We start from the raw sequence: 57,671 nt of genomic DNA, 5'->3' as shown, positions 1-57,671 counted from the left end.
AATAGCGACACATAAGAGACCCCATAGAATGCCCTAGAAGGATGATTGGAAATCCTGGATAGCTTTCTTGAATGAAGGAGGTCACTCTTTCAATATCATTGATGAGTTCCTCGGGAGATTCAGGAAATACTCCGAGTTGACTTGGATTTTGAGCAGTATAACCATGGCCGAGATGATCATGGCCGATAACAGTAAAGCCTTCTTTATTCATGGCTAGAGCAAATTCCTCATATCGTTCCACGTACTCTACCATTCCATGTACAAGCTGAAGAACGGCTTTTGGCTGTTCAGCTTCCCAAATGATTAAGTTATTGTTGTTTGGTTCGAGTTTAAGTCTTTTTTTCATATCAGATTCCTTGCCTATGATAATCTATAGTCTATCAAAAATATACCATAAAATAGCACGATAAGCTAGGCAGGATAATGAAGATTAGTAGTAACAATTCAGGACTGAAAATGAACATTTGAGGACATAGCCAACGGATTTATCAAGAAATGAGTATAATAAATTTATCACTTAAAATCTGGAGGACAAAAATGCTTGGTGATGAGCCAATAAAGTTCCTATCCAGTAAATATCCTTCTTGAAATTAAAATTTAAAAATGTACATAAATCATTGTAAATGCTATCAAAAAGGAGTATAATGAGTGCAATAAATTTCGGAGGTGGATGATGCTCGAAGTAAGAAATCTAGAGAAAAGTTTTGGGCCTAAGCAAGTTTTGTTTGGTGTTGCCTTTCAAGCACGACCAGGGCGTATTTTGGGACTAGTCGGGAAAAATGGAGCTGGGAAAACAACTATTTTTCACAGTATTTTGAAATTTTTAGACTATCAAGGGGAGATTGAGCTTGATGGTCAAGACATTCGTCAGGAGACCTATGCTCGCATTGGTTATCTCCCTGAAGAACGCAGTCTTATGCCTAAATTGACAGTCCTTGAACAAGTTCGTTATTTGGCGACTTTAAAAGGAATGGACGCTAAGGAAATCAAAGAAAAACTCCCTCAATGGATGGAAAAACTGGAAGTCAAGGGGAAACTGACGGACAAGATTAAGAGTCTCTCAAAAGGAAATCAACAGAAGATTCAGTTGATTATCACTTTGATTCATGAACCAGATTTGATTATCCTAGATGAGCCTTTTAGTGGCTTGGATCCAGTTAATACCGAACTTCTTAAGCGGGTTATCTTGAAAGAAAAAGAACGTGGCGCGACCATTATCTTTTCTGACCATGTCATGACCAATGTCGAAGAACTTTGTGATGATATCCTCATGATTCGTGATGGGCGTGTGGTCTTGCATGGACCGGTTCAAGAGGTCCGCAATCAATATGGCAAAACACGACTTTTTGTTTCAAGTGAACGAAGCAAGGAAGAACTGGAGAGCCTTCCTCATGTCAAACAGGTTAGCTTGACCAAGCAAGGTAGTTGGAAGTTGATTTTAGATGATGAAAGTGCAGGTAGAGAACTCTTCCCAATCTTGACTCAAGGTCAATATATCGCGACGTTTGATCAACAAGCTCCAACAATCGATGAAATCTTTAAATTAGAATCAGGGGTGGAAGTATGAGAAATATGTGGGTTGTAATCAAAGAAACCTATCTAAGACATGTCAAGTCGTGGAGTTTCTTCTTTATGGTGATTTCGCCTTTCCTCTTTTTAGGTCTATCTGGAGGAATTGGTGTTCTCCAAGGTTCTTCCTTGGCTCAAAATAGTAAGGTAGCAGTAGTTAGTTCTGTTCCTCTTGTTACAGAAGAACTTAAATCGACCAATGGTCTTAACTTTGACTATAAGGATGAAGCGAGTGCCCAAGAAGCCATCAAGGATGAAAAAATAAAAGGTTATCTAACCATTGACCAGGAGAACAGTGTCCTCAAGGCAGTCTATCATGGTGAAACTTCACTAGAGAGTGGCATTAAGTTAGCAGTGACCGCTAAGTTGAATGAACTCCAATCCCAACTCAACCGTTCAGAAGCAAATTTGTCTCAGGAACAGGAAAAACGCTTGGCTCAAACGGTTCAATTTACAGAACAGATTGATGAAGCCAAGGAAAATAAAAAGATGGTCCAAACCTTTGCGGCTGCAGGACTAGGTTTCTTCCTCTATATGATTTTGATTACTTATGCTAGTGTTACTGCTCAAGAAGTAGCCAGCGAGAAAGGAACCAAAATCATGGAAGTGGTCTTCTCAAGCATTCGTGCTAGCCATTATTTCTACGCCCGCATGATTGCCTTACTTCTTGTTATTTTGACTCATATTGGTATTTATGTTGTAGGTGGACTTGGAGCTATTTTCTTCTTTAAGGATATGCCTATCTTGGCAAATTCAGGTATTCTAAATCACTTGGGAGAAGCCTTTTCGATCAATACCTTGTTATTTGTCTTGGTTAGTCTCTTTATGTATGTGGTCTTGGCTGCCTTCTTAGGTTCTATGGTTTCGCGACCTGAAGACTCTGGTAAGGCCTTATCGCCTTTGATGCTTTTGATTATGGTAGGTTTCATTGGAGTAACTGTCTTAGGAACTTCTGGGGATAATTTGATCTTGAAAATCGGTTCTTACATCCCATTCGTTTCAACCTTCTTTATGCCTTTCAGAGCTATCAATGGTTACGCAAATGGACTAGAAGCATGGATTTCGCTTGCTATAACGGTTATTTTTGCAGTTACTGCAACAGCTTTTATTGGACGTATGTATGCTAGTTTGGTTCTTCAAACGGATGATTTGGGGATCTGGAAAACCTTTAAACGAGCTTTAAGTTATAAATAAAGTATCGGACCTGTGGGTGTATCTCCCAGGTCTTTTATACTCTTCGAAAATCTCTTCAAACCATGTCAGCTTCCATCTGCAACCTCAAAACAGTGTTTTGAGCAGCCTGTGGCTAGCTTCCTAGTTTGCTTTTTGATTTTCATTGAGTATTAATTAGCTGAAATATTTCACATTTATTTCTCCTAAACCTTTGACTATTAGGCAAAATTATCGTACAATAAAGAGTACATGATAAAATGAGATCAGAGTTTATCCACTCTGGCGTTAGTAGTAAAAAATGAGGAGAAACGCTTTGGAATTAGAAGTATTTGCTGGGCAAGAAAAAAGTGAACTATCTATGATTGAGGTGGCTCGTGCCATCTTGGAACTCCGTGGTCGTGATCACGAAATGCATTTTAGTGATTTGGTTAATGAAATCCAAAACTATCTCGGTACCTCTAATAGCGATATTCGTGAAGCTTTGCCTTTGTTCTACACAGAGTTGAACTTTGACGGTAGCTTTATCTCCCTTGGGGATAACAAATGGGGCCTTCGTTCATGGTATGGAGTCGATGAAATCGATGAGGAAATCATTGCTCTTGAAGAAAGTGATGATGAAGAAGTAACACCTAAGGCTAAGAAAAAACGTGTCAACGCCTTTATGGATGGTGATGCAGATGCTATTGATTACAGTGCAGATGATCCAGAAGATGAGGATGCATACGAAGAAGATCCAGCTCTTTCTTATGATGATGAAAATCCAGATGATGAGAAGAATGAAGTGGAAGCCTACGATGCTGAAATCAATGAAATCGCCCCAGATGATCTAGATGAAGAAGTCGATCTTAATGAAGAGGACGACGAAGACTCTGAAGAAGAGGAAGAATAAAAATAAAAAGGAGTTGGAGCTGGAATCGGTCTATCAAGTCTCGATTTCCTAGTCCAGCTTTTTTGTATTAGTCTGAACTAGTTTTGTAAGCTGGAATGGCAAGTCAACGATTTGTTCTATTTGACAAATGCTTCATTTTGAGGTAATATATTGTTCGGGCACCTCTTTTAGAGGTCGGAGCTCCCTAGTTATTAGGGAGCTATTTTTGTTTTTTCCAGGAAGCTTTTCTTCTTGGGGTGTAGTTATTGATGAAGGTCTTGTTTTCTCAATCCCCTATTAGTGAACAAGACCTTGAGCATTTTAGAAAGAGGAATCTATGTCTACGAAATATATTTTTGTCACTGGTGGTGTGGTATCGTCAATTGGGAAAGGGATCGTTGCAGCGAGCCTTGGGCGTCTTTTGAAAAACCGTGGTTTGAAGGTGACCATTCAAAAATTTGACCCTTATATCAATATTGACCCAGGAACCATGAGCCCTTACCAGCACGGAGAAGTATTTGTAACAGATGATGGGGCTGAGACAGATTTGGACTTGGGTCACTATGAGCGTTTTATTGATATTAACCTTAATAAATACTCAAACGTGACAACTGGTAAAATCTACAGCGAAGTTCTTCGTAAGGAACGCCGTGGAGAGTACCTTGGAGCAACTGTCCAAGTTATTCCTCATATTACAGATGCCTTGAAAGAAAAAATCAAGCGTGCTGCTCTAACGACTGACTCTGATGTCATTATTACAGAGGTTGGTGGAACAGTCGGGGATATCGAGTCACTTCCATTCTTAGAAGCTCTTCGTCAGATGAAGGCAGATGTGGGTGCAGATAATGTCATGTATATCCATACGACCTTGCTTCCTTACCTCAAGGCAGCTGGTGAAATGAAAACCAAACCAACTCAACACTCTGTCAAAGAATTGCGTGGTCTGGGAATCCAGCCTAATATGTTGGTCATCCGTACTGAAAAGCCAGCTGGACAAGGAATTAAAAATAAACTAGCCCAGTTCTGTGATGTGGCACCAGAAGCTGTCATCGAGTCATTAGATGTCGATCATCTTTACCAAATCCCACTTAATCTGCAAGCACAAGGTATGGATCAAATCGTTTGTGACCATTTGAAAATAGATGCACCTGCAGCAGATATGACAGAGTGGTCAGCTATGGTTGATAAGGTCATGAACCTCAAAAAACAAGTCAAGATTGCCCTTGTTGGTAAGTATGTTGAGTTGCAAGATGCCTACATTTCTGTCGTAGAGGCCTTGAAACACTCTGGTTATGCCAATGATGCAGAAGTGAAGATTGATTGGGTCAATGCTAACGATGTGACAGCTGACAATGTGGCAGAACTCCTATCTGATGCTGACGGAATCATCGTGCCAGGTGGTTTTGGTCAACGCGGAACAGAAGGTAAGATTGAAGCGATTCGCTATGCGCGTGAAAATGATGTACCAATGCTGGGAGTCTGCTTGGGTATGCAGTTGACCTGTATCGAATTTGCCCGTAATGTCTTAGGTCTTGAAGGAGCTAATTCAGCAGAGCTAAATCCTGATACCAAATACCCTATCATCGATATCATGCGTGATCAGATTGATGTTGAGGACATGGGTGGTACCCTTCGTTTGGGACTTTATCCTTCTAAGTTAAAACGTGGTTCTAAGGCAGCGGCAGCTTATCATAACAAAGAGGTGGTGCAACGCCGTCACCGTCACCGTTATGAATTTAACAATGCCTTCCGTGAACAGTTTGAAGGAGCAGGTTTTGTCTTTTCAGGCGTTTCACCAGACAACCGCTTGGTAGAAATTGTGGAAATTCCAGAAAACAAATTCTTTGTGGCTTGTCAGTACCACCCAGAGCTTTCAAGTCGTCCAAACCGCCCAGAAGAACTCTACACTGCCTTTGTCACTGCAGCAGTTGAAAATAGTAAATAGTCATGATTAAACCTTTGAGAGTCATCTTAGAGGTTTTAATTTGTTTTCACTATCATGAAAATCTGGAAAAAGGACATTATTTTTGGTAAGATAAGGGTATGGATTTTGAAAAAATTGAACAAGCATATACTTATTTACTAGAAAACGTCCAAATCATTCAAAACGATTTGGCGACAAATTTTTACGATGCCTTAATTGAACAAAATGGGATTTACCTAGATGGACAAACCAATTTGGAGCAAGTCAAAAAAAATAACCAGGCCCTAAAACGCTTGGCACTTCGAAAAGAGGAGTGGCTACGGACCTACCAATTTCTATTGATGAAAGCTTCGCAAACAGAACCTCTTCAGGCTAATCACCAGTTTACACCTGACGCGATTGGTCACTTGATGATTTTTATCATCGAGCAGCTTTGGCCAACTGAAGCTTTGAGTCTGTTAGAATTGGGTTCTGGGATGGGAATTCTGGGTGCTAGCTTTTTAACGTCCATGAACAAAAAGGTAGATTACCTAGGGATTGAGATAGACGACCTCTTGATTGATCTGGCAGCAAGCATGGCGGAAGTTATGGATCTTCAAATGGGCTTTGTCCAAGGAGATGCAGTACGTCCACAAGTATTAAAAGAAAGTGATTTTATTGTGAGCGACCTCCCGATTGGCTACTACCCGGACGATCAGATTGCCTCTCGTTACCAAGTAGCAGCAAAGGATGAACATACTTATGCTCATCATCTATTAATGGAGCAATCTCTCAAGTATCTTAAGACGGGAGGTTATGCTATTTTCCTTGCTCCAACAGATCTTTTGACGAGTCCCCAGAGTGACCTCTTGAAATCCTGGCTGACTGACCAGGCTCAACTAGTAGTTATCGTAGCTTTACCAGAGGATCTCTTCGCTCAAGGGGCCCAGTCTAAGACCATTTTTGTTCTACAAAAGAAAGTGGTAGAAGGCTTTGAGCCATTCGTTTATCCACTTGCTAGTCTTCGTGATCCTGAAATTTTGTTGGAATTTAAGGAAAATTTTCAAAATTGGTGTCAAGAACATGAAATCTAGTATAAATTTTGATATAATAGTTGAAAACGCTTAAAAAGGGGAAACATTATGACAAAAACCATTGCAATTAACGCTGGAAGCTCTAGCTTGAAATGGCAACTTTACCAAATGCCAGAAGAAAAGGTGCTTGCAAAAGGGTTGATTGAACGCATTGGGTTGAAAGATTCTATTTCTACAGTTAAGTTCGATGGTCGTTCAGAACAGCAAGTTCTTGACATTGAAAACCACACTTTAGCTGTAAAAATCTTGCTTGATGACTTGATTCGTTTTGATATTATCAAATCTTATGATGAAATTACTGGTGTTGGACACCGTGTTGTTGCAGGTGGAGAATACTTCAAAGAGTCTACAGTTGTTGAAGGGGATGTTCTAGAAAAAATCGAAGAACTAGGACTTCTTGCTCCATTGCACAACCCTGCAAATGCTGCTGGAATTCGTGCCTTCAAAGAATTGTTGCCAGAGATCACAAGTGTAGCAGTTTTTGACACATCATTCCATACAACAATGCCAGAAAAAGCCTACCGTTATCCATTACCAACTAAGTATTATACAGAAAACAAGGTTCGTAAATACGGAGCGCACGGTACAAGCCACCAGTACGTTGCTCAAGAAGCAGCGAAACTCTTGGGACGTCCACTTGAAGAATTGAAATTGATTACCTGTCACATCGGTAATGGTGCTTCTATTACAGCTGTTAAGGGTGGTCAATCTGTTGATACTTCAATGGGATTCACTCCACTTGGTGGTGTTATGATGGGAACTCGTACAGGAGATATTGACCCGGCTATCATTCCGTATTTAATGCAATATACAGAGGACTTTAACAAGCCTGAAGATATCAGTCGCATCCTCAATCGCGAGTCAGGATTGTTGGGTGTTTCAGGTAAGTCTAGTGATATGCGTGATGTTCAAGCGGCAATGGAAGCAGGTGATCCTGATGCAACCTTGGCTCTTGAAATGTACGTTGACCGTATCCAGAAACACATCGGACAATACTTGGCTGTCCTAAACGGAGCAGATGCCATTATCTTTACTGCAGGAGTTGGTGAAAATGCAGCTGGTGTGCGTGAAAAAGTTATCACTGGTATTTCTTGGTTCGGTTGTGATGTAGATCCAGAGAAAAATGTCTTTGGTGTGACTGGAGATATCTCAACAGAAGCAGCAAAAATTCGTGTACTTGTTATTCCAACAGATGAAGAACTCGTTATCGCGCGTGACGTTGAACGTTTGAAAAAATAACAGATGAAAAAATCGACCTTCAATAAGAAAGGTCGTTTTTTTTCATCGAGTAGAGCTACCATTTAGTGAGCGAAACTTCACCACTATTGAGCCAAATCTTTTCACCGTTGGCTAATTCTATCTGTAGTTGTCCTTGATCAGAGATGTCACAGGCTTTTCCTGTGATAGTTTGGTGCTCTTGCTTAAAGGAGACTTCTTTTCCTAAAACGATTGAGCGTTTTTTATAGAGATAGAGGAGTTCATCGGCTTCTGTTTCGTAGAAACATTTCCAGATTTCAGCAATCAATTCATTGCGAGTAATGGGAGTCTTTTGAGAAAATAAGCTTCCAGCTTTAGTTTGTAGATTCTTGGGAAATTCAGCGATAGAAAAGTTGATCCCGACCCCAATGATAACATCTGTAACGAGACCAGTTTCTACGGAGGTAATGGCTTCGGTTAGAATACCAGCAATTTTTTTCTGGTTCAGATAAATGTCATTGACCCACTTGATATCCACGTCGATTAAACTAAGGTTTTTGATAGCCTTGTAGATAGCTCCAGCTGTTAGAAGTGTATAGGCTGGAAGATTCTGGTAAGGGAGATTGGGTTGTAAGTGAAGGGACATGTAAATCCCCCCTTTATCTGGAGAAAAATAGGGACGTTGAAAACGGCCACGCCCCATGGTTTGACTAGTGGAAAGGTAGAGCCTATCTCCTTTTTCACCAGCTTCCATAGCCTCTTTAGCATCGGTTTGGGTAGATTTTGTTGAGGGTTTAAACTGGACAGTAATGGGACTATTTGCTTCGATTTCCTGAGGTAAGATAAGATCACCGTCAAGAAGTTTATACCCACGGTTTTTGATACTGTCAATCTCCAGTCCCTCTTGTTGGAGACGTTGGATCGCCTTCCATACGGAAGTTCGAGATAGTTTTAATCTCTCAGCTATTTTTTCTCCGCTTAGATAATCGGTCTCAGTAGCTAGTATTTTATAGACTTCTTGGTAGGATTTCATGCTAGACCCTTTCTGGAATAATTAGATTTATTGTACCATATTTTTAAAAAAGGGATAGCGATTTTCAAGTAATCTTAGTTAACTATAAAATTTTACTTTGTTTTAGTCACGATGATAGAGGCAAAGAGGTTTTCAAATCTCTTGAAAAATGGTAAAATGTTTTAATAACTTATTTATCTGAATGTGATATTCAGAAGGAAAGGATCTGTTGTGAAATCAATAGGTGTCATTGAAAAGTTAAAAAGTTTATCGAAACAAGAAGGACTTCTTTTGGGAGTTATTCTGAGTATTTTTCTTCCTTTTTATCTTTTTGTTATTATTTTTATCTCTTACTTACTTTGGTTAGTATATACTGGGGAGATGAAGGGGATCTTGAAACGTTTGTCTCAACACCCTGTCTTGCTCTTTTTTATTGCTTATAGCACTGCAATTTCTCTTCTGGCACAAAATGTGATGGGAGTAGTTTCTTCGGTGGCCATGTTTCTGTTTGCCATCTTCTTTTACTACTATCAATCCCAGTTGACTCCTAAATTTTTCAGGTTGACGATTGAAGGAATATTAGCCTTAAGTGTCTTTGCAGCAGTCTTTGCAGCCTTGGAACATTTCCAAATTGTAAAGAAATTTGATTATACCTTCCTCTCACCACGAATGCAGGTTTGGCATCAAAACCGAGCGGAGGTTGCCTTCTTTAACCCTAATTACTATGGAATTATCTGTTGTTTCTGTATCATGATTGGTTTTTATCTGATTAGCACAACTAAGTTAAGGTGGTTACGAATCTTTTCTATGATTGCCATCTTTGCTAATTTATTCGGTTTAAACTTTACGCAGAATCGTACAGCTTTTCCAGCCATCATCTTTGGAGCCATCATTTACCTCTTCACGACCATTAAAAACTGGCGTGCCTTCTGGCTTAGTATAGGAGTTTTTGGGGTTGGTTTAGCCTTTCTATTTTCGAGTGATTTGGGTGTTCGAATGGGAACCTTAGATTCATCTATGGAAGAACGTGTTTCTATCTGGAATGCTGGAATGGCCTTGTTTAAGCAAAATCCATTCTGGGGTGAAGGACCGCTAACCTACATGCACTCTTTCCCTCGTATTGGAGCACCTTATCATGAACATGCTCATAGTATTTATATAGATACGATTTTGAGTTATGGAGTTGTCGGTACCGTTCTCTTGGGGATTGCTTCTACCACTCCGGTACGAATGTTGATTGATATGAGTCAAGTACCTAGTAAGCGTCCTATCCTTGGACTTTACCTCTCTTTCTTGACAGTAGTAGCTGTGCACGGAATTTTTGATTTGGCTCTCTTTTGGATTCAATCATCCTTTATTTTCCTATTAGTGATGTGTAGTTTACCACTAAAACATAGTATGATTGATGAATTAGTTGATTAAGAAAAAGGCGGTGGGACAGAAATCGATAGACAAAGTCTCGATTTCGTTGTCCCAGCCCCGCGAGGATGATTAGGAGCTTTTTGGAGTCAAAAAGACGAACAAAAAGTTCAATCAGCTACCGCGTCAAAGTTTGATTGCTAATAAAAAGTGAGGTTGGGATCTTTTGTCCCAACCTCTTCTTTTTTTCAATTCAATTATTGAATAGCTTGAACCAAGTCTTCAGCTTGTTGTTTTAGTGAAGTAGCAACACTGTCTTCAAGGACTAGTTTACCATCTACCCAAGCAGAATCATTGATACGAGCTGCAGTGAATTCACCTACAACTTGTGTACGGATGAATGGCAAGAGGTCTTTGTAGATTGCAAAGAGTTGTTCATGACCTGCATTTGCTACTGAAGACACAGTAACAATTTTATCTTGAAGGGCAGATGGACCACGAGTTTCAGATAAGTCAAGAGCGCGTGAAAGCCAGTCAAGCAAGTTTTTCACTGTTCCAGGAATTGAGAAGTTGTAGACTGGAGAGAAAATCCAGATAGCATCAGCAGCCAGAACAGCTTCACGAGCCGCTGCTACAGCTGGAAGAGTTGGAACTTCAAGTTCTTGGTTAAAAAGTGGGATTGCTGAGTAGTCAAGGTAGCTAATCTCAGCTTTTCCTGCAAGAGCTTTTTCGGCTTCTAGCGCCATTTGGTGGTTGAAAGAACCTTCACGAAGTGAACCAACGATAAATAATACTTTTTTAGACATAGGGAGTCTCCTTTATATTTTAATCAGAGCTTTTTCTGTTGTTATAAATGATGTTACAACAAAATGAAATCATTTGCAAGAAATTTGCCCAGAAAATAAAAATCGATGATAGTCAAGATTATTTTTAGGAGTAGAGATTAGGAACAGTCTGTGAAATCAATAATTCAAGCGTCATATACTCCTGTCATAAGAGAAGTTCCGTGCTAAATCCTCCTCCTTTATTTACTTGTAATTCACTTGGATAGATGGTAAAATAGACGAGTGAAAATGAGACAGAAAAAAGAAAAAAATTCCTTATTATTTCAGTACAGTATTGGCTTGACCCTGCTGGCTCTAGTTGTGACTTCTTCCTTTCTCTATTTGGTGTGGCTTAGCATGAAGCCTTATCAGACAGCAAAGGTAGAAGGGGAAAAACTTGCCAAGCAGTATGCGAATCTAGAAACGGTCAGCCAGGTTGATTTCTTCAATGGTTTAGAGAGCTATTATAGTGTCCTTGGTCAAGATAAACATCAAAAGCCAATAGCTGTTTTAATTGAGAAAAATAGTCAAAAAATCTATGTGTATCAACTAGAAAGTGGTACTTCACAAGAAAAAGCAGAAGCAGTTGTCAGAGAAAAAGGAGCAACTGAGATTGACACGATTACCTTTGGACGGTATGCTGATAAACCCGTCTGGGAAATCAAGTCTGGTGGAGACTACTATCTAGTGGATTTTGAATCTGGTGCCCTAATCGAAAAGGAGAAGCTATGAAATTATCTAAACGTGTCTTAGAAATGGAAGAAAGCGTCACTCTGGCTAGTGATGCAAGAGCAAAGAAGTTAAAGGCTGAAGGAAAGGATGTTCTTTTCTTAACTTTAGGTCAGCCCGATTTTCATACTCCTGAAAATATTCAAGATGCTGCTGTTGCAGCCATTCGAGATGGACGTGCTTCTTTCTATACGGTAGCTTCAGGTTTACCTGAATTAAAAGCAGCGGTCAATACCTATTTTGAGCGTTATTATGGTTATTCTGTGGCAGCAAATGAAGTCACTTTTGCTACAGGTGCCAAATTCTCACTCTACACTTTCTTTATGGCTGTGATCAACCCTGGTGATGAGGTCATTATTCCAACACCTTACTGGGTTAGCTATGGAGACCAGGTTAAGATGGCCGAAGGTGTTCCAGTCTTTGTCCAAGCCAAAGAAGACAATCACTTTAAAGTGACTGTTGAGCAATTAGAAGCAGCTCGTACAGATAAGACTAAAGTCTTGGTACTAAACTCACCATCTAATCCGACTGGGATGATCTATTCTCGTGAGGAATTATTAGCCATTGGAAATTGGGCTGTTGAACATGATATTCTTATCCTAGCAGATGATATTTATGGTCGTTTGGTCTATAACGGGAATGAGTTTGTTCCAATCTCTAGTCTATCAGAAGCTATTCGCAAACAAACTATTGTCATCAATGGAGTGTCTAAGGCCTACGCTATGACAGGATGGCGTGTTGGTTATGCAGTAGGTGATCCAGAAATTATTGCTGCTATGAGCAAATTGACTGGTCAAACAACTTCTAACCTAACCGCTGTTTCACAATACGCAACAATCGAGGCCTTAACTGGTCCACAAGACTCCGTAGAAACCATGCGTCAGGCTTTCGAGGAACGTCTCAATACCATTTATCCTCTCTTGTGCCAAGTCCCTGGCTTTGAAGTAGTCAAACCTCAAGGAGCTTTCTATCTCTTCCCAAATGTCAAAAAGGCCATGGAAATGAAAGGCTATAGCGATGTAACAGCATTTACAACGGCTATTCTTGAGGAAGTAGGTCTGGCTTTGATTACAGGAGCAGGATTTGGAGCACCAGAGAATGTCCGTCTCAGCTATGCGACAGACCTAGATACACTCAAAGAAGCTATTCGTCGCTTGCACCAATTTATGGAAAAATAAGAAGTTAAACCTCCGTCCTCTTGCGGAGGTTTTTGTAGCTAAAAACTTATGAATTTCTATCAAACTAGCTAGCTATCAGTCATTATTTGTGGTAAAATAGTGAGTAATAATGTCTTTGGACAAGTTAAACGAAAAAAGGAAGATAAATGATGACAAAACGTGTAACAATTATCGAAGTAAAAGATTACGTTGGTCAAGAAGTCACTATCGGTGCTTGGGTTGCCAACAAATCTGGAAAAGGGAAAATTGCCTTCTTACAATTGCGTGACGGAACAGCCTTTTTCCAAGGTGTGGCTTTTAAACCAAACTTTATCGAAAAATTTGGAGAAGAAGTAGGTCTTGAAAAATTTGACACCATCAAACGCCTAAGCCAAGAAACATCTGTTTTTGTGACAGGGATTGTCAAAGAAGACGAACGTTCTAAATTTGGTTACGAGTTGGATATTACAGACATCGAAGTCATCGGTGAATCTCAAGATTACCCAATCACTCCAAAAGAACATGGAACAGACTTCTTGATGGATAACCGCCACTTGTGGCTTCGTTCTCGTAAGCAAGTAGCAGTGATGCAAATCCGTAACGCTATTATCTATGCAACTTATGAGTTCTTTGATAAGAATGGCTTCATGAAATTTGATAGCCCAATCCTTTCAGGAAATGCGGCAGAAGATTCTACAGAACTTTTTGAAACAGACTACTTTGGAACACCAGCTTACTTGAGTCAATCTGGTCAGCTTTATCTTGAAGCAGGTGCTATGGCTTTAGGTCGCGTCTTTGACTTTGGTCCAGTATTCCGTGCAGAGAAATCTAAGACTCGCCGTCACTTGACTGAGTTCTGGATGATGGATGCTGAGTATTCATACTTGACACACGACGAGTCACTTGACTTACAAGAAGCTTATGTTAAAGCGTTGCTTCAAGGTGTTCTTGACCGTGCTCCTCAAGCCTTGGAAACATTGGAGCGTGATACAGAACTCTTGAAACGCTACATTGCAGAGCCATTCAAACGTATTACTTACGATGAAGCCATTGATCTCTTGCAAGAGCATGAAAATGATGCAGATGCTGACTACGAACATCTTGAGCATGGAGATGACTTTGGTTCACCACACGAAACTTGGATTTCAAACCACTTTGGTGTACCAACTTTCGTGATCAACTATCCAGCTGACATCAAGGCTTTCTACATGAAACCAGTTCCGGGGAACCCAGACCGCGTACTTTGTGCAGACTTGCTTGCGCCAGAAGGTTACGGAGAAATCATCGGTGGTTCAATACGTGAGGAAGACTATGATGCCCTTGTCGCTAAGATGGAATCACTTGGTATGGATCGTACAGAGTATGAATTCTATCTTGACCTTCGTAAATACGGTACAGTACCACACGGTGGATTCGGTATCGGTATCGAGCGTATGGTAACCTTCGCAGCTGGAACTAAACACATCCGTGAAGCCATTCCATTCCCACGTATGTTGCACCGTATTAAACCTTAATAGCCATAAAAACGCCGTTTGGCGTTTTTATACTCTTCGAAAATCTCTTCAAACTACGTCAGCTTCACCTTGCCGTACTCAAGTACAGCCTGCGGCTAGCTTCCTAGTTTGCTCTTTGATTTTCATTGAGTATTACTTTAAATGAAAGAGGTGGAGAAAATGTAGGCAAATCTAAGTAAGTCTTTTAGAAACAATCATATTACATATTGAAAGAGAGAAAACAATGTTTAAAAGAACTTACAAACGCAATATTCCACTCTTAGCAGGTCTGGAATTCACTTCTTATTTTGGAATTACCAGTTTTTGGATTTTATTTTTCATCCAAAATGGTCTATCCTTGCTTCAAATCGGCCTATTAGAGAGTATCTTTCATGGGACAAGTCTCTTGTGTGAAATCCCATCTGGTATGTTGGCCGATCGATTTAGTTACAAGACCAATCTCTATTTGGCTCGTTTGGCTAGTATTGTATCCTCTATCTTGATTTTGTTTGGTCAGGGGAATTTTTGGATTTATGCGATTGCCATGATGGTTAATGCTTGGTCCTACAATTTTGATTCGGGGACCAGTACCGCTTTCTTATATGATTCGGCGGTTGAAGCGGGTCAAAAGGACCGATATCTTCAGATTTCTAGCTTTTTGTCTGGTGTGGCAGAAGTCACCCGAACCCTAGGTACAGTTGTGGCAGGCTTCTTTATTCATGGAGCATTGGCTTGGACCTATCTGATTGCTATAGGATTTTCATTTCTTTCTATCATTTTGATTTATTTTATGAAAGAACCAATGGCTAAGAGAGAGAAAAATGAAGTCTTAACCTTTAAAATGATTGTCCAACAAGTTCGTAAAGAATGGCAGGAAAAACCAGTACTCTTTTACTGGATGCTGACTTATCAGCTAATAGGGACACTCATGTGTATGTTTTACTTTTATTATCAGCAGAAAATAAGTGACTTAGCAGGATGGCAGGTTTCACTGGTTATGCTTATTGGTAGTGGGTTAAATCTTATAGCTGTTTATGTAGCTAGTCAAATTGGTAAAAAATGGAATAGCAATCGAGTTTTTCCGACTCTTGTTGCACTAACGGGCTTGGCCTTGTTGTTGGTGTTTTCAGGAACCCCCTTTGCTTTTCTTCTTGTATATCTTTTAACTGATACACTTTATGCAGTTTATCAGCCTATCTATTTCAATGACTTACAAGGTTATTTACCTTCCAGTGTAAGAGCAACTATGCTTAGTATTAATTCCATGCTCTTTAGTCTTTCTATGATTGTCATTTTCCCATTGACAGGTTGGTTGATTGATCGTTGGGGTCTTGTAGCTGTCTTTTTAGTTCTAGGCCTTATCTTGCTTTTAATTTATCCTATATTAATAATCAGTCTAAAAAGGATGGGCAAGCTATTAAATCAGGACTTAAAAACTGAATAAAGCACGAAACCCTATTTGCCCAAAGTATCATCCTGTGGTACAATAGCAAGAGGAAAAGGAGAAGAGTATGATCGATGTAGAAGAAATTCTAAGTAAGATGAATCCCAATCAAAAGATCAACTATGACCGAGTCATGCAAAAGATGGTTCAAGTTTGGGAAAAAAATGAAGAAAGACCAACCATTCTCATGCACGTCTGTTGTGCTCCTTGTAGCACCTATACTTTAGAGTATTTGACCAAGTATGCAGATGTAACTATTTATTTTGCTAATTCAAATATCCATCCTAAAGCTGAGTATCACAAGCGTGCCTATGTGACAAAAAAGTTTGTTAGTGATTTCAATGAACGAACTGGCAACAAGGTTCAATATCTAGAAGCACCCTATGAACCCAACGAATACCGTCAGCTGGTCAGAGGTTTGGAAGAAGAACCTGAAGGTGGCGATCGTTGCAAGGTTTGTTTTGACTATCGTTTGGATAAGACAGCGCAGGTAGCTATGGACTTAGGATTTGACTACTTCGGTTCAGCTCTAACCATCAGTCCTCACAAAAATTCGCAAACCATCAATAGTATCGGGATTGATGTGCAGAAAATCTATACAACTCATTATCTTCCGAGCGACTTTAAGAAAAATCAAGGCTATAAACGTTCAGTGGAGATGTGTGAAGAGTATGACATCTATCGACAATGTTACTGTGGCTGTGTCTATGCCGCTCAAGCACAGAATATTGACTTGGTACAGGTCAAGAAGGATGCAACCGCCTTTATGGTAGATAAGGATATCGAAAAAGACTATTCGCATATCAAATTCACTGTTACGAAGTTAGATATTTAAAGGGAAACCTGCCTAATGTGGCAGGTTTTTTGCTAGGAAAATGTGATGGAGAGAAATCGATGGACCAATCTATGAATTCCTAGTCCATGACTCGAGAGACTTCAATAAATTAGTTGAGACTTAAGATTTGTGGATAAAAATGAAGTTTTGCTCAAAGGAGCTTTTTGAATTTAGAAGGCTGATAAACAGTCCAATTAGTCGCTACTCAAAGGCTTGTTGAAAATCAAAAAACGAGGTCAGGATTTTAATCCTGACCTCTGACAACTTTACCGATTCTTTAGTTCTACGTAGCGTTTGTACCAAATGTTGACATAGGCTTCTGAGAAAGGACCTCGCTCATTGTTAATCCAATCAACAAGAATCTTAACATGCTCTTTCAGAATATAGTCTAGATCAGAAGAATACTTCATTTTTCGCTTATGTCGTTCATACTCCTCAACGTCCAAGAGGCGTTTTTCACCATCTGTAAAAACTTTAACATCCAAATCATAGTCAATGTATTTTAAAGCTTCTTCATCCAGATAGTAAGGACTTGCCATATTGCAGTAGTAGGAGATACCATTTTCACGAATCATAGCGATAATATTAAACCAATATTTCTTGTGAAAGTAAACAATAGCCGGTTCTCGAGTCACCCAACGACGACCGTCACTTTCGGTAACAAGTGTGTGGTCGTTGACGCCGATAATAGCGTTCTCTGTTGTTTTTAGTACCATGGTGTCTCGCCAAGTACGGTGAAGACTCCCATCATGCTTATAACTTTGAATTGTAATAAAGTCGCCTTCTTTTGGAAGTTTCATAACTAACCAACTTTCTACAATTTATAAGTTTATCGTTTACTATTGTATCACATTTTTGTTTAAAGTTCTTAGTTTTTTCATGAAAAAATTAAAGATATTCTCTGAGAGCGCTAGCTATATCCGAAAAATCATAACCTTTTCTAGCTAAAACTTGGGTCAAACGTTGTTTCAGTTCGTATCCTTCATACTTTCGTGAGTATTTTGGGTATTGCTTATCTAACTCTTTAAAAATAAGTTCCTGAACGGTACCTTCTTCGACCTGGCTGTCCAATTGGTCAAAGGCTGTTTTGGCTTCTGTGTAGGAAAATCCTTTATTGGTTAGGCCTTGGATAATCTTATCCTGTAGAGCACGGGCAGGTAATTTCCCCTGGTATTTTTTCAATAGTTTTTCAGCTGTGCGCTCTGCGACTTCCGTCATATCAAATTCTTGTAAGACTTCTTGGATAATGGATTTGGCAACCCCTTTTTGAGAAATCTTCTGCATCAGCATATAGCTTCCCTTATCTCCTGAAAGCTGATTGGAATTGATGATAGCTTGAGCATATTGGCGATCATTGATCCAATTATCATCTTTTAAAGACTGGATAACTTTGGAGATGATGTTCTCATCAATTTCATGTTTGGCAAGATAATCTCTAACTTCTTTTTCAGTACGGGCCTTGAATGATAAGTAGTAGAGAGCTAGATTTTTACTGTAGGAAAATTGTGCAAAGGATTTAATCTCAGTTAGTTCTTCAGCTGAGATCTCTTTCCCTTTTGTCAACATAAAGCGAACAATGGTATCCTCTGTAATGTAGCAGGAATTGTCGCTATCAAGCTCGAGCAGATAGAGTCGTTTTTTCTTTTCAAGTTTTGTGATTTTCATGGTTTACCTCTTATCCAAATGCTTCGAAGGCAGCAACGAGTCGAAGTTTGTTGCTATCAACCAGTTCCCTCCCGTAATAGTCGAGAAATAGTTCAGCATATTTGGGATCTTTTAAGTTGTAATTGAGGGACCAAATAGCCCAAAAGAGATCGATATGCCGATCACTGAAATCAGCCAAACCAAGATCAATAAAGCAAGAGAAATGGCTAGCATCTTTGAGAATAAAGTTTGGTAGACAGGCGTCCCCGTGAATAAAGGCATCTGTACTTAAAAGGTGTCCTTGTTCTTGGATGAGTTGGAAGGCCTCTTCGCGACTGCTAATCTGGAATTGGGGTAGGAGCGCCTTGGCATAGAACTCCCCTTTTTCATAGTTTTTAAAGGCTCTGTCTTTATAGGTCTGTAAATGATTTTCTGATGGAAAATTGTGTGGGTTTAAGCTGTGAAGCTTTTTAAGAGCCTCTGCCATTGTTCGGCAGATTTTTTCTGGCTGATCTAAAAAAGCGAGAGCATCATGACCAATAGCCTCTTTAGTCAGGAGGTAGTCTTTATCTTTAGATAGATATTCGATAACTGGAGTTCCCAGTCCTTTGGTTTCAAACCACCTTGCAATGCTAGCTTCTCGCTCTAATCTTCCCTTTTGATCTTTTTTTAAATAGTAACCTGAGTCAAGATAAAGGACCCTTGCGCCTGAATGAGAAGAGCTGTCAGAAAGGCTTGTCCCCTCTATATAAGTTCGTAATTGCTCAGGAAAATCCAATGAGGAAAAAGATATCTTTGTATTCATGTTTTTATTGTAACATATTCTTAACCATTGAGAAACTACGTGGTATAATAGACTTATGAATCTAAAAGTCAAACAAAAAATTCCATTAAAAATCAAGCGCATGGGGATTAACGGGGAAGGAATTGGTTTTTTCCAGAAAACCCTCGTTTTTGTTCCAGGTGCCCTCAAGGGAGAAGATATCTATTGTCAGGTAACTTCTGTTAAGCGTAACTATGTTGAGGCCAAACTGCTTGAGGTCAATAAAAAATCTAAGTTTCGAGTGGTTCCAGACTGTACCATTTATAATGAGTGTGGAGGCTGTCAAATCATGCACCTGCACTATGACAAGCAGCTGGAGTTCAAGACAGATCTCCTTCATCAAGCTCTGAAAAAGTTTGCTCCTGCTGGCTACGAAAACTATGAAATTAGACCAACCATTGGTATGCAGGAGCCTAAGTATTATCGGGCTAAACTGCAATTCCAAACTCGAAAATTTAAGGGCCAAGTCAAGGCGGGATTATATGCTCAAAATTCCCATTATTTGGTTGAGTTAAAAGACTGTCTGGTTCAAGACAAGGAGACGCAGATTATTGCCAATCGCATTGCTGAACTCTTGACCTATCATCAAATTCCGATTACAGATGAACGGAAAATTCTTGGGGTTCGGACCATCATGGTTCGTCGAGCACGGAAAACTGGGCAGGTTCAAATCATTATCGTCACTAATCGCCAATTGAATCTGACTCTCTTAGTTCAAGACCTAGTCAAGGATTTTCCAGAAGTGGTGACAGTTGCAGTCAATACCAATACTGCAAAAACCAGTGAGATTTATGGAGACAAGACCGAGATTATTTGGGGGCAGGATAGTATACGCGAAGGTGTTCTAGACTATGAATTTTCTCTTTCACCACGAGCTTTTTACCAGCTCAATCCTGAACAGACAGAAGTCCTCTACAGTGAAGCCGTTAAGGCCTTGGACGTAAATGAGAATGACCATCTGATTGATGCCTATTGTGGTGTTGGGACCATTGGTTTTGCCTTTGCCAAAAAAGTCAAAAGCTTGAGAGGGATGGATATTATTCCAGAAGCTATTGAGGATGCCAAAGAAAATGCTAAGCGCATGGGTTATACCAATACTCACTATGAAGTAGGAACTGCAGAAGAAATCATCCCTCGTTGGTACAAGGAAGGCTACCGTGCAGATGCCTTGATTGTGGACCCGCCACGTACAGGTTTAGATGATAAGCTCTTGGATACCATTGTCAAGTATGCTCCTGAAAAGATGGTCTATGTTTCCTGCAATGTGTCTACCTTGGCGCGTGATTTAGTCCGTCTAGTAGAGGTCTATGATCTACACTATATCCAGTCTGTTGATATGTTTCCACACACGGCTAGAACAGAAGCAGTGGTCAAATTAACCAGGAGAAAGCCAACTTCTAGATAAAAACGGCAACTGGAAAGTTTTTGAAAAGAAGACTTCTAGTTACAGAGTAAGATTTGCAAGCTATCTTTAAATATGATAAAATAAGTAGAAAATAAAATGAAAAAAGAGGTATGTGAAATGTCACGTAAACCATTTATTGCCGGTAACTGGAAAATGAACAAAAACCCAGAAGAAGCAAAAGCATTTGTTGAAGCTGTAGCATCAAAACTTCCTTCAGCAGACCTTGTTGAAGCAGGTATCGCAGCTCCAGCTCTTGATTTAACAACTGTTCTTGCTGCTGCTAAAGGTTCAAACCTTAAAGTTGCTGCTCAAAACTGCTACTTTGAAAATGCTGGTGCTTTCACTGGTGAAACTAGTCCACAAGTTTTGAAAGAAATCGGTACTGACTACGTTGTTATCGGTCACTCAGAACGTCGTGACTACTTCCACGAAACAGACGAAGACATCAACAAAAAAGCAAAAGCAATCTTTGCGAACGGTATGCTTCCAATCATCTGTTGTGGTGAGTCTCTTGAAACTTACGAAGCAGGAAAAGCTGCTGAATTCGTAGGTGCTCAAGTTTCAGCTGCTCTTGCAGGATTGACTGCAGAACAAGTAGCTTCAACAGTTATCGCATACGAGCCAATCTGGGCTATCGGTACTGGTAAATCAGCTTCACAAGACGATGCACAAAAAATGTGTAAAGTTGTTCGTGACGTTGTAGCTGCTGACTTCGGTCAAGAAGTAGCTGACAAAGTACGTGTTCAATACGGTGGTTCAGTTAAACCTGAAAACGTTGCTGAATACATGGCTTGTCCAGACGTTGACGGAGCTCTTGTTGGTGGTGCATCACTTGACCCAGAAAGCTTCTTGGCATTGCTTGACTTTGTAAAATAAGCCTTAAATATCTGAGACAGACAGTTCCCCCTCTCGAGGTTTTGGCTGCCTGTCTTCTTTTTAGTAAAATGGCGTGCGAAAGCACGCTCTTTTCTGCATTTTATACTCAATGAAAATCAAAGAGCAAACTAGGAAGCGAGCCGCAGGCTGTACTTGAGTACGGCAAGATGAAGCTGACGTGGTTTGAATTTGATTTTTGAAGAGTATTAGAAGAAAAAGAAAGGAGAATCATGCTGTATATTTGGTCTTATCTCAAACGTTATCCCAAGTGGTTAGTGTTAGACTTTCTCGGAGCTATTTTCTTTGTCATTGTCAATCTAGGTCTACCGACTGTTCTTGCTCGTATGATTGACCAGGGGATTAATCAAGGTAATGAAGAAAAGCTCTATTTTTGGGCTATCGTCATGTTGGTTATTATCGTCTTAGGAACATTTGGGCGGGTTGTTCTATCCTATGCTGCTAGTAAATTGACCACGAATATGGTTAAGGACATGCGGGATGATGTCTATTCTAAGCTGCAAGAGTATTCTCATCACGAATATGAACAAATTGGTGTATCTTCACTAGTCACTCGTATTACCAGTGATGCCTTTGTCCTCATGCAGTTTGCGGAACAAACGCTTAAGTTGGGTGTTATCACACCCATGATGATGCTATCAAGTATTCTCATGATTTTCTTGACCAGTCCTTCACTAGCTTGGATTGTGGCTTTTTCTGTTCCTTTCCTAGCTGTAGTAGTCCTTTATGTGGCGGTGAAAACGCGTCCCTTATCTGAAAAACAACAGAAAACACTGGACAAGATAAACCAATATGTCCGTGAAAATTTGATGGGCTTGCGAGTGATTCGTGCCTTTGCTCGTGAAGACTTCCAAGAAAACCGTTTCGAGGAGAAAAATTCAATCTATGCAGATAATTCAAATCGTTTGTTCAAATTGACTGGTTTGACAGAGCCGCTTTTTGTGCAAATCATTATTGCCATGATTGTAGCTATCGTTTGGTTTGCTCTAGATCCTCTCAAGCAAGGAAGTTTGCAGATTGGGGATTTGGTAGCCTTCATCGAGTATAGTTTCCACGCCCTCTTGTCTTTCCTTTTCTTGTCAAACCTTTTTACCATGTACCCTAGAACGGCCGTATCCAGTGAACGCTTGAAGGAAATCATGGATATGCCTATTTCCATTGATCCAAATGAGGGCGGAATTCAAGAAACAGAAACACATGGTTACTTAGAATTTGATAATGTGACCTTTGCTTATCCTGGGGAAACGGAAAGCCCTGTTTTGCATAACATTACCTTTACTGCTAAACCGGGAGAAACTATTGCTTTTATCGGTTCAACTGGGTCAGGTAAGTCTACTCTGGTTCAGTTAATTCCTCGTTTTTATGATGTTACACTTGGGAAAATCAAGGTCGATGGTGTTGATGTCCGGGATTACCGTCTCAAATCACTCCGCCAGAAAATTGGATTTATTCCACAAAAAGCCTTGCTCTTTACAGGGACTATCGCAGATAATCTCCGTTACGGGAAAGAAGATGCCAGTCATGAGGACTTGCACCAAGCAGCTGATGTAGCCCAAGCCAAAGACTTTATCGAAAGTCGAGAAGAAGGTTTTGCAACTCATCTGGCTGAAGGGGGAAGCAATCTATCAGGTGGTCAAAAGCAACGCTTGTCGATTGCCCGCGCAGTCATCAAGGGTCCAGATATCTATATCTTTGATGATTCCTTCTCAGCCTTGGACTACCGTACAGATGCTATCTTGCGCCGTCGTCTCAAGGAAGTGACTCAAGATGCTACAGTATTGATTGTTGCGCAACGTGTTGGAACTATCATGGATGCTGACCAGATTATCGTCCTTGATAAAGGCGAAATCGTTGGTCGTGGCCGTCATGAAGAATTGATGGTAACCAATGACATCTATCGAGAAATTGCTGAATCGCAGTTGAAAAATGCATCTCTGACAGAAGAATAGGAGGTAAAGGATGAAACAACAATCTAGTCTAGCTCGTCTATGGAGCTATTTAAAAGCCTACCGTTTCTCTGTTTTCTTTGCAGTCTTTTTGAAAATAGTCAGCGTCATTATGAGTGTTATCGAGCCTTTTGTATTGGGGCTTGCTATCACTGAGTTAACCAGCAACCTCCTTGCCATGGCAAATGGTGTTGCAGGATCAGGTATTAATACCAGCTATATCGCAGTAATTCTAGTGATTTATCTCTTGCGTGGTCTTTTCTATGAGTTGGGTTCTTATTACTCGAATTACTTTATGACCAATGCAGTGCAGTCCATGATACAGGATTTGCGAAATGAAATGAGCGAAAAAATCAACCGCATCCCTGTGTCCTACTTTGATAAGCACCAGTTTGGGGATTTGCTGGGACGTTTTACTAGTGATGTAGAGACCGTATCTAATGCACTCCAACAATCTTTCTTGCAGATTGTCAACGCAGTCTTTACCATTCTTTTTGTTATGGGAATGGTCCTCTATCTAAATCTTCAGTTGGCTATCATTGTTATCTTGTCGATTCCAGTGACTTATTTTGGCGCTAAAACGATTCTGAATCGTTCGCAGCCGTACTTTAAACAGCAGGCAGCTATATTGGGACGAATGAATGGATTTGTACAGGAAAACTTGACAGGTTTTAATGTTTTAAAACTTTTCGGACGCGAAGAAAACTCTCAAGAGAGATTTGAAAAGATTACGGATGAATTGCAACAAGTCGGATTTAAGGCGAGCTTTATTTCAGGATTGATAATGCCTGCCCTTCATATCGTGTCTGATTTAACCTATCTGATTGTTGCAGTATTAGGTGGATTGCAGGTTATTGCAGGGCGCTTGACGATTGGTAATATGCAAGCTTTCGTTCAGTATGTGTGGCAGGTCAGTCAACCTATCCAAAACATTACTCAGTTAGCTGGGCAAATGCAAAGTGCTAAGTCTTCGCTTGATCGTGTCTTTGAAGTTTTAGATGAACAGGAAGAAGTTCAAACTGCTGAAGTAAAAGAACTAGCACCATTGACAGGTCAAGTTAGTTTCAAAAACGTTGATTTCCAATATGTGGAAAACAAACCATTGATTCGTAATTTCAACTTAGATGTTGAACCTGGAGAGATGGTAGCCATCGTTGGACCTACTGGGGCAGGTAAAACAACATTAATTAACCTGCTCATGCGTTTTTATGATGTGACCGCAGGTGCTATTTTAGTGGATGGTCAAGATATTCGAGACTTGTCTCGTCAGGACTACCGTCGTCAGTTCGGGATGGTCCTACAAGACGCCTGGCTCTATGAAGGTAGTATCAAGGAAAATCTTCGTTTTGGGAATCTTGAGGCAACAGATGAAGAAATCGTTGAAGCTGCTAAGGCTGCCAATGTTGACCACTTTATCCGTACTCTTCCTGGTGGTTACAACATGGAGATGAACCAAGAGTCAAGTAATATTTCTCTTGGTCAGAAGCAGTTGTTAACTATCGCGCGTGCTCTCTTGGCTGATCCAAAAATTCTAATCCTTGACGAAGCGACCTCATCAGTCGATACGCGTCTAGAACTCTTGATTCAAAAGGCCATGAAGCGTTTGATGAAAGGGAGAACAAGCTTTGTTATCGCCCATAGACTTTCGACTATTCAGGAAGCGGACAAGATTTTGGTGCTGAAAGATGGACAGATTATCGAACAAGGAAATCATGAAAGTCTCTTAGCTGCAAAAGGTTTCTATTATGACCTTTACCAAAGTCAATTTTCTAGTAAAAACAGTGAAAATAGCTAGGATAAATAGCCACTCATTTTCTTAAATTATCAGTCAATTAGAACTTTTTTAATATGGGTTAATTTTCTTGCGTTTGTCTACTAGATGTAGTATACTGAGATAGTAATCAATAAATATGGTTGCAAAAATAATATTATGAGGTGAGAAAGATGGTAGAATTGAAAAAAGAAGCAGTAAAAGACGTAGCAACATTATCTAAACCAGCGGCAGAAGCGCTAGTAAATACAAAGGAAGTTTTGAATCAAGCAGTAGCTGACTTGTATGTAGCACATATCGCTCTTCATCAAGTACACTGGTACATGCGTGGACGTGGATTCATGGTATGGCATCCTAAGATGGATGAATACATGGATAGCCTTGATGGTTACCTAGATGAAATCAGCGAACGCTTGATTACACTTGGTGGAAAACCATACTCTACTTTGACAGAATTCCTTCAACACAGTGAAATCGAGGAAGAAGTTGGAGAATTCCGTAATGTAGAAGAAAGTTTGGAACGTGTTCTTGAAATTTATCGTTACCTCATCACTCTTTTCCAAAAAGCTTTGGATGTAACAGATGAAGAAGGTGATGATGTAACCAATGATATCTTCGTTGGTGCTAAGGCAGACCTTGAAAAAACAGTCTGGATGCTTGCAGCAGAATTAGGACAAGCACCTGGTTTGTAAGATACTCTATTTTGTCAAAAATCCGTAGAAAGTTTCTACGGATTTTTTCTATTCAGGAGGGCATTCCAAAACAGTCTTTTTTGAAGATTTTTGATAAAATAGAACTATCAATGAAAAGGATGAAAGCATGACAAAGAAAATCGTAGCCATTTGGGCTCAAGATGAAAAGGGTGTGATCGGAAAAGAGGATCGCTTGCCATGGCATTTGCCAGCAGAGTTAAAACATTTCAAAGAAACAACCTTGAATCATGCCATTTTAATGGGACGTGTAACCTTTGATGGAATGGGGCGACGATTGCTTCCAGGACGTGAGACCCTAATTTTGACGCGCAATCCCGAAGAGTCAATTGAGGGGGCTCTGGTTTTCCAAAATGTTGAGCAGGTTTTAGACTGGTATCATCATCAGGATAAGAATCTCTATATCATTGGTGGCAAGCAGATTTTTCAGCTTTTTGAACCTTATCTCGATGAGATTATTGTGACACAAATTCATGCTCAAGTTGAAGGGGATACCTATTTCCCAGAAGATTTTGACTTGACTACTTTTGAGACTCTTGCAAGCAAATCTTATACTAGAGATGAGAAAAATGCCTATGATTTCACTATCGAATATAGAAAGAGAAAGGAAGTCTAATGGAGCGCAGTATTTTTGGATTTTTCACAGCTCTTTTGTGTGCTGTCTGTTTTGTAGCTGGAACACACGCTTTTCGTAAAAAGCGCTTTGGACTTGCTACTCTACTTTGGCTTAATGCCTTTACAAACTTGGTGAATAGCATTCATGCTTTTTATATGACCTTATTTTAGATAGAAAAATCATTTAGAACGGAAGGGAATCATGCCTACAAATAGGAAAAATGATATGATGGTTTATTGCTCATTTTGTGGCAAAAGCCAAGAAGAAGTTAAAAAAATAATCGCTGGGAACAACGCCTTTATCTGTAATGAGTGTGTGGAGTTAGCCCAGGAAATCATTCGTGAGGAGTTGGCAGAGGAAGTCCTAGCAGACTTGTCTGAAGTACCAAAACCAATCGAACTCCTAAACATCTTGAACCACTATGTGATCGGTCAAGATCGTGCCAAACGTGCCTTGGCAGTGGCTGTATATAACCACTACAAACGCATCAATTTCCATGACACTCGTGAAGAGTCAGAAGATGTGGATTTGCAAAAATCAAACATTTTGATGATTGGCCCAACTGGTTCAGGGAAGACTTTCCTTGCTCAAACACTTGCTAGAAGTTTGAATGTACCATTTGCCATTGCAGATGCAACAGCTCTTACTGAGGCTGGTTATGTAGGTGAGGACGTGGAAAATATCCTCCTCAAACTCTTGCAGGCAGCTGACTTCAACATCGAACGTGCAGAGCGTGGAATTATCTACGTCGATGAGATTGATAAGATTGCTAAGAAGAGCGAAAATGTTTCCATCACACGTGATGTTTCTGGTGAAGGTGTGCAACAAGCCCTCCTTAAGATTATCGAAGGTACAGTAGCAAGTGTTCCTCCACAAGGTGGACGCAAACATCCACAACAAGAAATGATCCAAGTAGATACCAAGAATATCCTCTTCATCGTGGGTGGTGCCTTTGATGGAATCGAAGAAATTGTCAAACAGCGTCTTGGTGAAAAAGTCATCGGTTTCGGACAAAATAACAAGGCTATTGATGAAAACAGCTCATACATGCAAGAAATCATTGCAGAAGATATTCAAAAATTCGGTATTATTCCTGAATTAATTGGACGCTTGCCTGTCTTTGCAGCCTTGGAGCAGTTGACAGTAGATGACTTGGTTCGCATTTTGAAAGAGCCAAGAAATGCCTTGGTTAAACAATACCAGACCTTGCTTTCATATGACGATGTTGAGCTTGAATTTGACGATGAGGCTCTCCAAGAGATTGCTAACAAAGCTATTGAACGTAAGACTGGTGCGCGTGGGCTTCGCTCAATCATCGAAGAAACCATGCTAGATGTTATGTTTGAAGTTCCAAGTCAAGAAAATGTGAAAACAGTTCGTATCACAAAAGAAGCAGTTGATGGAACAGCTAAGCCAATCCTAGAGACAGCCTAGAGGTGACTATGGAAATCAATACACACAATGCTGAGATTTTGCTGAGTGCAGCTAACAAATCTCACTATCCACAGGATGAACTTCCAGAAATTGCGCTCGCAGGTCGCTCAAATGTTGGGAAATCAAGCTTTATCAACACTATGCTTAACCGTAAGAACCTAGCTCGGACATCAGGGAAACCTGGTAAAACTCAGTTGCTGAACTTTTTTAACATTGATGATAAGATGCGTTTTGTAGATGTACCTGGTTACGGTTATGCCCGTGTGTCCAAAAAGGAACGCGAAAAATGGGGACGCATGATTGAGGAGTACTTAACCACTCGTGAAAATCTTCGAGCAGTTGTCAGTCTCGTTGACCTTCGCCATGATCCGTCAGCAGATGATGTACAGATGTACGAATTTCTTAAATATTATGAGATTCCTGTCATCATTGTGGCGACCAAGGCAGACAAGATTCCGCGTGGGAAATGGAACAAGCACGAATCAGCCATTAAAAAGAAATTAAACTTTGATCCAAGTGATGATTTTATCCTCTTTTCATCCGTAACAAAAGCAGGAATGGATCAAGCTTGGGATGCTATTTTAGAAAAATTGTGAGGAATATATATGGCAAAAACAATTCATACAGACAAGGCTCCAAAGGCAATCGGACCTTATGTTCAAGGAAAAATCGTTGGGAACCTTTTGTTTGCTAGCGGTCAAGTTCCTTTATCTCCTGAAACTGGAGAAATCATAGGAGAAACGATTCAAGAACAGACCGAACAAGTCTTGAAAAACATTGGAGCTATTTTGGCAGAAGCAGGCACAGATTTTGACCACGTTGTTAAAACAACTTGTTTCTTGAGTGATATGAACGACTTTGTACCTTTCAATGAGGTATACCAAACAGCCTTTAATAAGGAATTTCCAGCTCGTTCAGCTGTAGAAGTAGCTCGTCTTCCTCGCGATGTAAAAGTCGAAATTGAAGTCATCGCTGAGATTGGATAAGCGAGTTGAAGTTTGGTTCTTCCAAACTTCTTTTGATATAAGGAGACTATGATGACAATGAAACAACTTCACCTGGTGATTGTAACAGGGATGAGTGGTGCAGGGAAAACTGTAGCCATTCAATCCTTTGAGGATTTAGGATATTTTACCATTGATAATATGCCACCAGCTCTATTGCCAAAGTTTTTGCAGTTGGTAGAGACCAAGGATGACGACCACAAGTTAGCCCTAGTGGTGGATATGCGAAGTCGCTCTTTCTTCTCAGAGATTCAGGCTGTCTTGGACGAATTGGAAAACCAAGATGATTTGGACTTCAAGATTCTCTTTTTGGATGCTGCTGATAAGGAATTGGTGGCACGCTATAAGGAAACTAGAAGAAGTCACCCTCTGGCAGCAGATGGTCGTATCTTGGACGGGATCAAGTTGGAACGCGAACTCTTGGCTCCCTTAAAAAACATGAGTCAAAATGTAGTAGACACAACAGAGTTAACTCCCCGTGAACTTCGTAAGACGATTGCAGAGCAATTTTCAGATCAAGAACAGGCTCAGTCCTTCCGTATTGAGGTTATGTCTTTCGGGTTTAAATACGGCATTCCAATTGATGCTGACTTAGTGTTTGATGTCCGCTTTTTGCCAAATCCCTACTACCAACCAGAACTTCGTAATCAAACAGGTGAAGACCAGGCCGTTTACGACTATGTCATGAAACATGAGGAATCTGAAGATTTCTACCGTCATTTGTTAGCCTTGGTTGAACCAATTCTACCAGGCTATAAAAAAGAAGGAAAATCAGTCTTAACTATTGCGATTGGTTGTACTGGTGGACAACACCGAAGTGTTGCATTTGCCAAACGCTTAGCCAATGATTTGTCTAAGAATTGGTCTGTAAATGAAAGTCATCGTGATAAAGACCGAAGAAAGGAAACGGTAAACCGTTCATGAGAAAACCAAAAATTACGGTGATTGGTGGGGGAACTGGAATCCCCGTTATCTTAAAAAGTTTAAGGGAAAAGGATGTCGAGATCGCAGCGATTGTAACTGTTGCTGATGATGGAGGTTCTTCAGGTGAACTTCGTAAAAACATTCAACAGTTAACACCACCAGGTGATTTGCGTAATGTCCTTGTAGCCATGTCAGATATGCCAAAATTCTATGAAAAGGTCTTTCAATACCGTTTTTCAGAGGATGCAGGTGCTTTTGCTGGTCATCCATTAGGAAACATTATCATAGCTGGATTATCTGAAATGCAGGGTTCGACCTATAATGCCATGCAATTGCTGAGTAAATTCTTCCATACTACAGGGAAGATTTTCCCATCAAGTGACCATCCTTTGACACTCCATGCTGTCTTTAAAGATGGGACAGAGGTAGCTGGCGAGAGTCACATTGCTGATCATCCAGGCATGATTGATCATGTTTACGTCACTAATACGCTTGATGATGAGAAACCTGAAGCTAGCCGCCGGGTGGTTAACACTATTCTCGAAAGTGATATGATTGTCTTGGGACCAGGTTCACTCTTTACTTCGATTTTGCCTAATATTGTTATTGAAGAAATTGGTCAGGCGCTTCTGGAAACCAAGGCTGAAATTGCCTATGTCTGCAACATCATGACCCAGCGTGGAGAGACCGAGCATTTCACAGATAGTGATCACGTAGAAGTCCTGCATCGTCATTTGGGCCGTCCATTTATCGATACTGTCCTTGTTAATATCGAAAAGGTTCCGAGGGACTATATGGATACCAACCGTTTTGATGAATATTTGGTGCAGGTTGAGCATGATTTTGAAGGTTTGCGTAAGCAAGTCCCACGTGTCATTTCATCCAACTTTCTACGCTTGGAAAATGGAGGAGCCTTTCACGATGGTGATTTAATCGTAGATGAGCTCATGCGGATCATACAGGTGAGAAAATGAGTTTTACAGTAGCAGTAAAAGAAGAAATTTTGGGTCAGCACCATCTGAGTCGCCACGAACTATCTGCCATTATTAAGATGTCTGGTAGTATTGGTTTATCGAATTCTGGGTTGACCTTGTCCGTCATTACAGAAAATGCTAAGTTGGCTCGTCATCTCTATGAATCTTTTTTGCACTTCTATGAGATTAAATCAGAAATTCGTCACCATCAGAGGAGTAATCTTCGTAAAAATCGCGTCTATACTGTTTTTACGGATGAGCGAGTTCAAGAACTACTGAGTGATTTGCACTTGGCAGACTCCTTCTTTGGAATAGAGACAGGTATTGCACCTGAAATTCTAGCAGATGAGGAAGCAGGTCGTGCCTATCTCTGTGGAGCCTTTTTGGCAAACGGAAGTATTCGGGATCCAGACTCTGGTAAATATCAGCTTGAGATCAGCTCAGTCTATCTGGACCATGCCCAAGGGATTGCGGCGCTTCTTCAGCATTTCTTGTTGGATGCCAAGGTGATTGAACGAAAAAAAGGTGCAGTGACCTATCTTCAGCGTGCTGAGGATATCATGGACTTTCTCATAGTTATTGGAGCTATGCAGGCACGTGATACTTTTGAAGGTGTCAAGATTCTCCGAGAAACTCGAAATGACCTCAATCGTGCCAATAATGCAGAGACGGCAAATATTGCTCGTACGGTTTCAGCGAGTATGAAAACCATTAATAATATCAGTAAAATCAAAGATAGAATTGGCTTGGATAATCTGCCAGCAGATTTGCAGGAAGTTGCCCGTCTGCGTATTCAGCATCCAGACTATTCTATTCAAAAGTTGGCAGATAGTCTGACAAATCCCTTAACTAAAAGTGGTGTCAATCATCGCCTGAGAAAGATCAACAAAATCGCAGAGGAACTGTAAAATATAATATATTGATGTTCAAAAAAGATATATCGAGATAGATGTTTGAAAAATTTTTAAAATAACCTCAAATCCTAAAAATTCTACTGAAGTTTCATTCAGTGGAATTTTCATTTTCAGAGGATTCGTTGTTTTAATAGATTAAGGTTCTAGATAGAATACTAAAAATTTCAAATTTTTATTTTTAATCTTCATTAAATTGCGTATTTATAGTTTATTTTTTAGATCAATAAAAGTTATGTATTTTCTTTATAAAATCTTTAAATTTATATTTTATTATTGAAGTGTAAATTTAAGGAGGATCAAAATGGAAAAAAATATTTTAGAGACACGGAATTTGTCAAAGAAATTTGGGAATCAACTTGTAGTGAATAATATTTCATTACAAGTGAAAGAGAATTGTATCTACGGATTACTTGGTCCAAATGGTGCTGGGAAATCAACTACACTAAAGATGATAACAGGAATGCTCCATAAATCGTCCGGAGATATTATATTTAATGATCATACATGGAGTAGAAAGGATCTTGAACAAATTGGTGCCTTGATAGAGCTACCTCCGTTATATGAGAACTTAAGTGCAAGAGAAAATTTAAAAGTAAGAACAATGTTACTTGGATTACCCGAATCAAGAATTGATGAAGTTCTAAAAATCGTTGGTCTATCAAATACAGGTAAAAAAAGAAGTGGAAAATTTTCTTTGGGAATGAAACAACGATTAGGAATTGCAATAGCACTGTTAAATAATCCTAAATTATTAATTTTAGATGAACCAACCAATGGCTTAGATCCATTGGGAATTCAAGAATTAAGGGAGATGATTCTTGGCTTTCCAAAACAAGGCATTACAGTAATTCTATCCAGCCATAATATTTCCGAAGTTGAGCAAGTTGCAGATTATATCGGGATAATATGTGAAGGTGAATTAAAATACCAAGATATAAAAAACTCTCAAGAAAGTTTAGAAAATTTATTCTTGGAAGTAGTAAAGAAGGAGAATTAAAAATGATAAATTATATCCTTAGTGATTATTTAAAATATAAAAGAACTTTTTTAAAAAAAATAATCTATATAATACCTATATCTTTGATAATTCTTTCTTATATACTGGCACCACCATATTTTACAGTAGATTCATATAATTGGTGGTATACTATAATTATGCCAATTACTTATGCACTGATTCCTGCTTTAATGAATCGATACGAAGATAAAAAAATAAAATATAGGGCAGTTTATCCTCTAAGTATTGATTTAAGAAAGATTTGGATATCAAAAATTATTGTAGCAAGCTGTTTGATTCTGATGACAAGTTTGGTTCATTTGATAGCAGTTTTAATTGTGCAATTTATTTTTGGAGAACAAATATTTTTAAGCTATAGCTTTAGTACTTTATTAGTTTCGAGTATAGCATTAGTGGTATCAAGCATATGGCAAATTCCATTTTGCCTACTATTAGCTAAAAAGTTTGGTTTTTCTATTAGTCTTATGATAAATGGTTTACTAGGTGTTGTACTTGGAATAATGTTTTCTGCTGGAGATTATTGGTTGTTTTCCCCATATAGTTGGAGTATAAGAGCTATGGTTCCAATGCTGAAAATTATGCCAAATGGACTACCAGCAGATTCAGGAAATATGATGTTAAGTACATCCATTTTGCCTCCATGTATCTTCTCAATTCTGTTATTTCTTCTATTATCTTACTTATCATCTATTTGGTTTGCAAAACAGGAGGTGGGATAGTGATAAATATTTTAAAGTCTGAACTATATAAGATAAAACATACTTGGTTACCCTGGTTATATCTGTTTCTCCCAATACTATTTGTGATTATGATATATGCTGGTTTTAAATTTACGAGCCTAAGTAGGTATTCAATTGAGGATGTCACATTAAATTATTTGATTACGTTAGGTGCATTGTTCCCGATTATTATTGGTTTTATTACTGCAAAGGTAATAGAAATGGAAGCAGAAGCAGGTTGTTTTCAGATAATGTTAACTGGTTCGCAATCAAGAACTAGTATGTATATTGGTAAGTTATTATCCTTATTGTTGTGTGCATCTCTATCACTTTTTTTACTCCAAAGTAGTTTTTTGATATTTTTTAATTATCAAGAATTTTATGATTTGATATTGGAATCAGTCTTAATGATTATCGGAGTTGTTCCGTTATATTTAATACATCTGGTTATTAGCCTCAGATTTGGGAGTGGTGCCTCTATTGGTCTTGGTTTCTTTGAAACATTGATAGCTCTGCTTGCTGTTACAAGTATGGGGGATAAGATTTGGTATTACATACCAAGTTCTTGGTCTTCAAGACTTTGTGGTCTTTACTTTGTAGATAAAATATCTGGTGAAAACTTATTTTATTATGAATTTTTTAAATGGTCTTTAGTTGCAACACCAATGATAGTTGTAATTTTATTTGTAAGTTTGATTTGGTTTAATAAATGGAACGGCAGAACTAATATGGAATAGAAATGAAGGTGGTAATAAGATGGTGAAAATATTGGCTATAGATGATGAAATGGATCTTTTAGTTTTAATCAAAAATATTTTAACGCAAAAATTATATCATGTAGATATTTTTCAAAATCCAACAGAGGTGCCTATTTCTAAATTATCAGAGTATGATTTAATTTTATTAGACATAATGATGCCAAAAATCGATGGTATATCTTATTGTAAATCTATTAGAGATAGAGTAGACTGTCCCATCTTATTTTTAACTGCAAAATCTTTGGAAAGTGACATTGTTTCAGGTTTTTCAACAGGAGCTGATGATTACATTTTAAAACCTTTTGGAGTAAATGAATTAATTGCGAGAGTTGATGCTCATTTACGTCGAGAAAACCGAGAGAGACATTTAAGTTTAAATCTTGGAGAAATTAGATTTGATTTATCAGCGAATATAATTTATGTAAATGATAAGAAAATTCCTTTTACAAAATCTGAGTATCGAATTTGTGAACTTCTGGCACGTAGGCGCGGGCAAGTATTTTCAAGAGAACAGATTTATGAGATGATATTTGGATATGATGGGATAGGTAATTCTTCAGCTATTTCAGAACATATTAAGAATATTCGCGCAAAACTACAGAAGGAAGGTTTATCTCCAGTAGTAACTGTATGGGGAATTGGATATAAATGGGAATAAAATTAAAAGGGCAATCGCTAAGAATAATATTTTTAGAATATCTAATAAGTTTAGGAATTGTATTGTTTCTTTCACTTGGTTTAGTAATTCTGATGTTCAACACCATGTATTCATTAGGATTTATTTTACCTGCCGATTACACAGAAAATCAGATTCATGAGCGGAAGAATGCGATAGCCAATACAGAGACCTTTGATAAAAATCTTATACCAGATAATGCTTCATATCTATTAATTTCAAAGGACGGGAATATCATTTCTAGTTCAATGAGTAAAGATGAAGAAGATCGAGCAATTCGATACTATAATAATGAGATAGTATATAATACCCCATCTTATAGCTATATAGAAATTTTACGAAATGACGGTTATTGTATTATTCAATATTCAGTAAAACCCTATTTTACAAATAAATTCATGGCAAAATATTTTCCTAATGTCAATGCAGTGTATCTCAGTATTCTTATTTTAGTTAGTTTACTAAATACATTGATTGTTACAATAGTATGGGCTAAATATCTTGTAAAACAGCTTTCACCTATATTAGCCGCTTCCGAAAAAATATCAGAACAAACTTTAGATTTTGAACTGCATTATTCAAGAGTCAAAGAATTTAATGAAGTTCTATTTAGCTTGGAGAAAATGAGAAATGCTTTGCAAGAGTCATTAATCAAAGAGTGGCTACAGGAAGAAAATAAGCAAAAACAGATTTCTGCCTTGATACATGACTTGAAAACCCCAGTATCTATTGTTCAAGGAAATGCTGAGTTGCTTAAAAATACATCTGTAACAGCGGACCAGAGTATTTATATAGATTATATACTGAGGAATAGCAATAGAATATCTGAATATATAAAAACACTTCTAATCATGAATAAGAATTCTAATGCCACTGAATACCAGCCACAATCGTTGGCAGTAAAAACTGTATCAGAACAATTGGTAACAGTTTCTAAAGAACTAATATCAATTAATTCTAACAATCTAAAAACTAATGTAGTAGTTGAAGATGGTATAATGAGTGTAGACTTGAAACTCTTAGAGAGAGCATTGCAAAATGTCTTAGCGAATTCAATTGAAAATAATAATGGAATAGTTACATTGGAATTGAATTTAAAAACTGTAGATGAATTTTTAGAAATATCAATATTAGATAACGGGAAAGGTTTTTCTGATATCGATTTAATTCACGCAAAAGAACAGTTCTATCGTGGAGATTATAGCAGGCATTCTGCAACCAATTATGGTATTGGACTATTTATTACTGAACAAATAATTAAATTACATGGTGGATCAGTAATCTTGAAAAATAGAGAAGCTTGTCGTGGTGCTGAAGTTAAATTTATATTACCGATACAGAATAATAAATGAGCCAGTTTAACACTTAACTTATGTAATAATTAATCTAACAGCTACTAACATCATACTTTATAACATGTTCATAACTGTATTTAACGTTAATTTGTAAATTTTAACTTCGAACTTTCACTACAAATTACACTAAGAATAGAATATTATCTAGTATTACTTATACGGTGCACAGAGTTTGTTAGTCTGAATATGTCGGAATGAGAGGAAATATTAAAAAACTAATCAATAAGTATTAAACTTTATATAAAAAGCAAATAAAGGTGGTTAGTGGAAAAGTTTTTAAAATCATAAAAACGCATAATAGCAAGTTCTTTGGATACTTGTTATTATGCGTTTTATCATGAAATTTCACTTGATTTTTTAATAAAGTTGTAATTTTGACATTATAGGCTTGTTGAGTGTTTTGGTTGTACTTTTTGTTCTGGGTCAATGTAGTTAATGGCATTGTTGACAGCAGTTGGTGCTTCCCCAAGACCTGTTGCAATCAAGTCAATCTTACCTTCGTAGTAGCAGCAGTCACCGATAGCATAAATTCCAGCTTGGCTTGACTCTTGCTTGCTATTGACGATAATCTTGTGGCGGTTCAGTTCTAATCCCCACTTTTTAAGATTACCGACAGAAGATTTAAAGCCATAGTTGACAAAGAGATGATCTAGTTCAAGGTTTTCGGTCTCATCGGATTTAACTTTTGATATTTCAAGCTTGTCAAGAGTTTTTCCATCTCCAAGAAGTTGACTTGGTACAAATGGTGTTTTGATAGTCACAGAAGACTCTTGCAAGGCTTGTACACTATGTTCAAGAGCACGGAAGTTATCGCGACGGTGCACAAGTGTTGTTGGAGCAATCTTTTCAAAAGCTAGTGCCCAGTCCACAGCTGAGTCACCACCACCGAGGATGGTTACCTTCTTGCCAGCATATTGTTGAATATTAGAAACGTGGTAGTGGATATTGTCATAGCCTTCCACGCCTTCTAATTCTAGTGGACGAGGTTTAAAGGCACCACCACCCATAGCAATAATAACGGTTTTAGAAGTATGATTTCCCTTATTAGTTGTAATCTTAAAAACATCATCCTCTTTTTCAATCTCAAGAACAGTTTCATTGAGGTGAACAGGCGTCTCAAACCCTTCAAGTTGTTCCAAAAGGCGGTTAGTCAATTCTTCCCCTGTGAGGTTTGGAAAACCTGGAACATCGAGAATTTGTTTTTCAGGATATAGGATGGCAGGTTGACCACCTAGTTGAGGAAGAGAATCGATGATTTGTACTTTGGCTTGACGAAGGTGAGCATAAAAGGCAGCGAAAAGACCGACAGGTCCACCTCCTACAATGGTGATATCATATAGTTCAGACATGGTTTCTCCTTAATTCATTTCTATCATTTTATTCTATCATATTTTCTACCAATTTAAAATGAAGTAGGGGGAAGAAAATTTTCATATAAAATGATATAATGAAGAGTAGCTTTTTTATGGAGAGGAGGCCCAGAATGAATTTTCAGCAATTATCTAATCTTCAATACTGGTCTAGTTTATTTTCCAGTCCTTGGAGTATTCTGATAAATGTGATTGATATTCTTATCGTTGCCTATATCTTATACCAATTTACAAAATCAATTGCAGGAACCAAGATTATGATCCTGGTTCGAGGTGTTTTAGTTTTTATCCTAGCTCAGATAGTAGCAAATACCCTAGGATTAACGACTATTTCTTGGTTGATCAATCAATTGATTACTTACGGTGTTATTGCAGCGGTTGTTATTTTCTCTCCAGAAATTCGGACAGGTTTAGAGCGCTTGGGACGTGCGACTGATTTCTTTTCAAGTACACCAATGAGTTCAGAAGAACAGATGATTCAGGCCTTTGTTAAAGCGGTAGAATATATGAGCCCGCGGAAAATTGGAGCACTTGTATCAGTTCAGCGTGTTAGAACCTTGCAGGAATATATTTCCACGGGGATTCCTTTAGATGCTAAGATTTCTGCAGAACTCTTAATCAATATCTTCATTCCAAACACACCTTTACATGATGGTGCAGTCATTATAAAAGGTGATCGAATAGCTGTAACATCTGCTTATCTTCCACTTACTGAAAACACTGGTATTTCTAAGGAGTTTGGAACGCGACACCGTGCAGCCATTGGTTTATCTGAAGTATCAGACGCCTTAACATTTGTTGTGTCAGAAGAAACTGGAGGCATTTCCATTACCTATAATGGTGTCTTTAAGCATGATTTAACGATGGAAGAATTTGAGGAAGAACTACGTTGTATACTGATTCCGGAAAATTCACAAGAGCCAAGCTTAACAGAGCGTATATTAGGAGGCTGGAAGAATGAAAAAAAATAGTTTATATATCATCTCCTCACTCCTCTTTGCTTGCGTTTTATTTATCTACGCTACCTCTATTAATTACCAAAATAATAATAATGCAAGATCGGCTCGAACAGAAACCTATACCAATACGGTCGTAAATGTACCGATTGATATTCAGTACGATAGTGAGCAGTATTTTATTAGCGGTTTTAGTTCAGAAGTAACGGTATTTTTAACTGGATCCAATCGAGTGACCTTGGCTAGTGAGATGCAAGAAAGCACTCGTAAATTTAAGGTTACTGCAGATTTAACACAGGCGACAGAAGGAACGGTTGAAGTACCCTTGACCATTGAGAATCTTCCGAGCGGTTTAACAGCCCTAGCAACACCGCAGAAAATCACCGTTAAAATTGGGAAGAAGGCAACACGGGATAATTTACCAGTCACTCCACAGATTGACTCTGGTAAGGTTGATGAACGGATTCTCATTGACAGTGTGACTGTTTCAGATGAACGCGTTTCAGTTACAAGTGATGGCGATACCTTATCTAAGATTGATAAGATTGTAGCTGTCTTACCAACGAGTGAAAAAATTACTGGAAATTATACGGGTTCAGTTCCCTTACAAGCTATTGATAAGAATGGAACAGTTTTACCAACGGTGATTACACCGTATGAAACAACCATGAAGATAACAACGAAACAAGCTAGATCAGCAAGTAGTTCTAGCTCATCAACGACAAGCTCATCTTCGGGCAGTTCGTCTTCAACTGGTTCTGAAACCAAGCCAGACTCTTCAAAAAAAGACTAATAAAACACAATAGAAAAGGATAAAAAATGGGTAAATATTTTGGAACGGACGGAGTCCGTGGAGAAGCAAACGTAGAATTAACGCCAGAATTGGCTTTTAAACTTGGTCGCTTCGGAGGATATGTCCTCAGTCAACATACGACGGAAGCACCTAAGGTTTTTGTAGGACGAGACACTCGTATCTCAGGTCAAATGCTTGAATCTGCCTTGATTGCTGGACTCCTTTCAGTCGGAATTCACGTTTATAAGCTTGGAGTTCTTGCAACACCAGCAGTAGCATACTTGGTTAAAACTGAGGGAGCAAGTGCAGGTGTCATGATTTCAGCTAGTCATAACCCAGCCCTTGATAACGGAATTAAATTCTTTGGTGGTGACGGCTTTAAACTAGACGATGACAAAGAAGCAGAAATCGAAGCCTTGCTTGATTCAAGTGAAGATACTCTTCCACGTCCAAGCGCTGAAGGTTTAGGTACTGTTGTTGATTATCCAGAAGGCTTGCGCAAGTACGAAGCCTACCTTGTTTCAACTGGAACTCCTCTTGAAGGGATGAAGGTGGCCTTGGATACTGCCAACGGTGCAGCTGCAACAAGTGCTCGTCAAATTTTTGCAGACCTAGGTGCTCAATTAACAGTTATCGGTGAAACACCAGATGGCCTTAATATCAACTTGAACGTTGGTTCAACTCATCCAGAAGCTTTGCAAGAACTTGTAAAAGAAAGTCAATCTGCCATTGGCTTAGCCTTCGATGGGGATAGTGACCGTTTAATTGCTGTTGATGAAAATGGCGACATCGTCGATGGTGACAAGATTATGTACATTATTGGTAAATACCTTTCTGAAAAAGGTCAGTTGGCCCAAAACACTATTGTGACAACAGTTATGTCCAACCTTGGTTTCCATAAGGCCTTGGATCGTGAAGGAATCAATAAAGCAGTTACTGCTGTTGGAGACCGCTATGTCGTTGAAGAAATGAGAAAATCTGGCTACAATCTCGGTGGTGAGCAGTCAGGTCACATTATCTTGATGGACTATAATACTACTGGTGATGGGCAACTATCAGCTGTGCAATTGACGAAAATCATGCAAGAAACAGGTAAGAGTTTGTCTCAATTGGCCTCAGAAGTGACCATTTACCCACAAAAATTAGTCAATATTCGTGTGGAAAATGCCATGAAAGAAAAAGCCATGGAAGTGCCAGCTATCAAGGCTATTATTGAGAAGATGGAAGCAGAAATGGCAGGTAATGGTCGCATCCTCGTTCGCCCAAGTGGAACGGAGCCACTCTTGCGTGTCATGGCAGAAGCACCTACTACTGAGGAAGTAGACTACTATGTAGACACTATTGCTGAAGTTGTTAAAACTGAGATTGGTATTTAGTAACTCTAGCAGAAAATAAAAAAATATGGTACAATGGCAACTATATTGTACTAATGGAGATGAAAATGAATTTAAAACGTGAACAAGAATTTGTCAGCCAGTATCACTTTGATGCGCGTAACTTTGAATGGGAAAATGAAAATGGAGCACCTGAAACTAAGGTTGATGTAAACTTCCAGTTGCTTCAGCATGATCAAGATAATCAAGTTACTTCTTTGGTAGTTGTTTTGAGCTTTATGATTGTCTTTGATCGATTTGTCATTAGTGGAACGATTTCTCAAGTCAATCATGTTGAAGGTCGTATTATCGATCAACCAAGTGATTTCAGCCAAGAAGAGGTTGAGACACTAGCTCGTCCATGTTTGGATATGCTTAATCGTTTGACTTATGAAGTAACAGAAATTGCCCTTGATATACCGGGAATTAATTTGGAGTTTTAAGAAATGAAATTAGCGGTCATAACAGACTCGTCTGCTTTTCTACAAGCGGAAACCTTGCGGAAAGAAGATTTATTTGTGCTAGACATTCCTGTGAATATCGATGGACAGGAGTATGTTGAAGGTGTAAATCTAACCGCTCAAGAATTTTATGAAAAAATGGCTTCAGCAAGCGAATTGCCAAAAACGAGCCAACCAAGTATTGCCAAGTTAGATGAAATTTTATCATCATTAAAAGCTAAAGGCTATACACATGCCTTGGGTCTTTTCCTATCTTCTGGAATTTCAGGGTTTTACCAAAATATCCAATACATGAAGGATGAGTTTGAAGGTTTGACCATTGCTTTTCCAGATACTCGAATTACAAGTGCTCCTTTAGGCTATATGGCTGAAAGTGTCTTTAAATGGGTAGAACAGGGAGATGGTTTCGAGTCTATCTTAGATAAAGTAACTGAACAGATTGAAAATACCTCAGCCTTTATTATGGTGGATGATCTTGACCATCTAGTTAAGGGGGGACGTCTTTCAAATGGTGCGGCCATTTTAGGGAATCTCCTTAGTATCAAGCCAATCCTATACTTCAATGACCAAGGTGTGATAGAAGTATATGAAAAGGTTCGTACAGAGAAAAAGGCTACCAAACGCTTGGTTGAAATTGTTAAAGAAGCAACAGCTATTGGGAATTACCAGATTACTGTCATTCACGGGAATGCTCCTCAAAAAGCAGCAGATTTACGTCAACTTTTGATTGATGGTGGAGTGGCTACAGATGTTTCAATTGCAACCTTCGGTAGTGTTATTGGGACTCACCTGGGAGAAGGAAGTATTGCTTTGGGCTATACACCCATAATCTAGACTATTTTTTAGGGGCAACTAAGGTCCTTTGTATCTTGAAATTCAACACGTCTGGAACCCAGTGTGAAAAAGATAGTTCTTCCAAGGAGTAGATACTCCTTGCTCAGACCTCCTATTTTCACTTTGTGTTCTTACAGGCTTTGTATCTTAGAAATTGAACACGGACTACCTGCCTCTTGAAAAAAGATGCCTGTCTTGCCTTTCGTGGAAAGTCAGCGCCATTCCCTATTTTTCATGGGCAGCTAACGTCCTTTGTATCTTAAACAGGAGTAGAGATTGAGATGAGTATTCGAGTAATTATTGCTGGTTTTAAGGGAAGAATGGGCCAATCTGCTTGTCAAATGGTTTTGTCTGATCCTGAACTTGAACTAGTAGCAGTTGTAGATCCTTTCGAGTCTGAGACCCAATGGCAAGGAGTTCCTGTTTTCAATGATAAGAATGACTTGGCAGGTTTTGAGGCAGATGTATGGGTTGACTTTACAACGCCAGCTGTTGCCTATGAGAATACACGTTTTGCTCTTGAAAATGGCTTTGCTCCAGTGGTTGGTACAACAGGCTTTACTAGTCAGGAAATCGAAGAATTAAAAGATTTTTCTCGTTCACAAGACTTGGGTGGCTTGATTGCTCCCAACTTTGCTTTGGGTGCTGTCTTGCTCATGCAATTTGCGGCACAAGCTGCAAAATACTTCCCAAATGTAGAGATTATTGAGCTTCACCATGACAAGAAAAAAGATGCTCCGAGCGGAACAGCTATCAAAACAGCGGAATTGATGACAGAAGTTCGTGAGTCTATCCAACAAGGTGCTAGTGATGAGGAAGAACTCATTTCAGGGGCACGTGGAGCCAACTTTGATGGTATGCGAATCCACTCAGTCCGTTTGCCAGGTTTGGTAGCTCATCAGGAAGTTATATTTGGAAATCAGGGAGAAGGATTGACTCTACGTCATGACTCCTATGATCGTAGCTCCTTCATGACAGGGGTGAATTTGGGAATCAAAGAAGTTGTCAAGCGTCATGAGCTTGTCTATGGATTAGAACACTTATTATGAGATTAACACAAATGCCTTCTGAATTTCAGAAGGCTTTACCAGTATTAGAAAAAATTAAAGAAGCAGGCTTTGAAGCCTATTTTGTTGGAGGCTCTGTTAGGGATGCCCTACTCAATCGTCCCATCCATGATGTGGATATTGCGACTTCATCTTATCCAGAAGAGACCAAGCAGATTTTTCCACGGACAGCTGACATTGGCATTGAGCACGGAACAGTTTTGGTTTTAGACGGAGATGAAGAGTACGAAGTAACCACTTTTAGAACTGAGGATGTCTATGTAGACTACCGTAGACCAAGTTCAGTTTCTTTTGTTCGTTCGTTAGAAGAGGACCTCAAACGCCGTGATTTCACAGTCAATGCCTTTGCCTTGGATGAGATGGGAAAAATCATTGATTTGTTCGATGGTTTGAGAGATCTAGATAATCAAGTTTTACGAGCAGTTGGTGTAGCTAGTGAGCGTTTCAATGAAGATGCTTTGCGGATTATGCGTGGTTTCCGTTTTCAGGCCAGTCTTGGCTTTGAGCTTGAGCAAGAAACCTTTGAAGCTATGAAAGATCTGACACCACTATTAGAGAAAATTTCTGTGGAACGTACTTTTGTTGAATTTGATAAACTTCTATTAGCTCCTCATTGGCGAGTAGGTCTGTCTTCTATGATTGCAAGTAAAGCTTATGATTATCTTCCGGATATGGCTGGTAGTCAGGAGAACCTCCAATCTTTATTTGACTTAGATGCTGATTTTACTTTTGAATCTTCTGAACAAGCCTGGGCTGCACTTTTATGGGTTTTAGAAGTGGAAGATGCTCAACAATTTTTGAAACATTGGAAAACTTCGCGTCAATTCGCTAAGCAAGTTCAAGATTTACTTACGATCTTAGAACTTCGTGAAGAAGGGGAACTAAGCAAGCGCGATTGTTACCGTTTTGATCTAGATTTGCTTTTACAGGCTGAAAATCTTCGTCAGGCTCAAGGAAAAGAAGTCAATCCACAGGCTATCGAAGAGACTTACCACAGCCTAACCATCCATGATAAAAAAGAAATTCAAATCAATGGTGGGATTTTGATCAAAGAATATGGCTATCAACCAGGACCAGAAATGGGAGAAATTTTAGCAGAGATTGAGTATGCTATTGTAGATGGAGATTTGGAAAATAACTTGGAAGCTATTCATGCCTACTTGAGGGAGAAAAAATGAGTGATTTTATCGTTGAAAAACTAAGTAAATCCGTTGGAGACAAGACTGTCTTTAAGGATATTTCCTTTATCATCCATGACTTGGACAGAATCGGTCTTATCGGTGTCAATGGAACTGGAAAAACAACCCTTTTAGATGTTCTTTCAGGAGTTTCTGGTTTTGATGGTGACGTAAGCCCTTTTTCGGTAAAAAATGATTACAAGATTGGCTACTTGACTCAGGACCCAGATTTTGATGATAGTAAGACTGTCTTGGATACTGTTCTATCGAGTGATTTGAAAGAAATCCAGTTGATCCGTGAGTATGAATTGCTCATGCTCAACTACAGTGAGGATAAGCAGGCACGTTTGGAAAGGGTTATGGCGGAGATGGATTCCCTCCAAGCTTGGGAAATTGAGAGTCAGGTCAAGACCGTTCTCAGCAAGTTGGGTATTCAGAATTTATCAACTCCCGTTGGAGCCCTGTCAGGTGGTTTGCGAAGACGGGTTCAGTTGGCGCAAGTCCTTCTGGGCAACCATGATCTTTTGCTTCTTGATGAGCCTACCAACCACTTGGATATTGCGACCATTGAGTGGCTAACCCTCTTCTTGAAAAATTCCAAGAAAACAGTGTTATTTATCACCCACGACCGTTACTTCCTAGATGCGCTTTCGACGAGAATTTTCGAGTTGGACCGAGCAGGATTGACCGAGTATCAGGGGAATTACCAAGATTATGTCCGTCTCAAGGCTGAACAGGATGAGCGAGATGCAGCTCTTCTTCACAAAAAAGAGCAACTTTATAAGCAGGAATTGGCCTGGATGCGCAGACAACCACAGGCTCGTGCAACCAAGCAACAAGCACGTATCAATCGTTTCCATGATCTGAAAAAAGAAGTCTCAGGAACTACAGCTGAGACAGACTTGAGCATGAATTTTGAAACCAGCCGTATCGGTAAAAAGGTGATCGAGTTTAAGGATGTTTCCTTTGCCTATGATGACAAACCGATTCTGCAACATTTTAACCTTTTGGTTCAAGCCAAAGACCGTATCGGAATCGTTGGGGACAACGGTGTTGGGAAGTCAACCCTTCTTAACCTCATTGCAGGAAGTCTTGAACCAACTGATGGACAAGTTATCATCGGCGAAACGGTTCGCATCGCCTATTTCTCTCAGCAAATCGAAGGCTTGGATGAAAGCAAGCGGGTTATCAATTATTTGCAGGAAGTGGCAGAAGAGGTTAAGACCAGTGGTGGCTCTACGACCTCTATCGCGGAGTTGTTAGAACAGTTCCTTTTCCCGCGCTCAACTCACGGCACCTTGATTGAGAAGTTGTCTGGTGGTGAGAAAAAACGACTTTACCTCCTTAAACTTCTCCTCGAAAAACCAAATGTTCTCCTCTTGGATGAGCCAACCAATGACCTAGATATTGCGACCTTGACAGTTTTGGAGAATTTCTTGCAAGGCTTTGCTGGTCCAGTTTTGACAGTTAGCCATGACCGCTATTTTTTGGATAAGGTAGCGACCAAGATTCTCGCTTTTGAAGATGGTAAGATTCGTCCTTTCTTTGGGCATTATACCGACTACCTAGATGAAAAAGCCTTCGAAGCAGAAGCAACAAGCCAAGTTCAAAAGGCTGAGAAGGAAAAAGTTGTCAAAGTCCGTGAAGAAAAGAAACGCATGACCTACCAAGAAAAGCAGGAGTGGGCAAGTATTGAAAGTGATATCGAAGCCTTGGAAAATCGTATCTCTGTTATTGAAGAAGAAATGCAGGCCAATGGCTCTGACTTTGGCAAACTAGCTACCCTTCAAAAAGAGTTAGATGAGAAGAATGAAGCCTTGCTTGAAAAATATGAACGCTATGAATATTTAAGTGAGTTAGCTTAATGGAAGAAAAAATCATAAAATGGAGCAGTAAGACAATCATCTGGACTACTCTTCTCTGCTTGATTGAGTTAGCTTTTCTGATTTGGATACTCTCTTTTATGATGACCTATCCCAAGGAGGCACCTGTGGGATTGGTGGTATTAATACTCTTTGTTGGTTTCTTAATCATCATTGTTGGATGGATTTTGTATGAACGTTTGCGACTTCTTTTTCAGATAAAGAGTATTTGAAATGTACGTCCCAAGTTTTTTCCTATAAGCCACATCCTAAAAAAGATTGGCAGTTTTATTCTTGGGAATAAGTAGAAACATTTTCTCTTATGAGAATTAAGGGGGGAATAAATTCAAGGGATTTTTATACTATTGAAGTTCATTTTTATGACAAGGATTTTATAAAACCCAACTCTTTATGGAATCGTCTACGAAGTAGATTTTTGACTGCAAAGCAAGCAAATGTTTTGAAAATCCCAATCTATTTGCTGGATGTTGGTTTACCGCGCAGAGTATTTGAAACCATGTCCTACTTTGAGCGAGAGTGGCGAATCCAACAAAATCGTCAACGCAATCAAAACTCTAAAAGCAAAAAGAAGGAAAGATTTCATTAAACGAGCAATAGTTATAGATTTGATTAGAAGCCTTGGACTCAGTTTCCAGGGGTTCTTTCTATTTCTCTTTTCTAAGATTTATGGTATAATAGGGAGTAAAAACTTAAAAAGAAAGAAATGCTATGAACTTAAAAGATTACATTGCAAGTATTGAAAATTATCCACAAGAAGGAATTACATTCCGTGATATCAGCCCTTTGATGGCCAACGGCAATGCCTACAGCTATGCTGTTCGTGAAATTGTTCAATACGCTACTGACAAAAAAATCGATATGATTGTTGGACCAGAAGCGCGTGGATTTATCGTTGGATGTCCAGTCGCTTTTGAATTGGGAATCGGTTTTGCGCCTGTTCGTAAACCTGGAAAACTACCACGTGAAGTTGTTTCAGCTGACTACGAAAAAGAATATGGTGTTGATACTTTGACTATGCACGCAGATGCTATCAAACCAGGACAACGTGTTCTTATCGTAGATGACCTCTTGGCAACAGGTGGTACTGTTAAGGCTACCATCGAAATGATTGAAAAATTAGGTGGAATCGTAGCAGGTTGTGCCTTCTTGATCGAACTTGATGAGCTTAAAGGTCGTGAAGCTATCGGAGATTACGACTACAAGGTGCTTATGCATTATTAATGAAAAACAGTCCCTAGGGCTGTTTTCTCTTCATTTGATATAAAAATAAGCTATACCTAGTTAGAGAAAAACTATAATTGAAAACTATATCTTCTTACAGTATAATAAAGGGAAAGAGAAACGTCAGCATTTTTCCCCGTTGACGATACCATGTTTACTTGAGTCCAATATGATACAGTAAGGAGATTTCTATGCCGATTCGAATTGATAAAAAATTACCAGCAGTTGAGATTTTACGAACGGAAAATATTTTCGTCATGGATGACCAGAGGGCGGCTCATCAGGATATTCGACCACTGAAAATTCTGATTTTAAACTTGATGCCACTGAAAATGGTTACAGAAACTCAGCTTTTACGCCATTTAGCCAATACTCCTTTGCAGTTAGATATTGAATTTTTATATATGGAAAGTCATCAGTCGAAAACAACTCGTTCTGAGCATATGAAGACTTTTTATAAGACCTTCTCAGAAGTTCAAGACCAGTATTTTGATGGCTTGATTATTACAGGTGCTCCAGTTGAACATCTCCCTTTTGAAGAAGTGGACTATTGGGAGGAATTTACTAAGGTTATCGATTGGTCTAAGACTCATGTCTTTTCAACCCTGTATATTTGCTGGGGAGCACAAGCGGGTCTATACTATCGCTATGGCGTAGATAAATACCAGATGGACCAGAAGCTTTCTGGGATTTATTCTCAAGATGTTTTGAAAGAAGGTCATCTTCTACTGAGAGGTTTTGATGATTTATATGTATCCCCTCATTCTCGCCATACAGAAGTCCACAAAGAAGATATTCTAAACAAAACAAATCTAGAGATTTTAGCATCAGGAGAAGAGGTAGGAGTCTCTATCCTTGCGAGTCGAGATTTGAGAGAAGTCTATAGCTTTGGGCATTTAGAGTATGATCGCGATACGCTCGCAAAGGAATATTTTAGAGATCTAGATGCTGGTTTAGATCCACATATACCAGAAAATTATTTCAAAAATGATGACATTCATGAACTTCCTTGTATGAGGTGGAGTTCATCTGCAGCCCTCTTTTTCAGTAACTGGGTAAATTATGCAGTATACCAAGAAACGCCTTTTGAATGGAAGAGTGCAGAAGAAGATGTGTCTCATTTTGGATATTTATAAGAGGAATTATGACATATTTAGATGCTTTCAAATCAGGGAACTTGGTGTTACCAAGTGCTCTGCTCTTACACTACAATCAACTGTTCTCATCAAGCGATGATTTTCTTGTTTGGCAATTTTTTTATCTGCAAAACACAACGGCCTTGGGCGAATTGTCCCCAAGCCAAATCGCTGAGAAAATAGGCAAGCAGGTCTATGAAGTCAATCAAGCAATTTCACGCTTGACAGAAAAAGGCTTACTCCAATATCGTACTATTGAACTCAATGGAGAAATAGAAGTTATTTTTGATGCGACTTTGGCTTTAGAGCGCTTAGACCAACTTTTTGAAAAGCAAGAACCAAACCAAGTGGCACCTGCTAAAAATGATTTGAAAGACTTGGTGGAAACCTTCCAACAAGAGCTAGGTCGTCTCTTAAGTCCTTTTGAAATCGAAGATTTAGAAAAGAGTTTGAAAGAAGACGGAACCAGTGCGGACCTGATCAAAGAAGCCCTACGTGAGGCCGTTTTGAATGGAAAACCAAATTGGAAGTATATCCAAGCTATCCTAAGAAACTGGCGTCATGAAGGCATTAAGAGTGTAGTCCAGGTAGAGGCTAAGCGTCAGGAGAGAGAAGCGACTAATCCTCAAAATGTTCAAGTTTCTGCAGATTTTCAAAATGCTATGGATCTTTGGAAAGACTAATTTTAAGTATTGATAATAGAAAAAAATGCCTACAGGCTAGAAAGAAAATCTAGCTTGTGGGCATTTTTTGTGTGTTTTATACTCAATGAAAATCAAAGAGCAAACTAGGAAGCGAGCCGCAGGTTGCTCAAAACACAGTTTTGAGGTTGTGGATAGAACTGACGAAGTCAGTAACACATATACGGCAAGGAGAAGCTGACGTGGTTTGAAGAGATTTTCGAAGAGTATTAATTGATTAGTTAGCCAGTCCCCATACACTAAGAGAGCGTTCTGTAACTGGGAAATCTCCATAACCTTCAGCATTGATGGTTACTTGGTCAGGATGGTTACCAAGCAAATCAACAAATGTTTGGTCAGCCCATTCTTGACCGACGAACATAGTTTTGGAGTTTGCTTGGCCATTAGAAATTACGATGGCAAGTGGTGATTGATTTCCAGCTCCTGAACGAACCCAACCGATACAATTAGGGTCGTCAAAGTAGTCAGTCTGCTCTCCGTAAGCCAACTCTTTTCGAATAGCTAGCAAACGGTCAAGAACATCTTTGAAATCTTGCTGAGCATATTGACCAGAGATACCGTAGTAGTCTCCATAAAAGACACATGGGAGTCCCTGCTCTCGCAAAAGAATGAGGGCGTAGGCTGCTGGTTTAAACCATTCTTCAACAGTGGATTCAAGAGCTTGGCCACGTTGAGTATCATGGTTATCGACAAAGGTTACAGCTCGGTCTGGATTGAGTTGTACTAGACTATCCTCAAAGATGCTTGTTAAATCATAGTCTTCTCCAGATTTGCTTGCTTCAAAGAGATTTTGGTGAAGGCGAACATCGACAAGATCAAAGCGCTCTTCAATCTTTTCAAGGTAGTCCAGATTTGCTTCCTTGTCTGGATTCCAGAATTCTCCAAAGACATAGAAATCTTGGCCATATTTTTCTTTGATATCGCGAATGAAGTTGCGCATAAAGAAAGAGTCAATGTGTTTAACTGCATCTAAACGGAAACCAGCTACACCAGTTGTTTCCATAAACCAATCTGCCCAATCGTAAATATTTTTTATCACTTCAGGATGTTTGAAATCTAGATCGGCATACATGAGATAGTCGTAATTGCCATTCTCATTGTCGACTAATTCTTCATGAGCCCAACCTTTGTTGTCTCCCTGTATCAGATAGATCCCAGATTTACGGCGTTTGGCATCATAGTCAGTTCCAGTAAAGTGGTACCAGTGCCAGTGGAAGTCATTGTAGGTGTTTTGTCGTCCGTCAAAGGTAAAACCAGTCCAGCCATTGATGGTAAAAGGTTCTCCTAGTTCCACAGTTCGATCTTCGGGATCCACTTCTATCACTTGGAAAGATTCTAAATGGTCAGCGGCTGCTTTATGATTTAAGACGATATCAGCCATTGGTTGAATCCCATGAGATTTTAAAGTTTGGATGGCATGAAGATAGTCTTCTTTAAAACCATATTTGGTACGTATAGTACCTTTCTGATTAAATTCTCCAAGGTCAAATAGGTCATAGACGCCATAACCAACATCCTTTTCATTTGTTGCTTTAAAAGCAGGTGGCATCCAAATGTGACTAATACCTAAGTTGGCTAGGTGCTCAGCGTCGTCAGCTAGGCGTGTCCAGTGCTGACCGTCGTGGGGCAAATACCACTCAAAATATTGCATTAGGGTTTGATTTTTCATAGTTGATCCTCTTACTTACAGTGATGAGAATTATTGTAGCATAAAGTCAAAGAATATGCAAACGTTTGCGTTATAATTAAACTCTTTGAATTTTATGTCTATTTTTCAATTGGAAGTGTTGAAATACTATAAAAGAAAAATAGTAGGACTAATGGGAGGAAAAATTCTCTCAGATAGGGCAAGATGATGGATGAATCAATAGTTTCTATTTTGTGAATTGTCACAAAATTTGTTATAATAGTGTTTATGAATAAAGTATTCGTCAGTAGACGTGTTGAAAAAAAACTAAACCAAGGTCTAGTACTTTTGGAGGAAATTGATTTTCCAGAACTATCTGAAACTGATCAAGAAGTTGAGTTATTTAGTCAAAACAAGCAGTTTTTGGGCATGGCTTATTTATCTCGTCAAAATAAGGGGATTGGTTGGTTTGTAACGAACCAGCAGCTTTCTTTTAACCAAAAATTCTTTGAAAGTTTGTTTGAAAAAACCAAACAAAAACGTTCTTCTTACTATCAAGATGAGTTGACAACTGCCTTTCGTTTGTTTAATCAAGAAGGCGATGGCTTTGGTGGAATGACTTTGGATCTCTATGGAGATTATGTTGTTTTCTCCTGGTATAACTCCTATGTCTATGGGCTTCGCCAACAGATCTTAGCAGCCTTTGCTCAGGTTTTCCCTGAAGTCTTAGGTGCCTATGAAAAGATTCGTTTTAAAGGTCTAGACTATGAGTCTGCCCATATCTATGGTCAAGAAGCACCAGAAAATTTTACAGTTCTTGAGAATGGAGTTCTCTATCAAGTCTTTATGAATGACGGTCTTATGACAGGCATCTTCTTAGACCAACATGAAGTGCGTGGTAGCTTGGTTGATGGTTTAGCTATGGGAAAATCCTTACTCAATATGTTTTCCTACACAGCAGCTTTCTCAGTTGCTGCAGCAATGGGAGGAGCTAGTGAAACAACCTCTGTAGACCTAGCCAAACGTTCGAGAGAACTGTCAGAGGCTCATTTTCATGCCAATGGACTCAGTCTTGACAATCATCGTTTCATTGTTATGGATGTCTTTGAATACTTTAAATACGCTAAACGTAAGGGCTTGTCTTATGATGTGATCGTTCTAGATCCACCTAGCTTTGCCCGTAATAAAAAGCAAACTTTCTCTGTAGCTAAGGACTATCACAAGTTGATTTCCCAGAGTTTAGAGATTTTAAATCCGGGAGGTATGATCATTGCTAGCACTAATGCTGCCAATGTTTCCCGTCAAAAATTTATAGAACAAATCGACAAAGGATTTGCAGGAAGAAAGTACCAGGTTCTTAATAAATATGGACTTCCAGCAGACTTTGTCTACAATGAAAAAGATGAAAGTAGTAATTACCTTAAGGTGATTAGCATGAAGGTAACTAAATGAAATTAGTCGTTTCAGTAATGCCAAAGAGTTTAGAAGAGGCGCAAGGAATCGATGCCATGCGGTATATCGATGCTGATATCATTGAGTGGCGTGCCGACTTCCTACCAAAGGAAGCCATTTTACAGGTAGCTCCAGCTATTTTTGAAAAATTTGCAGGCCGCGAACTCCTCTTTACCCTGCGAACTCGTGCTGAGGGAGGCGAGATCGATTTGGATTCGGCAGAGTATGTACAAATTATCAAAGATGTAGCTCAACTCTATCAACCAGAATACATTGATTTTGAGTATTTCTCCCATAAGGATGTTTTTGAAGAGATGCTTGATTTTCCAAATCTAGTCTTGAGTTATCATAATTTCCAAGAAACTCCAGAGAATATGATGGAAATCTTATCCGAGCTAACCAGCCTAACTCCCAAAGTGGTTAAAGTATCGGTTATGGCTCATACAGAACAAGATGTATTGGACCTTATGAACTTTACACGTGGCTTTAAAACACTGAACCCAGAACAAGAATATGTGACGATTTCTATGGGGAAAATGGGTAAGGTTTCTCGTATCACTTCAGATGTGACGGGTTCTAGCTGGTCTTTTGCGAGTCTGGACGAAGCCAGTGCTCCAGGACAGATTTCACTTTCTAGCATGAAAAAAATTCGGGAGATACTAAATGAAGATTGATGGCTACACACGTTTAGCAGCTGTAGTCGCCAATCCTATCAAACACTCCATTTCACCTTTCATTCACAACAGAGCTTTTGAGGCAACTCATACCAATGGGGTTTATCTTGCTTGGGAGGTAGAAGGAACTGACTTGGCAGAAACAGTTGCCAACATTCGTCGTTACCAGATGTTTGGAATCAATCTTTCTATGCCCTACAAGGAGCAGGTTATTCCTTATTTGGATCAATTGAGTGAAGAAGCTCGTTTGATTGGTGCTGTCAATACAGTGGTGAATCGAGATGGAACTTTAATCGGATATAACACAGATGGCAAGGGATTCTTTAAGAGCTTGCCTTCTTTTAAAATATCTGGGAAAAGAATGGTCTTGTTAGGAGCAGGCGGTGCAGCCAAGGCAATTTTGGCACAGGCAATCTTAGATGGAGTCAGTCAGATTTCTGTCTTTGTACGTTCGACTTCAATAGAAAAAACAAGACCTTACTTAGAGAAACTACAAAATGAAACAGGGTTTAAAGTAGATTTATTTGCTTTAGAAGATGTTTCTGAACTGCAAGCAAGGATAACTGATTCGGATTTACTGGTAAATGCGACTAGTGTTGGTATGGATGGAACCTCTCAGCCAATCCCAACAAGCATCGTTTTACCAGAAAAGCTATTGGTAGCAGATGTGATTTATCAACCCTTTGAAACACCATTTCTAAAGTGGGCAAGGAGCCAGGGAAATCACGCTGTTAATGGCCTAGGCATGTTGCTTTACCAAGCAGCTGAAGCTTTTCAGTTATGGACCGGCAAGGAAATGCCAACAGATCAAATCTGGGAATTACTAAAACAAAAGTATCAATAAAGAAAAAGGAGAACTGCTATGAAAATCAGAATAGACCTTCCCCACCATCCTTATGATATTCAGATTAAAAAAGGATGCCTGTCTCAAGCAGGAAAATGGTTGCGGGAACTTTGGCAACCGCAAAAAGTCGTTATCATTACCGATAACCATGTGGCCTCTCTCTATGCAGAAAAAGTTAAATTGAGCCTAGAGGATGCTGGTTTTCAAGTGGCAGTTTTTGACTTTCTAGAGGGTGAAGAGCGAAAAAATCTAACCACAGTTCAAAAGGCTTATGAATTTCTAGTTAAGCAAGACTTGACTCGCAGTGACGGCATCGTAGCTCTAGGTGGTGGTGTCGTTGGTGATTTGGCTGGCTTTGTAGCCTCAACCTATATGCGAGGTATTCACTTTTTTCAAATTCCGACCAGTTTGACTGCTCAAGTCGACTCTTCAATCGGTGGTAAGACAGGAGTGAATACTCCTTTTGCCAAGAATATGGTAGGAACTTTTGCCCAGCCAGATGGCGTTTTGATTGACCCAACTGTTCTTGAAACCTTAGGGAAGAGAGAGTTGATTGAAGGAATGGGTGAAGTCATCAAGTATGGCTTAATTGAAGATCCAGAACTCTGGGACATATTATCTGAAATGGATGGTTCTGTAGAGAGTATTTTGGAGCATTCAGAAAGTTTGATTGAGCATTCTTGCCAGGTGAAGCGCAAGATGGTAGTCGAAGATGAATTGGACAATGGCATTCGTCTGTATCTCAATTTTGGTCATACAATTGGCCATGCTATCGAAGCAACTGCTGGTTATGGACGTGTCATGCATGGTGAGGCAGTAGCGATGGGAATGGTTCAGGTCTCTAAGGTAGCCGAACAAAAAGGTCTCATGCCAGCTGGAATCACTCAGTCAATTCGAGAAATGTGTCAGAAATTTGGCCTTCCTGTGGATTATGAAAACTGGGATGTTGATAAGCTGTATCAGGCTTTAACTCACGATAAAAAAGCGCGTGGGAATACCATGAAATTAGTTTTGGTGCCAGAACTTGGTTCAGCCACCATTCATCCCGTCTCACTCGAAGAAATGAAAGATTACTTGGTAAAATAAGGAGAATGTATGAGATATTTAACAGCAGGAGAATCACACGGTCCTCGTCTGACAGCAATTATTGAAGGAATTCCAGCAGGCCTTCCTTTGACTGCTGAGGATATCAATGAGGATCTTAAACGTCGCCAAGGTGGTTACGGTCGTGGTGGCCGCATGAAGATTGAGAGTGATCAGGTTGTCTTTACTTCTGGCGTTCGTCATGGAAAGACGACAGGGGCTCCCATTACCATGGATGTCATTAACAAAGACCACCAAAAATGGTTGGATATCATGTCTGCAGAGGATATTAAAGACAAGCTTAAAAGTAAACGAAAAATCACTCATCCTCGCCCAGGTCACGCTGACTTGGTAGGAGGTATCAAATACCGCTTTGATGATTTGAGAAATTCCCTAGAACGTTCATCTGCCCGTGAAACGACTATGCGAGTAGCAGTCGGGGCTGTGACTAAACGACTATTGGCTGAGCTTGATATTGAAATTGCTAACCATGTTGTTGTTTTTGGTGGCAAAGAAATTGATGTTCCAGAAAACTTGACAGTCGCAGAGATTAAGAAACTAGCTGCCCAGTCAGAAGTTTCTATCGTCAACCAAGAACGTGAGCAGGAGATCAAGGACTATATTGACCAAATCAAACGTGATGGAGATACCATCGGTGGTGTTGTCGAAACAGTTGTCGGTGGTGTTCCAGTTGGTCTGGGTTCCTATGTTCAATGGGATCGCAAACTAGATGCAAGATTAGCTCAAGCAGTTGTCTCCATCAATGCCTTTAAGGGTGTGGAGTTTGGACTTGGTTTTAAAGCAGGTTATCTCAAGGGTAGCCAAGTCATGGATGAAATTCTCTGGTCACCAGAAGATGGCTATACTCGTCGGACTAATAATCTTGGAGGTTTCGAAGGTGGTATGACCAATGGTCAACCGATTATTGTTCGTGGGGTTATGAAACCAATTCCGACTCTCTATAAGCCATTGATGAGTGTCGATATTGAAACTCATGAGCCTTATAAAGCAACAGTTGAGAGAAGTGATCCTACTGCTCTTCCAGCAGCAGGTGTCGTTATGGAGGCAGTCGTAGCAACGGTTTTGGCTCAAGAAATACTTGAGAAATTCTCCTCTGATAATCTGGAAGAATTAAAAGAAGCTGTTGCGAAACATCGGGAGTATACAAAGAATTATTAAGGAGTTCTTATGGCAAAAACCATCTATATCGCAGGACTAGGTTTGATTGGTGCTTCCATGGCACTCGGAATCAAGCGGGATCATCCTGATTATGAAATTTTAGGATACAATCGTAGTCAAGCGTCTAGAGATATTGCCTTGGAGAGAGGAATGATTGACCGAGCGACGGATGACTTTGCCAGTTTTGCTCCACTTGCAGACGTCATCATTCTTACCCTGCCAATCAAGCAAACTATTGCCTTTATTAAGGAATTGGGCAACTTGGACTTGAAAGAAGGTGTCATTATTTCTGATGCTGGATCGACCAAATCAGCTATTGTAACTACAGCTGAGAAGTGTTTTGCTGATAAGTCCGTTCGCTTTGTTGGAGCTCATCCCATGGCAGGAAGTCACAAGACAGGAGCTGCCTCTGCAGATGTTAATCTTTTTGAAAATGCCTATTATATCTTCACGCCATCTAGTCTGACAACCTCGGATACGCTCGAAGAAATGAGAGACTTGCTGTCAGGTCTTCATGCTCGTTTCATTGAAATCGATGCTGAAGAGCATGATCGAGTGACTTCTCAGATTAGCCATTTTCCGCATATCTTAGCATCAGGCCTGATGGAACAAACTGCAAGTTATGCTGAAGAGCATGAAATGGCGCGACGCTTTGCAGCAGGTGGTTTTCGAGATATGACTCGAATCGCCGAAAGTGAGCCAGGCATGTGGACGTCTATCCTCTTATCTAATCGAGAGACTATTATTGAACGCATCGAGGATTTCAAGGGTCGTTTGGACGAGATTGAGCAAGCAATCAGCAAGGGTGATGAAAACCAAATCTGGAACTTTTTCAATCAAGCGCGGGAGCAACGCCAAGCTATGGAAATCCATAAACGTGGAGGAGTAGATAGCTCATTTGACCTCTATGTAGACGTTCCCGATGAGGAAGATGTTATCTTGCGCATCTTGGAATTGCTAAGAGGAACTTCCTTGGTCAATATCCATATCAATGAGGAAAACCGTGAAGATATTCACGGGATTCTGCAAATTTCCTTTAAGAATGCTCAGGATTTAAAACGTGCTGAGCAAGTCATTACAGAAAATACGAATTACACAGTCGTTATTAAATAAGGAGGACAATTATGTCAAATATTTATGATAGTGCAAACGAACTTAGTCGTGGACTACGCGAATTGCCTGAATACAAGGCGGTTAAAGAAGCTAGAGATGCTATCCAAGCCGATGCAGAAGCAAGCAAAATCTTTGCGGATTATATTGCTTTTCAGCATGAAATCCAAGTCATAGCCCAAACTGGTCAAATTCCAGATGCTTCTTTCCAGGAAAAAATGGAAAACTTTGGTAAGTTGATTCAAGGCAATGCTCTCTTGTCAGAATTCTTTGCAAAACAGCAACAACTTTCTATTTATCTATCTGATATTGAAAAAATTGTTTTTGAACCAATTTCAGAACTTTTAAAATAAGAATTTAGGTAACTTCTAAAACTAACTTCCAGTTTCCTACAACCTAGCTTTTAGTATGAGAAAAACGCGTGAAATCAGTGGAAATTCGTCTTAGACTAACTTCCACTGGTTTTCTTTTTCTTGATATATAAGGG

General features: G+C 39.4%; 57 protein-coding genes (1 of these 57 running past the window's edge). 49 read left to right on the top strand and 8 right to left on the bottom strand.

Annotation, left to right across the window (positions count from 1 at the left end):
• Window positions 1-346, bottom strand: partial view of an alpha/beta fold hydrolase gene (locus QM928_RS01245; protein ID WP_414294311.1) — the 5' end (the start) only. It extends 560 nt beyond the left edge of the window; only the first 346 of its 906 coding nucleotides appear in the window; the start codon lies at window positions 344-346; its stop codon lies off the left edge, out of view.
• Between the two features lie 327 nt (window positions 347-673).
• Between QM928_RS01245 and QM928_RS01240 the strand changes: the two genes are divergently transcribed.
• From QM928_RS01240 to QM928_RS01215, 6 genes are all read left to right on the top strand, one after another.
• Window positions 674-1,567 carry an ABC transporter ATP-binding protein gene (locus QM928_RS01240; RefSeq protein ID WP_075232136.1) on the top strand — a complete coding sequence of 298 codons (894 nt, stop codon included), beginning with the start codon at window positions 674-676 and terminating at the stop codon, window positions 1,565-1,567.
• A complete protein-coding gene (locus QM928_RS01235) occupies window positions 1,564-2,763 on the top strand; it encodes an ABC transporter permease (RefSeq protein ID WP_414294312.1) in 1,200 nt (399 codons plus the stop codon). The genes QM928_RS01240 and QM928_RS01235 overlap by 4 nt, the downstream gene beginning before the upstream one ends.
• Window positions 2,764-3,055: 292 nt before the next feature.
• Window positions 3,056-3,631, top strand: coding sequence for a DNA-directed RNA polymerase subunit delta (rpoE, locus tag QM928_RS01230; protein ID WP_075232134.1), 576 nt, complete (start codon window positions 3,056-3,058; stop codon window positions 3,629-3,631).
• Between the two features lie 316 nt (window positions 3,632-3,947).
• A complete protein-coding gene (locus QM928_RS01225; RefSeq protein ID WP_000105251.1) occupies window positions 3,948-5,555 on the top strand; it encodes a CTP synthase in 1,608 nt (535 codons plus the stop codon).
• Window positions 5,556-5,653: 98 nt separating this feature from the next.
• The gene (locus QM928_RS01220; protein WP_414294313.1) at window positions 5,654-6,607 is read left to right on the top strand and encodes a class I SAM-dependent methyltransferase; all 954 of its coding nucleotides are present in this window, start codon (window positions 5,654-5,656) and stop codon (window positions 6,605-6,607) included.
• Window positions 6,608-6,655: 48 nt separating this feature from the next.
• Window positions 6,656-7,846, top strand: a complete 1,191-nt coding sequence (locus tag QM928_RS01215; protein ID WP_414273205.1) for an acetate kinase — start codon at window positions 6,656-6,658, stop codon at window positions 7,844-7,846.
• A gap of 55 nt (window positions 7,847-7,901) precedes the next feature.
• On the opposite strand, the gene birA is transcribed toward QM928_RS01215, so the two are convergent.
• Window positions 7,902-8,837 carry a bifunctional biotin--[acetyl-CoA-carboxylase] ligase/biotin operon repressor BirA gene (gene birA, locus QM928_RS01210; protein ID WP_414273206.1) on the bottom strand — a complete coding sequence of 312 codons (936 nt, stop codon included), beginning with the start codon at window positions 8,835-8,837 and terminating at the stop codon, window positions 7,902-7,904.
• 210 nt (window positions 8,838-9,047) lie between these two features.
• Here birA and QM928_RS01205 point away from each other — a divergent pair, with 210 nt between their 5' ends.
• Window positions 9,048-10,238: an O-antigen ligase family protein gene (locus tag QM928_RS01205; RefSeq protein WP_414273207.1), complete on the top strand. Its 1,191-nt coding sequence runs from the start codon at window positions 9,048-9,050 to the stop codon at window positions 10,236-10,238.
• A 194-nt stretch (window positions 10,239-10,432) separates the two neighbouring features.
• Here the strand turns inward: QM928_RS01205 and QM928_RS01200 are convergent, their stop codons facing one another.
• Window positions 10,433-10,981 carry an NAD(P)H-dependent oxidoreductase gene (locus QM928_RS01200; RefSeq protein ID WP_375555726.1) on the bottom strand — a complete coding sequence of 183 codons (549 nt, stop codon included), beginning with the start codon at window positions 10,979-10,981 and terminating at the stop codon, window positions 10,433-10,435.
• 261 nt (window positions 10,982-11,242) lie between these two features.
• Between QM928_RS01200 and QM928_RS01195 the strand changes: the two genes are divergently transcribed.
• From QM928_RS01195 to QM928_RS01175, 5 genes are all read left to right on the top strand, one after another.
• The gene (locus QM928_RS01195) at window positions 11,243-11,731 is read left to right on the top strand and encodes a DUF5590 domain-containing protein (protein ID WP_414294314.1); all 489 of its coding nucleotides are present in this window, start codon (window positions 11,243-11,245) and stop codon (window positions 11,729-11,731) included.
• Entirely contained in the window at window positions 11,728-12,906 is a 1,179-nt protein-coding gene (locus tag QM928_RS01190; protein ID WP_414294315.1) for a pyridoxal phosphate-dependent aminotransferase, read from the top strand. Before QM928_RS01195 ends, QM928_RS01190 begins: the two co-directional genes overlap by 4 nt.
• A 149-nt stretch (window positions 12,907-13,055) precedes the next feature.
• Complete coding sequence (asnS, locus tag QM928_RS01185; RefSeq protein WP_414294346.1) at window positions 13,056-14,399, top strand: asparagine--tRNA ligase; 1,344 nt, start codon at window positions 13,056-13,058, stop codon at window positions 14,397-14,399.
• Between the two features lie 223 nt (window positions 14,400-14,622).
• Window positions 14,623-15,822, top strand: coding sequence for an MFS transporter (locus QM928_RS01180; protein WP_414294316.1), 1,200 nt, complete (start codon window positions 14,623-14,625; stop codon window positions 15,820-15,822).
• Between the two features lie 67 nt (window positions 15,823-15,889).
• Window positions 15,890-16,657, top strand: coding sequence for an epoxyqueuosine reductase QueH (locus QM928_RS01175; RefSeq protein ID WP_000567559.1), 768 nt, complete (start codon window positions 15,890-15,892; stop codon window positions 16,655-16,657).
• Window positions 16,658-16,923: 266 nt separating this feature from the next.
• Here the strand turns inward: QM928_RS01175 and QM928_RS01170 are convergent, their stop codons facing one another.
• From QM928_RS01170 to QM928_RS01160, 3 genes are all read right to left on the bottom strand, one after another.
• Window positions 16,924-17,457 carry a DUF402 domain-containing protein gene (locus QM928_RS01170; RefSeq protein ID WP_000775325.1) on the bottom strand — a complete coding sequence of 178 codons (534 nt, stop codon included), beginning with the start codon at window positions 17,455-17,457 and terminating at the stop codon, window positions 16,924-16,926.
• A gap of 88 nt (window positions 17,458-17,545) precedes the next feature.
• Complete coding sequence (gene recX, locus QM928_RS01165; RefSeq protein WP_414294317.1) at window positions 17,546-18,322, bottom strand: recombination regulator RecX; 777 nt, start codon at window positions 18,320-18,322, stop codon at window positions 17,546-17,548.
• A gap of 10 nt (window positions 18,323-18,332) precedes the next feature.
• Window positions 18,333-19,106, bottom strand: coding sequence for an aminoglycoside 3'-phosphotransferase (locus QM928_RS01160; protein WP_414294318.1), 774 nt, complete (start codon window positions 19,104-19,106; stop codon window positions 18,333-18,335).
• A 55-nt stretch (window positions 19,107-19,161) separates the two neighbouring features.
• Here QM928_RS01160 and rlmD point away from each other — a divergent pair, with 55 nt between their 5' ends.
• The 18 genes from rlmD to QM928_RS01070 all read left to right on the top strand — a co-directional run bounded on the left by rlmD (window position 19,162) and on the right by QM928_RS01070 (window position 36,239).
• Window positions 19,162-20,529 carry a 23S rRNA (uracil(1939)-C(5))-methyltransferase RlmD gene (gene rlmD, locus QM928_RS01155; protein WP_414294319.1) on the top strand — a complete coding sequence of 456 codons (1,368 nt, stop codon included), beginning with the start codon at window positions 19,162-19,164 and terminating at the stop codon, window positions 20,527-20,529.
• Window positions 20,530-20,646: 117 nt separating this feature from the next.
• Window positions 20,647-21,405 carry a triose-phosphate isomerase gene (tpiA, locus tag QM928_RS01150; RefSeq protein ID WP_000087887.1) on the top strand — a complete coding sequence of 253 codons (759 nt, stop codon included), beginning with the start codon at window positions 20,647-20,649 and terminating at the stop codon, window positions 21,403-21,405.
• 230 nt (window positions 21,406-21,635) lie between these two features.
• On the top strand, window positions 21,636-23,372 hold the full coding sequence (locus tag QM928_RS01145) for an ABC transporter ATP-binding protein (RefSeq protein WP_414294320.1): 1,737 nt from the start codon (window positions 21,636-21,638) through the stop codon (window positions 23,370-23,372).
• 10 nt (window positions 23,373-23,382) lie between these two features.
• On the top strand, window positions 23,383-25,164 hold the full coding sequence (locus QM928_RS01140) for an ABC transporter ATP-binding protein (RefSeq protein ID WP_414294321.1): 1,782 nt from the start codon (window positions 23,383-23,385) through the stop codon (window positions 25,162-25,164).
• A gap of 149 nt (window positions 25,165-25,313) precedes the next feature.
• Window positions 25,314-25,832 carry a Dps family protein gene (locus tag QM928_RS01135; RefSeq protein WP_075232119.1) on the top strand — a complete coding sequence of 173 codons (519 nt, stop codon included), beginning with the start codon at window positions 25,314-25,316 and terminating at the stop codon, window positions 25,830-25,832.
• Window positions 25,833-25,959: 127 nt separating this feature from the next.
• Window positions 25,960-26,466 (top strand): dihydrofolate reductase, encoded by a 507-nt coding sequence (locus tag QM928_RS01130; RefSeq protein WP_414294322.1) that lies wholly within the window; start codon window positions 25,960-25,962, stop codon window positions 26,464-26,466.
• Entirely contained in the window at window positions 26,466-26,636 is a 171-nt protein-coding gene (locus tag QM928_RS01125) for a hypothetical protein (protein ID WP_000442253.1), read from the top strand. Before QM928_RS01130 ends, QM928_RS01125 begins: the two co-directional genes overlap by 1 nt.
• 31 nt (window positions 26,637-26,667) lie before the next feature.
• Window positions 26,668-27,900, top strand: coding sequence for an ATP-dependent Clp protease ATP-binding subunit ClpX (gene clpX, locus QM928_RS01120; RefSeq protein WP_006145154.1), 1,233 nt, complete (start codon window positions 26,668-26,670; stop codon window positions 27,898-27,900).
• A gap of 8 nt (window positions 27,901-27,908) precedes the next feature.
• Window positions 27,909-28,496, top strand: a complete 588-nt coding sequence (yihA, locus tag QM928_RS01115; RefSeq protein ID WP_049494688.1) for a ribosome biogenesis GTP-binding protein YihA/YsxC — start codon at window positions 27,909-27,911, stop codon at window positions 28,494-28,496.
• Window positions 28,497-28,505: 9 nt separating this feature from the next.
• Complete coding sequence (locus tag QM928_RS01110) at window positions 28,506-28,886, top strand: RidA family protein (protein WP_311522701.1); 381 nt, start codon at window positions 28,506-28,508, stop codon at window positions 28,884-28,886.
• Between the two features lie 51 nt (window positions 28,887-28,937).
• Window positions 28,938-29,828, top strand: a complete 891-nt coding sequence (gene rapZ / locus QM928_RS01105) for an RNase adapter RapZ (RefSeq protein WP_414271266.1) — start codon at window positions 28,938-28,940, stop codon at window positions 29,826-29,828.
• Window positions 29,825-30,802 (top strand): YvcK family protein, encoded by a 978-nt coding sequence (locus tag QM928_RS01100; RefSeq protein ID WP_414294323.1) that lies wholly within the window; start codon window positions 29,825-29,827, stop codon window positions 30,800-30,802. Before rapZ ends, QM928_RS01100 begins: the two co-directional genes overlap by 4 nt.
• Window positions 30,799-31,710 (top strand): DNA-binding protein WhiA, encoded by a 912-nt coding sequence (gene whiA / locus QM928_RS01095; RefSeq protein WP_414294324.1) that lies wholly within the window; start codon window positions 30,799-30,801, stop codon window positions 31,708-31,710. Before QM928_RS01100 ends, whiA begins: the two co-directional genes overlap by 4 nt.
• 307 nt (window positions 31,711-32,017) lie before the next feature.
• On the top strand, window positions 32,018-32,713 hold the full coding sequence (locus QM928_RS01090) for a lantibiotic protection ABC transporter ATP-binding protein (RefSeq protein WP_371620441.1): 696 nt from the start codon (window positions 32,018-32,020) through the stop codon (window positions 32,711-32,713).
• A gap of 2 nt (window positions 32,714-32,715) precedes the next feature.
• Window positions 32,716-33,453 carry a lantibiotic immunity ABC transporter MutE/EpiE family permease subunit gene (locus QM928_RS01085; protein ID WP_414294325.1) on the top strand — a complete coding sequence of 246 codons (738 nt, stop codon included), beginning with the start codon at window positions 32,716-32,718 and terminating at the stop codon, window positions 33,451-33,453.
• Window positions 33,453-34,190, top strand: coding sequence for a lantibiotic immunity ABC transporter MutG family permease subunit (locus QM928_RS01080; RefSeq protein ID WP_414294326.1), 738 nt, complete (start codon window positions 33,453-33,455; stop codon window positions 34,188-34,190). The genes QM928_RS01085 and QM928_RS01080 overlap by 1 nt, the downstream gene beginning before the upstream one ends.
• Window positions 34,191-34,209: 19 nt before the next feature.
• Window positions 34,210-34,869, top strand: a complete 660-nt coding sequence (locus QM928_RS01075) for a response regulator transcription factor (RefSeq protein ID WP_414294327.1) — start codon at window positions 34,210-34,212, stop codon at window positions 34,867-34,869.
• Window positions 34,860-36,239 (top strand): sensor histidine kinase, encoded by a 1,380-nt coding sequence (locus tag QM928_RS01070; protein ID WP_414294328.1) that lies wholly within the window; start codon window positions 34,860-34,862, stop codon window positions 36,237-36,239. Before QM928_RS01075 ends, QM928_RS01070 begins: the two co-directional genes overlap by 10 nt.
• Before the next feature lie 383 nt (window positions 36,240-36,622).
• On the opposite strand, the gene QM928_RS01065 is transcribed toward QM928_RS01070, so the two are convergent.
• Complete coding sequence (locus QM928_RS01065; RefSeq protein WP_414294329.1) at window positions 36,623-37,591, bottom strand: NAD(P)/FAD-dependent oxidoreductase; 969 nt, start codon at window positions 37,589-37,591, stop codon at window positions 36,623-36,625.
• 134 nt (window positions 37,592-37,725) lie between these two features.
• Here QM928_RS01065 and cdaA point away from each other — a divergent pair, with 134 nt between their 5' ends.
• The 12 genes from cdaA to QM928_RS01005 all read left to right on the top strand — a co-directional run bounded on the left by cdaA (window position 37,726) and on the right by QM928_RS01005 (window position 49,197).
• On the top strand, window positions 37,726-38,583 hold the full coding sequence (gene cdaA / locus QM928_RS01060; RefSeq protein WP_414294330.1) for a diadenylate cyclase CdaA: 858 nt from the start codon (window positions 37,726-37,728) through the stop codon (window positions 38,581-38,583).
• A complete protein-coding gene (locus QM928_RS01055; RefSeq protein WP_414294331.1) occupies window positions 38,570-39,361 on the top strand; it encodes a YbbR-like domain-containing protein in 792 nt (263 codons plus the stop codon). The genes cdaA and QM928_RS01055 overlap by 14 nt, the downstream gene beginning before the upstream one ends.
• 26 nt (window positions 39,362-39,387) lie before the next feature.
• The gene (glmM, locus tag QM928_RS01050; RefSeq protein WP_414294332.1) at window positions 39,388-40,737 is read left to right on the top strand and encodes a phosphoglucosamine mutase; all 1,350 of its coding nucleotides are present in this window, start codon (window positions 39,388-39,390) and stop codon (window positions 40,735-40,737) included.
• A gap of 65 nt (window positions 40,738-40,802) precedes the next feature.
• Entirely contained in the window at window positions 40,803-41,177 is a 375-nt protein-coding gene (locus QM928_RS01045) for a DUF1149 family protein (RefSeq protein WP_075232111.1), read from the top strand.
• A gap of 3 nt (window positions 41,178-41,180) precedes the next feature.
• Window positions 41,181-42,029: a DegV family protein gene (locus tag QM928_RS01040; RefSeq protein WP_075232110.1), complete on the top strand. Its 849-nt coding sequence runs from the start codon at window positions 41,181-41,183 to the stop codon at window positions 42,027-42,029.
• A 281-nt stretch (window positions 42,030-42,310) separates the two neighbouring features.
• Window positions 42,311-43,078 (top strand): 4-hydroxy-tetrahydrodipicolinate reductase, encoded by a 768-nt coding sequence (dapB, locus tag QM928_RS01035; RefSeq protein ID WP_414276637.1) that lies wholly within the window; start codon window positions 42,311-42,313, stop codon window positions 43,076-43,078.
• Window positions 43,075-44,274 carry a CCA tRNA nucleotidyltransferase gene (locus tag QM928_RS01030; RefSeq protein ID WP_414276638.1) on the top strand — a complete coding sequence of 400 codons (1,200 nt, stop codon included), beginning with the start codon at window positions 43,075-43,077 and terminating at the stop codon, window positions 44,272-44,274. The genes dapB and QM928_RS01030 overlap by 4 nt, the downstream gene beginning before the upstream one ends.
• The gene (locus QM928_RS01025; protein WP_414294333.1) at window positions 44,271-46,139 is read left to right on the top strand and encodes an ABC-F family ATP-binding cassette domain-containing protein; all 1,869 of its coding nucleotides are present in this window, start codon (window positions 44,271-44,273) and stop codon (window positions 46,137-46,139) included. Before QM928_RS01030 ends, QM928_RS01025 begins: the two co-directional genes overlap by 4 nt.
• A 319-nt stretch (window positions 46,140-46,458) precedes the next feature.
• On the top strand, window positions 46,459-46,743 hold the full coding sequence (locus QM928_RS01020) for a hypothetical protein (protein WP_414294334.1): 285 nt from the start codon (window positions 46,459-46,461) through the stop codon (window positions 46,741-46,743).
• A gap of 122 nt (window positions 46,744-46,865) precedes the next feature.
• Window positions 46,866-47,378 (top strand): adenine phosphoribosyltransferase, encoded by a 513-nt coding sequence (locus tag QM928_RS01015; protein ID WP_414294335.1) that lies wholly within the window; start codon window positions 46,866-46,868, stop codon window positions 47,376-47,378.
• A gap of 191 nt (window positions 47,379-47,569) precedes the next feature.
• Window positions 47,570-48,514: a homoserine O-acetyltransferase MetA gene (gene metA, locus QM928_RS01010; protein ID WP_075230842.1), complete on the top strand. Its 945-nt coding sequence runs from the start codon at window positions 47,570-47,572 to the stop codon at window positions 48,512-48,514.
• Between the two features lie 8 nt (window positions 48,515-48,522).
• Window positions 48,523-49,197 (top strand): DnaD domain-containing protein, encoded by a 675-nt coding sequence (locus tag QM928_RS01005; protein WP_414294336.1) that lies wholly within the window; start codon window positions 48,523-48,525, stop codon window positions 49,195-49,197.
• Between the two features lie 235 nt (window positions 49,198-49,432).
• Here the strand turns inward: QM928_RS01005 and QM928_RS01000 are convergent, their stop codons facing one another.
• Window positions 49,433-50,884: an alpha-amylase gene (locus QM928_RS01000; protein ID WP_414294337.1), complete on the bottom strand. Its 1,452-nt coding sequence runs from the start codon at window positions 50,882-50,884 to the stop codon at window positions 49,433-49,435.
• 246 nt (window positions 50,885-51,130) lie between these two features.
• Here QM928_RS01000 and QM928_RS00995 point away from each other — a divergent pair, with 246 nt between their 5' ends.
• From QM928_RS00995 to QM928_RS00965, 7 genes are read left to right on the top strand one after another with little or no spacing between them, the layout of a single operon-like run.
• A complete protein-coding gene (locus QM928_RS00995) occupies window positions 51,131-52,294 on the top strand; it encodes a class I SAM-dependent rRNA methyltransferase (RefSeq protein ID WP_414294338.1) in 1,164 nt (387 codons plus the stop codon).
• Window positions 52,291-52,968 carry a type I 3-dehydroquinate dehydratase gene (gene aroD, locus QM928_RS00990; protein WP_301559084.1) on the top strand — a complete coding sequence of 226 codons (678 nt, stop codon included), beginning with the start codon at window positions 52,291-52,293 and terminating at the stop codon, window positions 52,966-52,968. The genes QM928_RS00995 and aroD overlap by 4 nt, the downstream gene beginning before the upstream one ends.
• Window positions 52,958-53,812, top strand: a complete 855-nt coding sequence (locus tag QM928_RS00985; protein WP_414294339.1) for a shikimate dehydrogenase — start codon at window positions 52,958-52,960, stop codon at window positions 53,810-53,812. Before aroD ends, QM928_RS00985 begins: the two co-directional genes overlap by 11 nt.
• Before the next feature lie 18 nt (window positions 53,813-53,830).
• Entirely contained in the window at window positions 53,831-54,898 is a 1,068-nt protein-coding gene (gene aroB, locus QM928_RS00980) for a 3-dehydroquinate synthase (protein WP_414294340.1), read from the top strand.
• A gap of 9 nt (window positions 54,899-54,907) precedes the next feature.
• Window positions 54,908-56,074, top strand: a complete 1,167-nt coding sequence (aroC, locus tag QM928_RS00975) for a chorismate synthase (RefSeq protein WP_414294341.1) — start codon at window positions 54,908-54,910, stop codon at window positions 56,072-56,074.
• Window positions 56,075-56,083: 9 nt separating this feature from the next.
• Window positions 56,084-57,187 carry a prephenate dehydrogenase gene (locus QM928_RS00970; protein ID WP_414294342.1) on the top strand — a complete coding sequence of 368 codons (1,104 nt, stop codon included), beginning with the start codon at window positions 56,084-56,086 and terminating at the stop codon, window positions 57,185-57,187.
• 11 nt (window positions 57,188-57,198) lie between these two features.
• Window positions 57,199-57,537 (top strand): YlbF/YmcA family competence regulator, encoded by a 339-nt coding sequence (locus QM928_RS00965; RefSeq protein ID WP_414294343.1) that lies wholly within the window; start codon window positions 57,199-57,201, stop codon window positions 57,535-57,537.
• Window positions 57,538-57,671 lie beyond the last annotated feature (134 nt).

Source organism: Streptococcus infantis, assembly GCF_047460405.1.
Classification (GTDB): domain Bacteria; phylum Bacillota; class Bacilli; order Lactobacillales; family Streptococcaceae; genus Streptococcus; species Streptococcus infantis_Q.
This window is presented reverse-complemented; position numbering and strand designations above follow the sequence as displayed.

Bases quoted from the DNA above. Each gene is read 5' to 3' on its own strand.
- QM928_RS00965 (WP_414294343.1), top strand. From the start codon at position 57,199: ATGTCAAATATTTATGATAGTGCAAACGAACTTAGTCGTGGACTACGC.
- aroD (WP_301559084.1), top strand. From the start codon at position 52,291: ATGAAATTAGTCGTTTCAGTAATGCCAAAGAGTTTAGAAGAGGCGCAA.
- QM928_RS01180 (WP_414294316.1), top strand. From the start codon at position 14,623: ATGTTTAAAAGAACTTACAAACGCAATATTCCACTCTTAGCAGGTCTG.
- cdaA (WP_414294330.1), top strand. From the start codon at position 37,726: ATGAATTTTCAGCAATTATCTAATCTTCAATACTGGTCTAGTTTATTT.
- QM928_RS01085 (WP_414294325.1), top strand. From the start codon at position 32,716: ATGATAAATTATATCCTTAGTGATTATTTAAAATATAAAAGAACTTTT.
- QM928_RS01040 (WP_075232110.1), top strand. From the start codon at position 41,181: ATGAAATTAGCGGTCATAACAGACTCGTCTGCTTTTCTACAAGCGGAA.
- QM928_RS01025 (WP_414294333.1), top strand. From the start codon at position 44,271: ATGAGTGATTTTATCGTTGAAAAACTAAGTAAATCCGTTGGAGACAAG.
- asnS (WP_414294346.1), top strand. From the start codon at position 13,056: ATGACAAAACGTGTAACAATTATCGAAGTAAAAGATTACGTTGGTCAA.
- rlmD (WP_414294319.1), top strand. From the start codon at position 19,162: ATGAATCTAAAAGTCAAACAAAAAATTCCATTAAAAATCAAGCGCATG.
- QM928_RS01235 (WP_414294312.1), top strand. From the start codon at position 1,564: ATGAGAAATATGTGGGTTGTAATCAAAGAAACCTATCTAAGACATGTC.
- QM928_RS01135 (WP_075232119.1), top strand. From the start codon at position 25,314: ATGGTAGAATTGAAAAAAGAAGCAGTAAAAGACGTAGCAACATTATCT.
- QM928_RS00970 (WP_414294342.1), top strand. From the start codon at position 56,084: ATGGCAAAAACCATCTATATCGCAGGACTAGGTTTGATTGGTGCTTCC.
- QM928_RS01055 (WP_414294331.1), top strand. From the start codon at position 38,570: ATGAAAAAAAATAGTTTATATATCATCTCCTCACTCCTCTTTGCTTGC.
- QM928_RS01220 (WP_414294313.1), top strand. From the start codon at position 5,654: ATGGATTTTGAAAAAATTGAACAAGCATATACTTATTTACTAGAAAAC.
- QM928_RS01175 (WP_000567559.1), top strand. From the start codon at position 15,890: ATGATCGATGTAGAAGAAATTCTAAGTAAGATGAATCCCAATCAAAAG.
- QM928_RS01015 (WP_414294335.1), top strand. From the start codon at position 46,866: ATGAACTTAAAAGATTACATTGCAAGTATTGAAAATTATCCACAAGAA.
- recX (WP_414294317.1), bottom strand. From the start codon at position 18,322: ATGAAAATCACAAAACTTGAAAAGAAAAAACGACTCTATCTGCTCGAG.
- QM928_RS01110 (WP_311522701.1), top strand. From the start codon at position 28,506: ATGGCAAAAACAATTCATACAGACAAGGCTCCAAAGGCAATCGGACCT.
- glmM (WP_414294332.1), top strand. From the start codon at position 39,388: ATGGGTAAATATTTTGGAACGGACGGAGTCCGTGGAGAAGCAAACGTA.
- QM928_RS01240 (WP_075232136.1), top strand. From the start codon at position 674: ATGCTCGAAGTAAGAAATCTAGAGAAAAGTTTTGGGCCTAAGCAAGTT.
- clpX (WP_006145154.1), top strand. From the start codon at position 26,668: ATGCCTACAAATAGGAAAAATGATATGATGGTTTATTGCTCATTTTGT.
- QM928_RS01090 (WP_371620441.1), top strand. From the start codon at position 32,018: ATGGAAAAAAATATTTTAGAGACACGGAATTTGTCAAAGAAATTTGGG.
- QM928_RS01005 (WP_414294336.1), top strand. From the start codon at position 48,523: ATGACATATTTAGATGCTTTCAAATCAGGGAACTTGGTGTTACCAAGT.
- QM928_RS01030 (WP_414276638.1), top strand. From the start codon at position 43,075: ATGAGATTAACACAAATGCCTTCTGAATTTCAGAAGGCTTTACCAGTA.
- QM928_RS01215 (WP_414273205.1), top strand. From the start codon at position 6,656: ATGACAAAAACCATTGCAATTAACGCTGGAAGCTCTAGCTTGAAATGG.
- QM928_RS01000 (WP_414294337.1), bottom strand. From the start codon at position 50,884: ATGAAAAATCAAACCCTAATGCAATATTTTGAGTGGTATTTGCCCCAC.
- QM928_RS01190 (WP_414294315.1), top strand. From the start codon at position 11,728: ATGAAATTATCTAAACGTGTCTTAGAAATGGAAGAAAGCGTCACTCTG.
- QM928_RS00985 (WP_414294339.1), top strand. From the start codon at position 52,958: ATGAAGATTGATGGCTACACACGTTTAGCAGCTGTAGTCGCCAATCCT.
- tpiA (WP_000087887.1), top strand. From the start codon at position 20,647: ATGTCACGTAAACCATTTATTGCCGGTAACTGGAAAATGAACAAAAAC.
- dapB (WP_414276637.1), top strand. From the start codon at position 42,311: ATGAGTATTCGAGTAATTATTGCTGGTTTTAAGGGAAGAATGGGCCAA.
- QM928_RS01070 (WP_414294328.1), top strand. From the start codon at position 34,860: ATGGGAATAAAATTAAAAGGGCAATCGCTAAGAATAATATTTTTAGAA.
- rapZ (WP_414271266.1), top strand. From the start codon at position 28,938: ATGACAATGAAACAACTTCACCTGGTGATTGTAACAGGGATGAGTGGT.
- metA (WP_075230842.1), top strand. From the start codon at position 47,570: ATGCCGATTCGAATTGATAAAAAATTACCAGCAGTTGAGATTTTACGA.
- QM928_RS01045 (WP_075232111.1), top strand. From the start codon at position 40,803: ATGAATTTAAAACGTGAACAAGAATTTGTCAGCCAGTATCACTTTGAT.
- yihA (WP_049494688.1), top strand. From the start codon at position 27,909: ATGGAAATCAATACACACAATGCTGAGATTTTGCTGAGTGCAGCTAAC.
- QM928_RS01140 (WP_414294321.1), top strand. From the start codon at position 23,383: ATGAAACAACAATCTAGTCTAGCTCGTCTATGGAGCTATTTAAAAGCC.
- aroC (WP_414294341.1), top strand. From the start codon at position 54,908: ATGAGATATTTAACAGCAGGAGAATCACACGGTCCTCGTCTGACAGCA.
- QM928_RS01020 (WP_414294334.1), top strand. From the start codon at position 46,459: ATGAGAATTAAGGGGGGAATAAATTCAAGGGATTTTTATACTATTGAA.
- QM928_RS01130 (WP_414294322.1), top strand. From the start codon at position 25,960: ATGACAAAGAAAATCGTAGCCATTTGGGCTCAAGATGAAAAGGGTGTG.
- QM928_RS01200 (WP_375555726.1), bottom strand. From the start codon at position 10,981: ATGTCTAAAAAAGTATTATTTATCGTTGGTTCACTTCGTGAAGGTTCT.
- QM928_RS01160 (WP_414294318.1), bottom strand. From the start codon at position 19,106: ATGAATACAAAGATATCTTTTTCCTCATTGGATTTTCCTGAGCAATTA.
- QM928_RS01065 (WP_414294329.1), bottom strand. From the start codon at position 37,591: ATGTCTGAACTATATGATATCACCATTGTAGGAGGTGGACCTGTCGGT.
- QM928_RS01145 (WP_414294320.1), top strand. From the start codon at position 21,636: ATGCTGTATATTTGGTCTTATCTCAAACGTTATCCCAAGTGGTTAGTG.
- QM928_RS01075 (WP_414294327.1), top strand. From the start codon at position 34,210: ATGGTGAAAATATTGGCTATAGATGATGAAATGGATCTTTTAGTTTTA.
- QM928_RS01170 (WP_000775325.1), bottom strand. From the start codon at position 17,457: ATGAAACTTCCAAAAGAAGGCGACTTTATTACAATTCAAAGTTATAAG.
- QM928_RS01125 (WP_000442253.1), top strand. From the start codon at position 26,466: ATGGAGCGCAGTATTTTTGGATTTTTCACAGCTCTTTTGTGTGCTGTC.
- QM928_RS00995 (WP_414294338.1), top strand. From the start codon at position 51,131: ATGAATAAAGTATTCGTCAGTAGACGTGTTGAAAAAAAACTAAACCAA.
- aroB (WP_414294340.1), top strand. From the start codon at position 53,831: ATGAAAATCAGAATAGACCTTCCCCACCATCCTTATGATATTCAGATT.
- birA (WP_414273206.1), bottom strand. From the start codon at position 8,837: ATGAAATCCTACCAAGAAGTCTATAAAATACTAGCTACTGAGACCGAT.
- QM928_RS01100 (WP_414294323.1), top strand. From the start codon at position 29,825: ATGAGAAAACCAAAAATTACGGTGATTGGTGGGGGAACTGGAATCCCC.
- QM928_RS01225 (WP_000105251.1), top strand. From the start codon at position 3,948: ATGTCTACGAAATATATTTTTGTCACTGGTGGTGTGGTATCGTCAATT.
- whiA (WP_414294324.1), top strand. From the start codon at position 30,799: ATGAGTTTTACAGTAGCAGTAAAAGAAGAAATTTTGGGTCAGCACCAT.